Here is a 57,671-nt window from a genome sequence, read left to right as displayed (position 1 = left end):
ATCAAAAGGTATAACACCCTAAGGGTTGTATTAAAATAAAAATTACATTCTAATGAATTTATTTGAGTAAATAGTTAGATTAATATTAACGAAAGTTTAAATTTTACAATTAAACTACCCAGTGGGGTAGGAATTATAAGCATAGAAAAAAATATTTTTGCTAAGCGTTAAAAATATATTTTTTAGCTTTTTCCAAATTTACTTTAAAAGAGACTGTTTTAATAAATAGTCTCTTTATTTTTTATATAAATATTAAGATGAGATTAAAAAAAGGTAAGGATATAACTTAAAAAAGATATTTTAAATATTGAAGATTGGATGTTAATTAGCTTAATACTACCTTATGAGATAGCATAAAAACAGTAATTGTAACTTAATTTTGTAATGTATTTTTAATACAAGTAGGTTTACAATAGGTTTAAAAGAGTTATTTATGAATTAAATACCTTAATGAATCTAAAGAGGCTACGCTTTAATTTAGTAGCCTCTTTTTTAGAAAAAACTTTTCTAAAAGAACCTATCGTTTTGTTTGGTTAATTGGGTTTTAAAAAGCTGTCATTGGATGAACAATGACAGCTTTTTACATTTTAAGATTTTTATTGAGATTATTGATTTAAGCGTGCAACGTATTTTTTAGAATTTTAAACATAGAGTATATTGATAATAAAACTTCTCAAAAGTAGACTTAGCTTTTTAGATAACTATCCAGTAGGGTAGTTAATATAAGTGTTACACCGTATTATTTTTGTTAAACCTTAAATAAGGTGTAAATTTTCGTTTTTCCCCAATTCACTTTTAAAAGAGGCTACTTATTTAATAGTAGTCTCTTTGTTTAATAGTTCTTAAATAGAGTATCCCTAACTTCTTTTAATGAGTTGTTTTTCTGTAAATATCACTGAAGTTTTTAGATGAAAAATTTTTAAATAGACTTTATTAATAACATAGTTTTTTACTATAAAGCTATCTTTTCAAGTGTACATTTATATTTATTAAGGTTAAGGTAAGCATGTGAACGTAAAAACTATCTAGGAGGATAGTGAGTAGAGAAAAGGGATGTGCTAATTTTGTGTAGAATAGGATAAGGTTTGGTTAAAAGAGGCATTTATAAAATTAAATTTCTCAATTAACTTAAGGAGGTTACTATAGTATGTAGTAGCCTCTTTTATTATTTATTGTGTTTTTAAGTTTAATAGTTAAAAAGTTGTTATTATTTATGGGTACTGCCAAAAGGTATATTGATTCATGGATTGTGTGTCAAAATTAAACTTATAGTCTTATGAATTTATTTGAGGTAGTTCACTAGATAATAGTTTTTTATATTTTAAGTCTTTTACAAGAATAATTCACGTATAAGATACTTCTTAATCACGGTTGTGTTTTTTAATTAGAACTACCTGATAGAGTAGTAAATGTAGGGGGACAACATATTATTTTTGCCTAACCTTGATAGGTAGAAATTTTTCGTTTTTCCCCAATTTTATTTTAAAAGAGCCTACCTGTTAAATGGTAGGCTTTTTATTTAGCTAGTTTTGAATAAGAAGCTTTATGTTGTTTTATGAATTGATTTCCAGCTAAATATCCCCATAATAGCTCCTAAAGTAGGAGCTGTTATATATATCCATAAAGCTGAGTAGTTTCTAGAGACAATTGCAGGAGCGATACTTCTTGCAGGATTGAAAGAGCCTCCCGAAATAGGACCAGCTAGTAAAATAATTCCAATAATAACAGTACCAATAATTAATCCACTATTGGTAGTAAGTTCTTTTTTAGTACTTACAGCTAAAATGGTAAGCATGAGCAAAAATGTTAATAAACATTCCATAATAAAGGCTTGATAAAGGTTTTCAACTGGTATCGTATTACCTAATGTTGAGGTTTTAGGAAATAAAATTTGAAGTGAAAGACTAGCCGAAATAGCTCCAAACATCTGAGATAAAATATAAAAAAAAGCTTCTTTTTTAGAAGTTAACTTCCCCAGTGCTAAAGCAATTGTTACGGACGGATTTATATGAGTGCCTGAAATATTTCCAAAAATATAAATCATAGCACACACTGTAATACCAAAGGTAAAGGCAATTCCTAGTAAACCTAAACTGTTATTACTATATTGATTAACAATAATGGCACCCGTGCCGCAAAAAATTAATAGAAAAGTCCCTATAAATTCTGCAATATATTTTTTCATATAAAAAAGTAATTGATTTTAAATGGTTAAGTTTTTTTAGTGAGGTATAGTTGTTTTACGTGTTTTTGCTATTTATTTCTATCCCCGTTTTTATTAGTATATGATTACATAAATTTTGAGCAAAATTATTGGGTTATGTTTTTTTGAGGTAATTAAAAAGGATCAAAAATTTGTGTAAAAAGGTCAAAAATGATTAAAAGAATTTTTGTACAATAAGGAATAAGAAGTTTTTTTAAAAAGCATAGAGGAAAAAGAGTCAGCATTGTATTAATAAAAGATTAAACAATACCATTTAAATATTAAGCAATGCAAAAAACTAAAAATACGTTACCTACTTTTAATAACTCTATTTATAAGTTTTGTACTTTTTCTTAAATAATAGAAATAAAAAGTATTTAGAAGAAACAGGTTGCATGATTAACTTAGGATTGGGATATAAGCTTAAAAATGGGTTAAACTTTGGAGCACGTTATAATTTAGGGTTAACAAACATTTCAAATGCTAATGATAATATTGAATTTAATCATAGAGTTTTACAAGTTTCAATTGGATATAATTTTTAGGTAATGAAACATTAGTTTTTAGTATATAGTTTAAATAGTAAAAAGCTGTCATTTGAAGAACAATGACAGCTTTTTAATTTGTGGTATTTGAATGATTTATCAACTATTTTTTTGTTGCCATTTCCAAGCAGAAAGAAGTGCTTCGTTTAATGACTTTTCTGTTTTCCAGTTAAGTTCTTTATTAGCAATAGTAGTATCGGCATACGCAGCAGTGATATCTCCTGCACGTCTGCCAACTATTTTATAATTTAATTTTTGATGGGTAACTTGCTCAAAAGAATTCACTATTTCTAATACTGAACTTCCTTTTCCTGTTCCTACATTAAAATATTCAAAGTTGTTATGATTTTTCTTGTTTAATAAACGTTTTAAGGCTGCAATATGAGCTTTAGCTAAATCAACAACATGTATATAATCTCTAATAGCTGTACCATCTGGAGTATTATAATCGTCTCCAAAAACAGAAAGTTGTTCTCTTATTCCAGCGGCGGTTTGTGTTACATAAGGAATTAAATTTTGCGGAATTCCTAAAGGTAATTCTCCAATTTTAATACTATCATGTGCACCTATTGGATTAAAGTAGCGTAAAGCAATCGAGTTTAAATTATGGGCATTACAGGCTTCTTTTATAATTTCTTCACCTATTTGTTTGGTGTTTCCGTAAGGAGACTCAGCTGGTTTTATTGGCGCATTTTCAGTGATTGGTAACTCATCTGCTTGCCCATAAACGGTACATGAAGAACTAAAAATAAAATTATCAATATTTCTATCACGCATTTCTTGTAATAAATAAACTAAGCTACCAATGTTATTTTCATAATACTCTAAAGGTTTTTCAACACTTTCTCCTACCGCTTTAAAGGCAGCAAAATGGATAATTCCATCAATTTTATTCGTATCAAAAAAGTTTTTGACATCTGATTTAATTCGCAAGTCTATTTGATGAAAATCAGGTTTTTGGTTTGTGATTTGTGTAATGTTATCTAGAACATCAATTTTTGAGTTTGATAAATCATCAATAATAACTACTTCAAAACCTTCGTTTTGTAGTTCCACTACGGTATGTGAACCAATAAAACCTAATCCGCCAGTAACAAGAATTTTTTTCATATTTAGCTTATTATTATATAGTGCCAATATACTTTAAAAAAGTAGTTAGCTTAAAAAATCCCTAACAGTTTTAATTATAAAGTTTAATTGCTCTTCGTCTAGTTCTGTATGCATAGGTAAGGATATTACCTCATTTATTAATTGGTTAGTTATTTTGAAATCATTTTCATTATAACGTTCATCTTTATAAGCTTCTTGTGCATGTAAAGGAACAGGATAATAAATAGCATTAGGAATGTTATTATCTAATAAATGCTGGTGTAATTCATCACGTTTACCATTGGTAATTCTTATAGTATACTGGTGAAAAACGTGTGTTGTAAAATTACTGATAGTTGGTGTAATTATATTTGGATTACTACTAAAAGCTTCAGAATAATATGTAGCAGCTTTTCTTCTAGCCTCACAATAACCATCTAGTAATGGTAATTTAGTTTTTAAAACAGCTGCTTGAATGCTATCTAATCTCGAATTTACTCCAATAACATCATGATAATAACGTTTGTACATTCCATGATTAACCATGCCTCTTAGGGTATGAGCTAATTCATCATTATTGGTAAAAATAGCGCCACCATCACCATAACACCCCAGGTTTTTAGAGGGGAAAAAAGAAGTTGTTCCTACAGTTCCCATAGTTCCTGCTTTTTTTACAGTTCCGTTAGAAAAAGTATAGTCAGCACCAATGGCTTGAGCATTGTCTTCAATCACAAATAAATTATGTTCTTTAGCAACGGCTAAAATAGCTTCCATGTTGGCACATTGTCCAAATAAGTGAACTGGAACTATTGCTTTTGTTTTTGGGGTAATGGCCTTTTTCAAAGCATCAATATCCATATTAAACGTATCTGCTTCAACATCTACTAAAACAGGTGTTAATTTAAGTAATCCGATAACTTCAACGGTTGCGGCAAAAGTGAAATCTACTGTAATAACTTCATCACCAGGTTGCAAATTTAAGCCCATCATGGCAATTTGTAATGCATCAGTACCATTTGCACAAGGAATTACATGCTTTACATTTAAGTATTCTTCTAAATCTGCCTGAAATTGTTTTACATACGGACCGTTAATATAGGCTGAAGAGTTTAATACTTCTTGGATTGAAGTATCAACAGTATCTTTTATTTGTTGATATTGACTTTGTAAGTCAACCATATGAATTTTTCTCATCGTACTCGTTTTAACGTTCCAAAAATACGACTATAATTTGTTATAGTCTAGTTGAATTTTTATTGATTGTAACTTACGCTCATATGATTGTTGGTTATCATTGAAGATTGATTTTTCTTATATTTAACAAGAATTCTTCTTCGATCAATAAATAGTACGTTTTGGTTAATTACATTTTTAATTAATTGACTAGGAGCGAAGCATTATTACAGGAAAAAGATTATTCTTAAAATTAACTACTAAACATTATAATGAAAATCGTAAAAAAAAGTTTAAAAATCCTTATTGTTTTATTGGTACTAGTACTTGTTGGTGCTTTTTTATTTATTCAAACATTAAAACCAGACTATGAAGGGAATCTTCCATTAAAAAAATTAACCCAAGAAGTAAAAGTATATTATGATGATATAGGAGTACCACACATTAATGCAGCCAATGAAAAAGATGCTTACCGAGCTTTAGGGTATGTGCATGCACAAGATAGATTATGGCAAATGGAATTGATTAGAAGACTGGCTGCAGGTAGGTTGTCTGAAATATTTGGAAAAAAATTAGTGCGAGCTGATAAATTTTTTTCAGGCTTAGGAATTGAAGAAGCGGCAGCAATTACTATTCAAGAAATGGATGAAAGTTCTAAGATGTATCAATTAACGCAAGCGTATTTGGACGGAATTAATCAGTTTATAGAAAATGGTCCAACTCCATTAGAGTTTTATTTAGTAGGTGTTAAAAAAGAGCCTTATACCTTTAAAGATGTCTACAATGTTTTTGGTTATATGGCTTTTAGTTTTGCCTTAGCACATAAAACTGATCCATTACTTACGGAAGTAAAAGAAAAATTAGGTGATGCTCATTTTAATGAGTTAAATAATGCCAATTATAAAAATGTAACATTAATTAGAAATGAAAAAAGAGAAATTTTAAAAGGAGATTTTGCTAGTGCTATTAACACTTTAATGGATGAGTTACCAGTTTCTCCATTTATAGGAAGTAATTCTTGGGTAATTGGTGGTGAAAAAACAAAATCAGGAAAAGTTCTTTTTGCTAATGATCCTCATATTGCTTATGCACAACCTTCTGTTTGGTACCAGTCACATATTAAAACACCAGATTATGAAATGTATGGATTTAATTTGGCTTTAACACCTTTTCCCTTATTAGGGCACAATAGAAATTATGCGTATGGGTTAACTATGTTTGAAAATGATGATGTTGATTTTTATTATGAACAGAACAACCCAACAAATCCGATGGAATATAAAACATCAGAAGGATATAAGCGTTATAAAACAATAGATAAGAAAATAAAAATTAAAGGAGAAAAAGATACTACTTATCAAATCAAAGTCAGTCAGCATGGGCCTATTATGAATGACTTAATTGATTTTATAGATGAAAAAAGACCTATGGCAATGCAATGGATATATACACAACAAAAAAATAAATTGTTAGATGTTGCTTATGAGATATCACATGCCAAAAACTTGTCAGCATTTAAAAAAGGAGCAAGTAAGTTACATGCTCCAGGGTTAAATATTATGTACGGAGATAAGTACAATAATATAGCTTGGTTTGCAGCAGGTAAATTATATAAACATAGAGATAGTTTAGAAACCAAGCTTGTTTTAGATGGAGCATCAGGAAAAGATGAAATTCTAGCCTATTTAGATTTTGAAGAAAATCCTCAAGCTATTAATCCATCATGGAATTATGTGTATTCTGCCAATAATCAGCCAGATTCAATTGGAGGTAGGTTGTACCCAGGATATTATTCACCAGAAGATAGAGCAAGAAGAATTAAAAATTTACTAGAAGTAAAAAATGACTTTACCAAAGAAGATGTTGCTACAATGATTAAAGATGTAACATTAGTTACGGCATCAGAAATTATAGAAGGTTTAACAGAGGAAATAGATGAACAAATATTAACGCCTAGTGGAAAAAAAGCACTAACCATTTTAAAAAATTGGAAAGGCTATTATGGAAAGGAAGAAGTGGCACCAACCATATACAACCGTTTATGGTATGAATTTGTTAAGAATACTTTTAAAGACGAAATGCAAGACGCTTTTGCTCAGTTTGTAAATACACCTATAGAGGAAAAAGCCGTAGCCAACCAAGTAACAAAAAAAACATCTGTTTGGTGGGATGATGTTACTACACAAGATAAAGTTGAAACAAAAAAAGAGATTGTTACCAAATCGTTTAAAAATACCATTCTGTTTTTGCAAAAACAATTAGGAGAAAATGTAGAGAATTGGCATTGGAAACGAGTGACTACAGTAGAGTATGAGCATCCTATAGGTAAAGCAGGTGGTTTATTACGAAAGCTATTTAATGTAGGACCTTTTGAAACTGATGGAGGAGATCAAGTAATAAATAAATTGTCATACAAAATAGATAGTACTGGATATTACAAAATTAATTCAGGACCTTCTACTAGACGTGTAATTGACTTTTCAGATATTGAAAACAGTGTTACTATTTTGCCTACAGGACAATCAGGAAATGTTTTTAGTCCGCATTATAAAGATCAGGCAGAAAAATATATAAAAGGTGAGTTTGTAAAAATGAAACTGAATCAAAAAGAAATTGAAGCTTCAAAAAGGGTATTACTATTTAAACCAGAATAAAAGTTAAATACCTTATAAAGTCAAAAAACTCAAGAATATTAATTCTTGAGTTTTTTATTTAAAAATTAGTTTATAGTCGTTTTCTTATATCTTGTAAGGTATCATCAATTAGCAGTTTACCATCTTTAAAAACTTCTCTTAATTCACCTTTATTTTCTTCTTTCCAATTCACTTGATCGTTAAGTTTGTAAACACCATTTTCTAAAGTAATTTTTAAAAGTCCTTTTGCAGATTTCTTAGTACCATCATCTGTAACAGGATCTTTAAAAATTTCACGTCCCTCACCATCAACTTCTCCGTAAGTAGCTTTCATAGCAAAACCAAAAGTATCTCGGGTATTGTATTGGTAAGTAAAAGAGCCAATACCTAAAACTACGTTGGTAGAAGCAAAACCTTTTTGCTTTAAACGTTCACAAATCTGTTCAGCTCTTTCTAAAGTAATACTATCTCCATAAATAGCACCAATATGTGTATCTAATTCTTTATAGCCTTTGCTATTAGTGTTACCACCAAAAATATCCCATAATAATTCTACCACACCTTTTTGTTCTTCTATGGTTTTTCCATTTGGATTTCCACAAATAATATCTACAGGGTTTCCACTATCAGGTCTAATAACTACTTTGCCATCTCGGTTCAATACCTCTTGTTTTAAATTAGGAAGGTATTCAGTTAATACTTTCCATAAATCCCATGTATCTGAAACAATAGAAACAACTCCTTTAGGGTATACTTCGGTAATTAAACGTTTAAAAGTTTCCTGTTCACCATTGTTTGTTCCCATACACATTACTGAGTGTTCGGTAGCTGCTACAGATCCACCAATAAGTTCTTTATCGGCATCAGCATTGTAATAGGTTTCTAAAAAATCAATACTAGGTATGGTATCAGTACCTGTAAAACTTAGTAAGTGCCCAGCAGCACTCATTACAGCAGCTTCTAATCCAGCCATACCACGCATCGAAAAATCATGACCTTGCCAAGCTACAAATTCTGGTATTGATGAAGTGTCATTAGCATATTTGTCTAATATTTTTCGATAAGCTTTAGCAATAGTTGCTGAATTACATGGTAACCAAATAGTGGTAGATAATAAGGTTTCAAAATAATTGGTTAACCAAAAAAAATCAGGTAATGTGTTATACATGATAAACATTGGTACTCTAATAGGCACAGAAACTCCTTCAGGTAAAGCTTTTATAACCATTGGTAAATACCCTAAATCATGTAATGCTTCAATGTGTTGAATTCCTACTGAGTTTTCACCTAAATAGTTATTAATACGCCTAGCATAGTTTTTAGCAATTTTTTCTTTAGGTTGATTAAAAAAATTATTTTCAAAATCCTCTAAGATGTATTTTTTTATAAAGTACTGCAATCCAAAAAATACTACTTCATTAATGCCTTTAATTCTACTTTTTCTTGGTGTCCAATTTGAGTATACTAAGGTTGTATTATTAGGGTATTGTCTTCTGTGATCAACTTTGTAACCGTCTGTATATAATAATGGATTCATAGTGTGAATATTTTATTTGTGTCAAAATTACGCAAATTAAATGTTGTACACAAATTTTATTCTTTTAGATGAAAAAATAGGATGAAGATCTATAGGATACATATATTGCGTTCATGCAAACAATTTAACTCGCTAAAAAACATGAAAACGTTGATTATTTATGCACATCCTAGTAAGCAATCATATACATATGAGGTATTAATACAACTAAAATCCAATCTAATTAAAGAACAGATAGATTTTGAAGTTTCTGATTTATATGCATCAAATTTTCAAACGGATATGACGGAAGAAGAATATCAGCGAGAAGGATTTGTAAATTTTGACCTGCCAATACCTAATGATGTATTGAAAGAACAACAAAAGATTAAGGAAGCAGATTGTTTGATTTTTTTATATCCAGTTTGGTGGAGTGATTGTCCTGCTAAGTTAAAAGGTTGGTTTGACAGAGTGTATAGTGTAGGTTATGCTTACGGAAAGGAAGATACTGATAAAGTAGAACGAATGAAAGTTGTAAAATATGGATTGGTAATATGTACAGCTGGTCATTCTAATGAATTTTTGAAAGAAATAGGTATTGCAGAAAGTATGCGAAATGTAATGCTTGATGATCGCTTAGGAAAACGATTTAAACATAAAGAGATGCTAATTTTAGGAGGAACTACTCAAAAAGAAAAAGTAAAACAAAGGCATAGTCAAATAATTCAAACAATTGGAAGTAAAATCAAAGAATATTGTGCTCAATAATCTATTTTTAGAACAAGTATTTTTAAGTATTAATTAAGCTCATTTTTAGACTCTTTACCATCTTTCCATGTATTAAGATTATAAATAGTAGTATCAACAATATTGGTAATAGCTTCCTCAGTAGCAAAAGCCTGATGTGGAGTTAACAAAACGTTTGGGTGATTTATTAATTCTTTTAAAATCTCATCTTGAATGTTTTCAGATGCATGTTTATAAAAAAATACACCACTTTCCTTTTCATATACATCTGTAGCATAACCATTAATTTTGCCACTTTTTAAAGCTTCTAGTATTGCAGTAGTTTTAACAATACCACCTCTAGCAATGTTAACTATAAGTACATTTTTCTTTTGAATTTGATTTAAGAAACTGTCATCAATTAAATAATGTGTATCATCAGTAAGTGGTAAACTCACTATAATTACATCCGAATTCTTACAAATAACTGTATTAGTAGTGTATGTTACATTGTATTGCTCAATTAAATCTTGATTCTTTGTTATATCATTAACAAGAATGTTACAATCAAAACCATATAAAATTTTAACAATAATGCTTCCTATTCTTCCAGCTCCCAAAAGCCCTACAGTTTTATTCTCTAAATTAGAACCAATAAGATTGTTTAACGAAAAGTTGTTTTTTTTAACCTGTTGGTTAGCAGTAATAATATTTCTTTTAAGCGTCATTAAAAGTGCAATAGCATGTTCGGCAATAGCATTAGGAGAGTATTCAGGAACATTGGCAACTTGTATACCATATTTCTTAGCAATTTTTAAATCAACATTATCATAGCCTGCAGAACGTAAAGTAATGTAATGAACCCCATATTCTTTTAGTTTTTTTAAAATTTCGAAAGAAGCATCATCCGCAGAAAAAATAGCTATTGCATCATAACCTTTAGCTTTTTCAACAGTATGTTTGGAGAGTCTTTCATTAGTATAAGCAAATTGAAGCCCAGCTTTTTCTGAGGCTGATTCTAAAAAAGGTTTTTCAAAAAGTTTAGTACTATATATAAGTGTTTTCATATTCTATAAAGTTAAGCTGTAGGCTGATTAAATTCTAGACTCAATCTGGCTAATAGAATTAATTCAGATTTATTTTTACCAGCAAAAGAACTTGCAATTTTACTAGAAGTTTCCATAATTAAACGTTTAATTTCACTAGTAAATAAATAAGAATGATTATGGAAGTATTCAATAAAATCCGAATAACAATCTTCAGCAGAAGTACCTTTACCAAGTAACCAATCAAAAACGATTTCTATTTGATAAGCAGTATCTGTACCAAAAAGATCAAAAGTTTCATCTACCTCTAACCAATTTTCTTTAACTACTTTTTTTAATATCTCAATTTCTTCTATGCTAACCACACCATCAGACTTGGCAATTGCATAAAATATTTTAGCAATATTTTGATAGAATTTTATATTCAAATTTTTAATATACATTATTAAATGTTTTAAAAACAAAACTATAAGGATAAGATGGGTTAAGAAATGATAAAAATCAGTTTAGCTCTTTACAAGAAACAGTATCTTTATGATAAATATATTTTAGATGATAAAAAAGGAAGATAAAGTTGTTTTTAATGCTTTATTTGAAGCAGTTTCTGAAGCTGTAATTGTTGTAAATGAGCAACAAGTAATAAGCATGATTAATTCTTCTGCGGAACAAATATTTGGTTATAAAGCAACTGAGTTGATAGGGGAACATTTAGAAACTTTAATACCTAAAAAATACAAACCAAACCACGGAAGTCATTTTAAATCTTTTTTAACGGCGAAAGAGAAAAGGCAAATGGGGCAAGGAAGAGATTTATATGCGTTGCATAAAAAGGGAAATGTTTTTCCAATAGAAGTAGGGTTAAATCCTTTAGAAATTGAAGGTGTACAATATATAATGGCTTTAGTGGTAGATATTTCATTAAGAAAATACCAAGAACTAGAAATTTTAGAGTTAAATACACGGTTAGAAAATAAAGTAAAAGAAAGAACAAGAAATTTACGAACTACCGTAGAAGAATTAGAAAAAATAAACAGAGAGTTAGATGAAGAAAATAAAAAAAGAATTGCAGCCGAAAGTAAAGCCAAAGAAGCCTTAAAAAAAGAGAGAGAATTAAATGAGTTAAAAACAAGGTTTTTATCTTTAGTTTCTCATGAATTTAAAACTCCTTTAAGTGGTATTTTAACATCTAGCATGCTGTTAGCTAAGTATAAATTAACTGAACAACAAGAAAAAAGAGAAAAACATTTAGCTGTTATAAATAATAAAGTACATTATTTAAATAATATTTTAAATGATTTTTTATCAGTAGAAAAGCTAGAAAAAGGAGAAATAAAATACACCATTGAAAATTTTGATGTGGTTAAAGTAGTGCATAGAGTAATTGATACAACAAATTTACTATTAAAACAAAAGCAGGAAATTATATTAAAAAATACAATTGAAAGTATTGAGTTGTATCAAGATGAAAAAATTATAGAACTAGTACTATCTAACTTGTTAAGTAATGCTGTTAAATATTCACCAGAAAACTCAAAAATTTATATCATTATAACTCAAGAAATAGAAAGGACAATTATTAAAGTAGAAGATGAAGGTTTTGGAATACCAGAAAAAGATCAAAAAAATATTTTTCAGAGGTATTTTAGAGCAGAAAACGTTTTGTTAAATCAAGGAACAGGAATAGGATTAAATATAGTAAAAAGTCACCTTGAGAATTTAGGAGGTACTATTACATTTACTAGTAAAGAAAATATAGGATCAACCTTTATAATAAATATACCAAACAAAATAGATATATGAGAAAAATATTGTTAATAGAAGATGATAAAGTGCTAAGAGAAAATACAGCTGAATTACTGGAAATTTCTGGTTATTATAAAGTAATCACAGCAGAAAATGGAAAAATAGGAGTGAGGAAAGCATTGGCTGAATTACCTGATCTTATTGTGTGTGATATAATGATGCCTGAGTTAGATGGCTATGGTGTTTTAGAAACCTTATCAAAAAATGCGAGCAGTCAATACATTCCTTTTATATTTCTATCAGCAAAAACAGAAAGAAGTGATATAAGAAAAGGCATGAATTTAGGAGCTGATGATTATATAACCAAACCTTTTACAGAAGAAGAGTTAACAGATGCTATTGAAAGTAGGTTGGCAAAATCGTTAATTTTAAAAGACAGAAGAACGAAAGTAAAAGAAACAAGTCCATCTGAAAACACCTTACGAGGTTTAAATGATTTAAAGAATTTTTTAGATGATAATGGCACCTTTTTTACTTTTAAAAATGAAGAGGTTATTTATAATGAAGGAGACAATTCAAATTATATATTTTTAATTCTTAAAGGAGCAGTTAACTGTTCTAAATTAAATGAACAAGGTAAAAATTTAATTACATCTTTATATAAAGAAGATGATTTATTTGGCTATACTTCTTTTTCTCAAAACTTAGCATATCAAGAAACCGCTATTGCTATAGGTACTACAGAATTAGTAGGTATAAAAAAAACAGAATTAACTACAATTCTTCAAGAGAATCATAAAGTTGTTTTAGAGTTGGTAGATTTGTTATCAGATAACTTAAAAGGGGTAAAAGAGCAGTTGTTAGATATGGCGTATAACTCTGTTCACAAAAAAACAGCCAACACTTTATTAAAATTTGCAGAAAAAATTAATCGCAAACCAGAAGATCCCATTAAAATTTCCCGTCATGATTTAGCAAGCGTTGCAGGAATAGCTACAGAAACACTTATTAGAAGTGTATCAAAACTTAAAAAAGAAGGAATTATAGCTATTGAGGGTAGAAATATTAAAATTTTAGATATAGAAGCATTGAAGCAGGTAGACTGATTTTTGTCATTCTATAGCTAAACACAGATATATATTTTTACATAAATCATTAATCAGGTTTTATTAGATCACAGACTTGTCTCTACATAAAACCTGATTTTAATAAAGTGAATTATGTATAAACAAAAATTAATAAAAAACCTTTTTTTACTGCTACTACTACTACTATTAGTAACTATAGCTTGTAAGCCAGATACTTTTACAACAAAAATTACAAAGAAACTCCAAACAGAAACCGATATATCTTCTAAAAAAGAAAGAGCACTAGTTAAAGTAGTAGACTCTTTTCCAGAAAATGAAAACCAGTTAAAAATTGCGAAAGTAAGAGCGCAGAAAGATGATGCTTATATATTTGAAAATACTATAGAAAGTAGACGTTTTAAAAGAGAAACTGCCACTTATACCATTGACTTTTGTTACCCTTATTTGAATGAAGGTTACAACCCTAAATTTGAAATTTTTAATAATTATGTAAAAGAAAAACTATTAAAATTATCAGAAATAGAAAATAATGTAAGAGAAGCACAAGAATTGTTGTGTGATACAATAGTAAAAAATAAAATAAATAGAGAATGTAGAATAGCAGATTATAAAATTTACACACAAAACGACGAACATTTAAGTGTACTATTTTATTTAGAAAACCATTATACAGGTACAAAGGCAACGTATTATACATTTGAAACCATTAATTTTGATATGATTAAAGGAAAACTTCTTGGTTTTGAAGATTATTTTCCAAAAGATAAAATAGCCGAAGTTCACACCATAGTAAACAATGAAATTACAACAGCAATTACTAACGGAACTATGTTTTATGAATGTTTTCCTGTAAGTTTAGAAGACTTTAAATTAGCTAAAAACAACTTTGTATTAAATGATGATACAATAGTTTTTTATTTTAATGATTGTGTTATGTGCCCTTCTTTTGTAGGGACTTATGAAATTGAAATTCCATTAGAAAAATTTAAACTTGTATTTAAAAAATATTGGATAGAGGCTCTTTAAAGGAACTAATAAGCCCAATAAAAAACCATCGTGTAAGAGAGAGAAACTCAAACGATGGTTTTTAACTACTATTATTTAAAAATTCAAAGACTAGTTAGCATCTATAATACTAGCCCAACCTGTTTTAGAAATTTTTGGAGTTCCTTTATAACGAATAACTCCAGATCCACTTACAGTTACATTTAAGTTTTCAGTAGCAGTAGTTTCTATATTAGAAAAACCTTTAGAGTTAACAGTTACATTTTTTGCTTCTATATTAAAACCTTTATAGGTTCCAGCTCCGGCTACGTTAATGTTAATTTGATTTACTCCAGAAATAGCTTGTTTAGCTTCTAAATTTCCAGAACCTTTAAAAGTAACGTTAAGCATTTTTATACCATCAAATTTATTTAGTATTAGCTTACCACTTCCGCTTAAACTAATACTTAGGTTTTCTTGATTCGTAAAATCTTCTACCACAGCAGCACCAAAACCAGTGGTTGCAATAGTGTTAATAGTTGGCACTGTAATCTCAATAGCTAGCTCATAATTTTCATAACAACCATCTTTAAAAGCTATTTTCCATACATTGTCAGTTACTTCAGTATTAATTTCTTCAATAACATTAGCATGCCCAGTTACCACTACTTTTTGAGTAGCTCCTTGTTTAATAGTTAATTTATCCGTAACGGATACTAAGTTTACACCTGTAAAGTTAGCAATGTCTAGCGTTTTAGTAACAGGAGTTCCTTCTCCCTTGATACAATCAGATTTATTATCACTGTTAGTGTCTGTATTTGTGTCAATACTTATATTGTTATCTACATCATCTGGTAGATTTAATGTGTCGTTCTCATTACATCCAACAAAAAGGGCAGAGAAGGCTAATAGGATAGCAATACGATTTAAACTAAAAATACGATTCATTTTTCTATTTTTTAATAATTAATGTCTAGAAAACGGAAGCAAGAATTATCAAATTGTAAAAAGCTTATGTGAAAAAAATGTGAAAGTGTTAAGGTTTAAAAGTTTTTGAGTTTAATTTATTATTATTTAGTTATTTAGTGTTGTTTTTTGATGTGTAGGTTAAAGAGGAGTTTTTTTTAGAAATAATTAAAAATTAAAAAACTTGTTAAAAAAACGAAATAAAAGTTTAAGATTTTTAACAGATTGATAATGATAAAGACATCTTTAAAGAAGGAGTATTAACTTCTTTTAGTTGTATAAGAAGGTTTTTCAGAAAAAAAGTTTGTACAGGTTTGTACAAGAAAAAAGCGTCAAAAAATTATACAATATTTACGTGATAGGAATAAGTGTAAGTATTTTTAAGATTTAATTTTATATTTGCAGAATAACTATGTGTGCTTACACAGGATATAATAATTGCTAATGACTTTAACATGAAAATTGAAAATGTACTTTTGATTTTAGGGCTGGTTTTTTCAACCTTTTTAATCACATTCCAAATAGGAGATGGATTTGAACTCCTTAGTATTAAGTGGAAATTTACTTTAATTGACATTTCACTATACCAATCAAACAAAACGTATTTAGATTCAGCAATTTTTGGGAATTTATGTTATTTGATTTTTAGTTTCATTATGTGGAAAAAAGAAAATCGAAAAGGATTGGTGTTGACTTTATTGATATTGACTTTAATCTCAATTGGTTTTCAATTTAAAGCGTTTTATGAAAGTTTTTATGGAGTTAATAGTGGAACGCATTTTCAAATAGGAGCTCTTTTAGCTTTCATTGGTTTTAAAATTTTAGATAGAATCAATAAAGTTGAAAAGAATCTAAAAATTCACAAAGATTTTTAAACAGCGGAATATTGTATTTTGAAGCTAGGGGATACATGTACCTGTTTTGATAAAACTCAGGTGGACAAATAATTATAAGTTTGCCAGATTGTGCATAAAGCCCCATTTCTACTAATGAAATAGGCGATTTAGAATAGCCTAAAAAGTTCAAGATTATTTTATCAGATAGTTCTAAGGTATTTAATTCCCATTCAATTTGGTTTTTCATTTCGGTGTCCGAAAGATTATGATGATTTTTATTAGTAGGGTCAAAAAAGTGAATGCGTTTAGAACTTTTTTCAATAATAGTCTTTCTCCATGGCGTTTTTGATTGGTAATCAATACTACCTGCAAGAAAATAGTATTGATAGTTGTTTTCTTTTACAGGTAGCTTATCGTTACAAGTATAAATCATAGATTATTGGAGTTGGTCTCTGACTTCCATTAAAGCGTAGCCTAATAAATTTAGACCTCTCCATTTTAAAGGATTTTCAATGTTTTCATCATCTTTAGTTAATCCAATTCCCCAAATTTTATCAACCGGGCTAGCTTCTACTAATATCCTGTTTTTTGTTTGTAATAGAAACTCTTTTAATTCAGGGTTTTGAGCAAATTTTTCATAGTTAGCTTTAATAACTATTTTATACTTGTGTTGATCCCATAGAATTGTATCAAAATTTTTGACTTGTCGTCCTAACTTTTTCGCAGCAGCAGGAGATTTACAATCAATTATTTTTAAAAGTGTTGCTTCGTCATTAAATAATCTTGCTTTTTCAGCCATCATATAATGTTCTGCTGTTTTATAGGTAATAGCATCTATAACAAATTCAGCTTCCCACCACTGACTGAAACAACTTTTTCCAATACTCCCGTCTTTATTGGGTTGATGTCCCCAGAAAAAAACAAACTTTAATTTTTTTCCAGTATTTATAATTTTTTCTGTGGTGTATTTCATTTTATATCTGTAAACTTTTTCTTAATTATTTTATAAGGAGAATCATTTCTTCCTTTTTCATCTGGGTACAACTCTTGTACTGAGTCACTTTGTATAAATTCTTTGGTATCAATATTTATAGCCGTTAATTTTCCTGTAAATGCCGCTCCTGTATCTACATTCCAAACATTGCAACCTTGCATTGGTATGTCTTTTTTATAACGTGTAGTAGGCGTATGTCCAATAAATATTTCATGGAATAATTGTAACCTTTTAGGATACAATAAAGAATCTTTCGGAATACTTTTATCTACGGTAATAGCCATTTCCCATAAGGTTCTATCCCAATTATAATTAGAAGCATGTACTTCCTGTTGAGGTCCGTGCATAGAGGTAAAACCAGCATGGATAAATAATCGATTTTCTGAGTCTGTATGATACAGAGGCATACGTTCAATAAATTCTAAATGTTTTTGTTTTTTAGTATCGGTATAGTTTTCATAACTTTTAATAGTCATCGTTCCGCCGTGAAATAACCAAGAATCAGTAGTAGTACCATCCCTTAACCAGTTTTCACAGTACAAATCATGATTTCCTTTAATGAAAATACAATGGTACACTTCTCTAAAATCGAGTAAAAAATCAATAACCTGAGCAGATTCACTCCAACCATCCACATAATCTCCTAAAAAGATAATTGTATCATTAGTTTGTAAATCTAACTTTTGTAAAAGTTGTTGTAATGCCTTTAATCCTCCGTGGATGTCACCAATAGCAAATGTTTTCATTCTATGTTCTTTTATACATGATATCGGTTCTTAAGACATACTTTATACCAGTAGTAACTTCTTTACCTTCATGTTTAAGTTTATGTTTAAATACCAAAGCAGTTCCTTTTTGAGGTGTAATCGTATGTAGTTTTCTAAACTCGGTTTCACCTCCTTCAAAATTGTCATTTAAGTATATTAAAAAAGAAAACAAACTACTCTCTGAAAAGTTTCTTTGATAACTCCCATCTATATGCATTTTAAAGCGTTGACCTTTGGAATATTTATAAACTCTAAACATTTCATTTAAACCAATTGCTTTATAAAAACTTACTTTTTCAGGAGTAAACTGTGCAATTCTCTCCCAAAGTTTTACAGCCAGTTTTTCATCAAAAAAAATGTGACGATCATTATTTCTAACTCCTTTGTTCATTACTTGGTTTCCATGTATAGAAATTTTAGCTTCTTCAAATTCTTTATGCTGAAAGATGGATAAATACTTTTGACATTCTTCATCAGAAAGAAAGTTTTCTATCAGAAAAATATTTGGATGTACTGTTATTTTTTTCATATCCTGAATTTTAATGAAATTTATATTTCTTCCTGAATTGTTAAATTTTAAATTCGATAAATTTAACAGGAACATGAGGTGTTAACCAAACATTATTTTCAGATTTATAAAAATCATAACCTTCTTGAAACATTGCACCCGATTTTACGGTTAAAATAATTGGTTTACCGCGTCTGCTTCCTACTTTAGTCGCAGTTTCTATATTTGTACTTAAGTGCACATGTTGTCTACTCATTTTTTGTAATCCATTTTCACGGATAGAATCCATAAATTTAGCTACCGTACCATGATATAAAAATGGAGGAGGCGTTATAGGTGTTAAGTTCAAATTAATAGATTGAATAGAATGCCCTTGATTGGCACGTATTTTAGTTTGATTATCATTAAAAGAAAAACGCTTTTTATCATTAGTTGCTACTATTTCTTTTAAATCATCAAAAGAAAATATTTTTCTTTTTCGTTTCGCTTTATGTATCAGTTCTTCCACATTCGCCCACCCGTTAGTATCTAGGGTTAATTGTATGGTTTCTGGTTGATGTCTTAAAATAAGACTTAAAAATTTACTGAGGTTCTTTTTATCTTTTTCGTTCATTTTATCTATTATTTAAAGTCGTAAACAATTGTTAGTACTTGCTTACTAATTAGATTTTCTTGCACAATAGGTTCTATTTTATCCCATTTTCCGCCAGCCAATCCACAACCTATTCTAGGCATATGAACTGAAGCGTTGATACTTAATGCTTTTACGGCTACTTTTTTAAGACCACTTTCAATGGCTTCATAACGAATAGGAGGTAAACCGTTAGGACTTTTTCTAATTTTATGTTGGCCAATTAGATTCGCAATCCATAAGTCTGCTTCTACCTGTACAAATTGAACCTCGCCTAAACCAAAATCTTCTTTTGATGCATGCCATTTTCTGTAGGCTTTCTCTGGTTTTTTCCATTTTTTAGATATTGCTAAAACAAAGCCTTTTCCCCAGCCACCAATATCATTACATACATGTACAATAATTTTAATTCCTGTTCCTATTGGATTGGTAGCATCTCCTTCTATATACTCAATGGTTTCCATTTTCTAGTATTTTTTGATAAATATGATAGTTTTCTATATCAAAGCAAACAAAAATTACTGTTGTTACTATTGGGTTTTCTATAACCGTTTTATAAGCGATTTCTGCTGCTAATTGTTTTGGGAATTTATAAATCCCCGTACTAATGTTAGGGAAAGCAATGGTTTTTAGATTGTTTTCTTTAGCTATTAGCAGACTGTTTACATAACAATCTGCTAATAACTTTTTTTCTTTTTCCAGTCTTTCCCCACCATTGAAAACAGGACCTACAGTATGAATTACTTTTTTAGCAGGTAAACTACCAGCTGTTGTAATTACTGCTTTTCCTGTTTTACAAGTTCCTTGTTTATTTCTAATAGCGATGCATGCTTCTAAAATTTCTTTTCCACCAGCTCTATGTATGGCACCATCAACACCACTACCTCCTAATAAACTAGAGTTAGCCGCATTGACAATAGCATCCGCTTTAATCTTTGTAATATCTCCATGAATGACTTTAATCGTAGGGATAATAGCTAAAGGGTTAACTTCCTTTATATTTACATCAGACTTATTGTTTTTCATAACCATATTTTTTAGCAAACTTTTTGCTTAAAGAAATAATATCGTTTTTTCTCGCTAAGACTTCAACCCATTCTTTAGGAATAGCTTCCATTCCATAATACAAACCAGCAATAGCTCCCGCTACAGTAGCAGTGGTGTCTGTATCATCACCAAGGTTTACGGCTTTTAAAACAGTTTCCTTATAACCAGAACTAGTCATTAAGCACCATAAACTTGCTTCTAAAGTATCAATGACATAGCCTCCTGATTTAATTTCATTTTCCCTAAGAGTTGTTATATTGTTATTTAGTACTCTTGAAAAATGTTGTTTTTCATAGCTAGATAATTCTTTTTCGTCAAAAAAAGTATTTACTTTTTTTTGCATTTTTCTATAGGCACCAATTAATGTATTTCCTTCAATTATATTTTTAGCAAATTGCAAATAAATAAAACAAGCAATTGCCGACCTGATATGTGGATGTGTTAACGATGAAACAAACCATATAGTTTCAAACTGTTTATTTATTTCAAAATCTTTTATGTGAAATAATAAAGGGATAATTCTCATTAGTGAGCCATTTCCATTTGTATATTCATCGTTAGAGTACTTCAAAAGTTCTAGGTCTGAATATTCCTTTGAATTTATGATTTTAGCTAACTGATAAATAGATTGCCTTGTTTGTATACCAATATCAAAAACTTTTCCATGCGGAGTCCAGAAGCCATAATCTAACCAATTGATGAAATTTTTTGAAATGTCAATCAGATTTATTTCAAGCTCTTTACAAAGACTTTCGGCTAGACAAAAGGTAAGAGAACTATCATCAGACCAAGTACCTTTAGGTTGGTTGTGAGTTCCATATTCACGCATATCTTTAACAGGGTTTGCTTGTAATTCTTTTCTAGATCTAAACTCTACAGGAACACCTAAAGCATCGCCTACAGCTAAACCTAAAAATGTTGCTTCAATTATGTTACTTTTCATAGTTATGGTATTAATCGTAATTTTTTATTGACACTTTCTATCTTACTAAAAAATGGTTTTTCTTCAGGAATTAATAGCTTATCCACTTCCTTATTTAACACATGTTGGTATTGCGCTTGCACAAAATCGGAAATATCCTCAATTTTAATAATATCCTCTTGGGCATATTTTATAATTTCTTCCCCTCGAATCCCAATTTGGATAGCTCTTCTTTCTATTTTTTCGCCATATGGATCATGGTCAGGATCCCATTGCAATCTAATAGATGAATTTTTTACCTGTTCTTGCCAGTTTTCCCAAGTATCATAAAGTTCTTTTTGAAAACTAGAGTATACTACTTGCTCCAAATAACGTTCAAAAGCTTCACGTTTTAAATGAATGGCTAAAACCACTTCTTGGCCTTCTTTAGTTCCCCAACCATTTCGGTACATCATCCATAAAAAATTAGGTTTAATCCAAGTCATTCTAGTATACTTAAAAGGACCACCAAAAAATTGATTTTTCATAGCAAAATTCCCAATTTCCGGTCTGTACGACTGGTATACGACTATTTTTTCTTCATCATATTGTGCCATAATGTGATGTCCATTTACAGGCCATTCTTTTAGCTGTTCTTTATATAGCTTTGTTTTTAATTCCATAGTTTATTTTTTTAATTCATTTACATGTTTTTCTACAATAGCACTGGATGCTTTTTTAAACTCCTTTCCAATGCAAACTTTTAATATTTCAATTTCGCCAATGATGTTTTGGTTAAAAACCTCAAGAGCTTCAGAAGGAACCCACAGTTCATTATGAATTTTCGCTCCAACATTTTCTATGGTATACTTCTTAAATTCTTCTTCTGTAATTTTAAATTTGGTAACAAACCCTAAATAATTGCCAAAGGCATCCGTAGTATTCCACTTACAAGCTATTTCAGTAGCATATTCCTCATTCAATACAGGGTAAAAAATAGGTTGCCATTCTAGTCTCGGAGGAAATGCTTTATAATTACTTTCGGCAATTAATATCAATTCTTTTTCTCCTACAGGTCTGTATAGTGTAATCGTTTTCATCATTCATTTTTTAATAATTCTTCTAATTTAATTTGTATGCAATCTGTTCCGTTTATAGATTTGAAACTATCTGTTGTAAAAACTTTAGAAAAGTATTGATTTAATAGTTCAGTTCCTTTACTAAAAATCCCATGACTAACTGCAATGTATAGATTGCCTGCATTTTTCTTTTTTAACTCTTGTGCCAGTCCTAAAAATGTACCACCTCCATCACAAATATCATCAACAATTAAGCAATCTTTCCCCTGTAAATCTTCATGATATACTTTAAAACTAGATAGCTTTCCTGTTTTTACATCTCTTACTTTAGAGCATTCTACTACTTCATACTTCTGTAAATAAGAGGCTACTTTGTAAATCTTCTTTAAAGCTCCGCCATCAGGAGAAATCAAAACTAAACCTTCTGTTAGTTGTTGCGTAACTCTCTCTACAAAAGTGTAATTGTGCATCACTTTACAATTGTTAAGTAGGGCAGGAGTTACTTCTGAATGTGGATCAAAAACAGTTACCGAGTTAAAATGCTGACTGTTTATTATATCTGCATATACTTTTACGGATAAAGGTTCGCCAGTTATCATAATCCTATCTTGCCTTGCCGCAGGAAAATAAGGGATAAAAGCATGTAGCTTTTGAACACCTATATTTCGTAACGCATTTACAGCTAATAATAAAATTCCTACATCATTGAATGAACGAATACGATGCGTAATGGTAACTTCTTCTACGTTTTCAAGATCAGTTGTAATTTTGAGATGAGGTTCGCCACCAGAAAATGTAAACTGCTCAAAGTTTATTGAGTTTTGAGTACTATAAGGTGTAAAAGATGTATCAAGATTTAAAATCATATTGCGTTAATTTTACGCAAAAATAAAAAAGATTTTTTCTTGAAAAAAGATTTTTGTGTTTTTTTTACGCAAACTTTATTTCAAAGTGAAATCCTTTGTCTTCAAGTTCTTTATATTTCTCAGAATTGAATTTGAAAAGTTTGGCTGGGCGACCGCTAGAAGGCTTGTGGATTTTATCAGTTTCTATTAAAATGTCAAAGCTGAGTATTTTTTTTCTAAAATTACGTCGATCAATTTTTCTGTCAAGTATGGTTTGATATAAATTTTCAAGGTCTGAAAAAGGGAATTCTTTTTTTAATAGCTCAAAACCTATAGGTTGATAATTGATTTTACTTTGCAATCTTTTTAAAGCTTTATCTAGTATAATACTATGATCAAAGGCAAGTTCTGGCAATTCATTTATAGAAAACCATTGTACTTCGGCAGCATCCGTAGCGGCAGCAATTTTAAAATGTTGAGGGCTTACCAAGCCAAAATAGGTTACAGATACGACTCGGTTTCTTGGATCACGCCCAGGTTTACCAAAGGTATAGAGTTGTTCTAGATAATCAATAGTAACTCCGGTTTCCTCTTCTAATTCTCTTTGTACGGCTTCTTCTAAAGATTCGTTTTCTTTTACCAATCCACCGGGTAATGCCCAAGAATTTTTAAAAGGTTGTACGCCTCTTTTTATTAATAATACAGAGAGTTGTTTTTTGTCATATCCAAATACAACAGCATCAACAGCAACTTTAATATCTTGTATACTCTTCATTCTATATTTTGAGTTTGGGCGAAATTACAAAAGTTTTATACTAATGTAATTTTAAAATATTGTATAAATAAATTGAACAATTCTAAAAAGAAAGAATTTGCATGCGGCATTTTAATACTAAATTGGTATTAGTACCTAGTTTTTAAAATTTAATGCTCAAATAAAAGGCATTCATGGTTAAATATTTGTGTTTAAGAGGATTTATATGAATTAGAGTTTAGTTTATTTATTACTTTGAATAAGTGACTTAAAAACTAATACTATAAACTAAAACAAAATAATTGAAAAATTATTTTAAATCTAACCCTACAAATTATGAAGCAGAATAAAAACATTTGGTATTTAATAGGACTATTACTGGTAGGTATAGTACTATATTTTTGGCTTTCAAAAAGTAAAGAAGGTGAGAAAATAATAAAAGAAGTAGCAAAAGATGTTAAAGAAGATTTAACTATAGATAAATATGTTACACAGAATATCAACTTAGGGGAAAGTTCAGTACCCTCAGGACCTGCAAAAGATGCAACAAAAAAGGAATTGTATAAAGTAGCTTGGCAGCAGTTTATAGCTTTAAATTGGCCAGTAAAAACAAGTCCTTCAATAAAAGGAAATAGAGGGAAGCCAAGTACTGCAAGTGGACAAACATTTTTAAATGTAACGCCTACTAATACCCCAGATTTGGTTTGGAATACCTATGCAAGTAAAGCGGAATTGTTTGGGCCAAAGTATTTAAAAAAGAATGCCTTGCCAAAATGGGAGGATTTAGGAGTGCCTGATTATTCCTATGCAACTCCTATTAAACAAAAAGGTACTAGTAGCTTTACATTGTTTAATAATTTAGATGAGAATAATGAGATTGGAGAGGCTACTGTTTTTGGAGGTGGCGGCTTAGGGAACACTTCTGGAGGAAACCAAGTTTTATATGAAGCAAAAATGAATGAGGTGGAGTATTCTTATATCAGAAAGAATAATTTACAAAACACAAGTATTATTGATACTTGGGTAAAAAACACTAAAAATGATTTAAATACCTATGGAGGAACATGCTTAACAGATGAAGCTGCTAAAAAATCTATAGTATGTTTTCCTTGTGCTGATACAAAAGAATCGAAAGAAGGAGCTATTGAAATAAAAGCAGCTTGGAGAAAATTAAAAGAGCATGAACATAGTTCACGATATTATACAAAAGATGTAATTTTATACGAGAAAAATGCAGCAGGTGCGTTTGAGTATACAAATGAAAAATATGCCTTGGTAGCTTTACATATTATTAGAAAAACAAAAGAGTTTCCAACTTTTATATTTACTACTTTCAATCATGTGGACAATATAAAAAATGGTATTTATTACAATAATGCAGTTGCTTTGCAGTATTCTAAACCTCCTTATTATCAGTATTACAAGGATACTACTTATATAGAAAAAGGTAAAACAGTTACAAAGTCAGTTCCTGATACTACGAGTTATCCAAAACATAAGTTTATTAAACAAGGAAATATAGCAGTACATAGTCAAGAGGAAATTCATACAATACCTCAAGAATTACAAGATTTTAATAGTGCTGTACAAGGACTCATTAACACTAAAAATTCAAAATCGGTTTGGCAATATTATGAGTTGCTAGGAGTACAAGCAACTCCAGTTGATTATACAAATAAAACATCTGATCCTTCTTATTATTTAGCGAATGATGTGGTAGAAACAGATTATACACTAAGAAGGTTTACAGGATCTTTTGCTAATCCTACAGGGATAAAATTGGGTACACAGAATGTAAACACCAAAGGAGAAACAGTTTCTATGGGAGGGTGTAAAGGATGTCATGGAAATGCTCAAAAAGGAGGAACTGATTTTAGTTTCTTATTACAAACGAATGATTTAAAACCAGCACCAATTAGTCCTAGTCAAACGGATATTGAAAATGTACAAGCAATTGTAAATACTATGAAATAAGGGATTTATTTGAAAACAAAATGTAAGAAAGCCCCTAAAATCTTTTTAATTGATTTTAGGGGCTTTGAAAATAAGGGGAAGTATAGGGAAAAGGGAAATACACTATACAAAGTAATCTGAGTTAAATCTATAGTCATTTAATAATTAGGGATTGTATACTTTAAATGTCGCGTGATTTTTCTGACTTAAAGGAATAAAAATTGTATCGAGATGTTATCAAATTATTCTCGGCGCACCTTTTCATTATTGGTGTTTAATATGAAAAATCAATATGTTAAGTATAGGGTGTGTTTATGATAACAATAGAACTCAGTTTTGTATGTTTTAATATATTACTTATTGAACAAGTTACTATTTCTTTTTAGACCAAGATTGTAAGGCTTTTACAGCTTCATCTGTGTAATCAGTAAATAGGCCATCAACACCAGCATCAAAAAATAAATGATATTCTTTTTCTGGATTGCCACCGCTCCATTGCTTGTTTTCATTTCTAAATGTGTAAGGGTGAACTTTTAAACCGTTATCATGTGCTAACGTAATAAAGTTAGAAGGAGGTAATAAAGTACGATTACCTGCACCATCAGTTTTATAAGAAATAATAAAAGGTTTCCAAGGACCAATTCCATCAGCATAAGTGGCTGTATATTCCATACCTTCTTTAGTAGTGAAAAATTCATAGGTTCTATGATCACCATTTATATGAAAATCATAAGGAGCTCCATAAGAAATAAAGTTTCCTTCAGGAACTTTAAAATCTAAAGAACCATCTTTATTGATGTTGTATGTAGAAATTAATTGAACTAATTTCACAGGTGATTTTTTATTAATATACTGAAGTGGTGCTACTTCAAAACATTGTACAAACACTGGCGCTTTTTTTCTGTTGAAATCATACTTTTTTAAACTTTTAAGTAATTTGTTTTCCATAAAGTGAGTACCAAATACTTGATTGTGAAAGTAAGGGTGTTTAATTTCTGGATAAATGCCAATAACTTTTCCTGTTTTTTTAGATTGCTTTTTTGCTAATTGTATTACTTCTTCAAAAGTTGGAATGTTAAATTGGTTGTCGTAATTAGTTGGACGTCCAGTGTAGGCTTGTTTTGCTTTTAGTTTTTTAATTTGTGCTAAAGTAAAATCAATAGCAAACCAATCTGTAACTAGTTTTCCATCTAAGTTTTTGGTAGTTTTTAAGCTAGCAAACTCAGGTAACTCAGCTACATTAGTAGTACCTGAAAGCATGGGCTCGTGTCTAACTACTAAATGACCATCTTTAGTTAATACTAAGTCAGGTTCAATATAGTCAGCTTCTAGTTCAATAGCTTTTGTATAACCTTCAATAGTGTGTTCAGGTAAAATTGATTGGGCACCTCGATGGGCAATAATTAATGGTTTTTTAGGATCTTCATTGTCAATGTCTCCGTCATTGCAAGAAGTAAATAGTGTTAAGCTTAACAAAGCTAAAGGTATTAAGTTTTGTAGATTCATGGGGGTGTTTTTTAACGGGTACTAAAAAACAAAATCTACGTAAGGTTATTGTAAATAAATTATTATCTAATTTAAATTAAAATTACTTAATTACAAACTTTACAATCGTCTTTATCTTGAATTTCGCCTATTAATTTTCCTTGTTCGTTCATTACAAAGCCACAGCAATCCATAAAACCTTTGGCTATTAGCTTACGGGCTCGTTGTATTTGAGATTTGGTAGTTGGTAGGCTTTGTTGTAATTGTTTGGCTACTTCTTGTTGTTTTAATCCTTTTATATCTGAAAGAAACAAAGGGTAACGATATTTTTTAGGAAGATTTTTTAAGATTCCTCTTAAACAGTCTTTTTCAGTATGAATGTCTTCTTCTATAAAAACTTCTTCCTTAAGGTTGGTTGCTTGAGTAATTTGATTGGTGGTTTTAAAATGATCAATAACCGAATTACGAGCAATTGAGAAAATCCAAGGTTTTATTTTGTTTAAATCTTTTAAAGTATGAAGTTTTGTATGAATTTTAATAAAGGTATCTTGTAAGATGTCATCTGTAGTAATTGGATCTTTTACTTTGCTTAAAATAAAAAACTTTACATCATCTGCATATTTAGTCCAAACCTCTTGTGTTGTCATAAGTATAAAATTACAAAAAATAAAATTCCTCTTCTTAAATGAACTGTCTCGATGTAAACATGCGAGATATCTAGCCGAAAATATTAAAAACTATTTGATGTAATACATTAGGTAATTTAATTCTTGGCTATCGCTTTTGCGATTAAAAGAAGAGGAAAGGTTAATTATTAACAGTTGCAATGATTACAAGTACAGTTTTCACAAGTACAATTTTCACATCCTCCGTTTTTGCATCCTTCACAGTTGCAAGTACATTGATTTTTATAAGTCATCTCTATTATTTTTATAATTCACTAAATAGACTGACAGATTATAAAAAAGATGCATTTAATTTTACTTTTTTTTGAAAATTAACTAGTCATTTCGTTGTATGTTATTTAACTAGCTGATTTAGGCGTAACAATACCTCGAATTTTAAGGACTTGCCTTTGTTTTTTTGCATTAGAAATAATAGTAATCGCTTTTGAAAAATTACCAATTCTATTAGTATCATAGGATACTTGAATTTCTCCCTTTTGACCAGGCATAATTGGCTTTTCTGGTTTTTTAGGAATAGCACATCCGCAAGTAGATTTAATATCTCTAATAATTAAAGGTTCTTTACCGGTATTGGTAAATTCAAAAGTACGTATACCATTTGTTCCTTGAGCAACCTTTCCATAATCTATGGTTTCTTGCTTAAATACAAATTCTTGCGCTTGAACTGCAATAGAAATAAAAAATAAGGTGATTAATAAAGTAAATGATTTCATAATATATTTATTTTAAGATTACAATTAATTTTATTGGCATCGCCAAAGGGTATAATCCCCGAGGTAGTTTACTGATATATAGTCTCGATTTATTGTTTAACTGGTATTAGATCTCTTTTTTAATAGTGTTGATTAGTGTGATAAGCTCTTTGTTTTCTGGAGCTAATTTTGAAGCTGTTTGAATGTTTTTAAGTGCGTTTTTATAATCTTTTATAGTATGAAAAGCCTTGCCTAAACTTTTAAAAACATTTGATTTATAAGGATACATTTGGGTGTTTAGTTTATAAACATAAAAAGCTTTTTCGGTTTGATTGGATTGCAGTAGTTTGTATGCGTAAGTGTTTAGCTCTCTACTTCCTTTTGTGAACTCAGCAAGAGTAGCTATTAAGGAATTTTCTTCCTTCTCTAGCTCCTTTATTGTTTTTTCTTGCAATAAGTTGTGTAAATAGGCTACAACTCTGTAGTTTGGAGTATATTTTTTACGTAAAACAATTTGTAAGAGATCACGTTCAAAATCTTGTTTAGGGTATTCCACAATTCTAGCAACTTCTTTTTGATTTTTATAAAGAATAAAAGTCGGAACTCTATGTATGTTTAATCCTTTTTCTTCTCCGTTTGGAGAAGCTTTATAGGCTTCAGGTTTTTTGTCAACTGCTATCACTTCCATGTTACTTTTGTTAAAACCTGTTTTATCAATTACTTTATAAAATTTAGGAAGCTCTCTTTTACTATCTCCACACCAAGTACCGTAAAAAACTTTGATATGATATGATTGTATAGAATCTTTCAAAAGCTGAATAACATTGTCGTTGGTTACATACGTATCATAATTTTTTTGAAACCAAGAAAAATTTTCATGTTTAAAGCCATCTTTGGAGGTTTTACCTAGCAACATTAGATTTCCTTTATTATCATGAGTAGTTTTATTTAATGTTTGTCCTAAGGTGTTTATGCTTAAAAAGACAATGAAAAGAAAGTGTATTTTGTTCATAATTAAAGTATTGGTGTTGCTAAAGTATAAGGACTCAGTTAAAGCAAAAAAGAAATAGTATGTATAACATTTAAACCTGTATTAATTACAAGTAAGCTGTTATTGATACATGGTAAATGGTAGTTGATACTTGTAGCTTTGAAGAAACTAGGTTTTTTAGTATTTTCATCAGCTTAGTTTACTGTTTTAAAAATTTATGGCAGATTTTATAAAAAAACATAGTGCTCAAATAGTTATTCATTTTCTTTTTTGGGGATTGTTTACGTTAATTTCATTGTTTGTTTTTACGCCTTATTATTGGACGGAGAACCCTTTTTTACAATACTTCTTTATTTTAGTTTGTATTGTGTATAGTAATAATTTATGGTTGTTGCCATTTTTTGTTAAAAAGAAATGGTATTTTCTATACATTTCTCTTTTTATCGTGATTTCTTTTTCTGCAACACAATTGTATTGTTATGCTTTTACTCGTTGTGGATGCACAGTATTAAAGTGTTTAAGTGATTATTTATGGCAAACAATTGTCCCTTTACTGTTTTTCTCATTTATATGGATGTTGTTTCGATATATTGAAAAAACAAAGGAGATGGAAAAAATAAAGCAAGAAAGTATAGAAATGGAACTGAAGTTTTTAAAATCTCAAATAAATCCACATGTATTGTTTAATAACTTGAATACTATTTATTCTTATTCAATAGAGGTTCCCGAAAAAACACCTGACTTAATTTTAAAATTATCTGATAATTTAAAACATGTTTTATATGAGAGTAATGCTCAAAAAGTGAAGGTGGAAAAAGAACTAAATTTTATAGACAATTATATAGAGTTTCATAGGTTGAGAACTGAAGGGGTAAAAGTAATAAATTATCAAAAGAATACTGTAAATGCTCAAGGAACTATTGCTCCGTTATTATTGATAACGCTTATTGAAAATGCATTTAAACATAGTAAAGTGCACAGTATAATTAATATAAATATTGAGGTAGAGGGTAAAGAGTTAACATTTAAATGTGAGAATGAGTTTGATAAAAAAAGCGGTAGCTTAGAAGAAACTAGAACTATTGGTTTAAAAAACTTAAGAAAAAGATTAGAACTAATTTATGAGGATCATTATGAATTAATTATAAAAGAAGAAAAAAGTAGATTTTCTGTTCTTTTAAGCTTAAATCTAGTTTAATTCGTAAAAACAACTGTATGAATTGTATTATTATTGAAGATGAAATTCCAGCGCAACGAATTTTAAAAAATTATATTAAAAAAATTCCAGATTTAACATTGATAGATGCATTTCAAACTGCTACCAATGCGAATACTTTTTTTAAAACAACAGGAGTGGATATTGTTTTATTAGATATTAACTTACCTGATATTTCTGGATTAGATTTCATAAAAACAGTAAAAAATCCTCCAAAAATAATTGTAACAACAGCTTATCCTGAATTTGCAGTTGAAAGTTTTGAGTTAGATACTATTATAGATTATTTAGTAAAGCCATTTTCATTTGATCGTTTTTTAAAAGCAATTACAAAAGCAGAGAAATTTATGGCTAGAGAAGAAGTAGTAAAAGATGAAGCATTATTTTTAAATATAGATAAAACAATTCATAAGGTTTATATATCTGAAATACTATATTTAGAATCAGATAGAAATTACTTAACTTTTGTATTAAATAATAAAAAATTGACCATTATTGACTCATTAAAAAAATGGGAAACCCTTTTAATAACTAGTAGTTTTGTGCAAATTCATAAGTCTTATCTAGTAAACGTTAATCATGTAAATAAATATTCAGGATCATATGTTTTTATAAATGATCAAAAAATACCTATAGGAAGAACATACAAACATCAATTTTTAGCAAAATTATCTGCTAAAAATTAACAAATTTTAAATATCTGTTTAAGTATGTAAAGTAACTGTTAAATATTGCTTCGCAATTGTTAAAAACTTTTTAAAGCCTAGTTTTTAATAGGTTTTAAATCAGTGTTTTGTGTTGATAAGTATGGTTTTGTGTATAAACTACATTTTTTTTTGCAGATATCCCATTTTTTCTCTCAATTATACTGCTTATATTTGTCTCATCATCACTCAGTTAATGAGAGAGGAATTTAAGGGGAAAACAAACCTTCCAGAGTACTTTTCTGGGAGGTTTTATTTTTTATCGCAAGGGTATAACGATGAATCTAATTGTCCAGTGTTTTACGTTGAATAGTTTTTAATGTTTTTGAATATATGACAAGCCCACATGCTTGCATTGGAGTGGTAGTTTATTTGCCCTATTTTTTTTCGGGCATAGGACCACGTAAGTGAATAATTAATCCGTTTAAGAAGTTACGTAAAATTTGGTCTCCACATTCCTTATATTTTGGATGATTTTCATTCCTGAAAAAAGCGCCAAGTTCCGCTTTGGATACTTTAAAATCTACCAAAGCGCAAATTTCAATAATATCGGTATCTCTTAATTTGTGTGCTACACGTAATTTTTTAAAAACATCGTTGTTAGATAAACCTCCCATAAAATTATTAATTAATTAACTACACCAAAAATAACCCAAGCATAAAAAGCAAAACGTAAAAAGCGAAATAAACCAAATAAAGCAACTCCTTTAAAAGGATATTTTATCATTCCTGCAGTTAAACAACTTATAGCAAAAGGCAATGGTAATAAGGCTCCTACCAAAATTAAGAAACCACCCCATTTACTCGTGTTTTTTAAATGTTTAGCCATTTTAACTTCTAAATAGTTTTTAACTGATGCTATTTTTAAAGAAGAACGACCTATGAAATAGGCCAATAACCCTCCTAGATAGGATAAGGTGGCTAATATAGTCAAGTTAATTATTGGGTTAGTTGTTTTTTTAGACCATGCTATAAATATCTCAGGTGGTATTAAACCTAGTAAAGTTTCAGATATAAAGAAAGTAGTTAACACGCCAACTCTAGAGAAAGTCTCAGTCATGGCTTGTAAACCATCATTTATATTATAAACGTATTTATTAAATAAGATTAATCCAACTACAAATCCAACAATAGGCCAAAACGCCTTTTTTAAGCTTTCCCATATAAACATGTAGAATCCTGTACGTTGGTAGTAGTTATGTAATCTTTTCGCTTTCGGAGCAGTGTTTTTTTTTCTTTTTTTATTCGCCTTCATCCTAAATAATCCAGTTCTTTTTGAGTCGACAAAAATACGAGGTAATTACAGATAAATCAAAGAAATCTTATAAATTTCCAGTTGCAGCTTCAGCACAACGTTCACCATCCATGGCTGCTGAAATTATTCCTCCAGCATAACCACCACCTTCACCACAAGGAAATAAACCCTCTATTTGAGGATGTTCTAAGTTTTCTTTTCTAGGGATGTTTACTGGTGAAGAAGTTCTAGACTCTACACCAACAATATTGGCTTCATTTGTATAATAACCGTGCATTTTTTTTCCAAAAGCATTAAAGCCTTTTCGTAATCTACTACCTATTAATTTGGGAAGTAAGGAATGCAAGGGAGAAGAGTTTAATCCAGGTTGGTATGAAGTGTCATTTAAACTAGAAGATAGCTTACCTTCAACAAAATCAGTTAATCTTTGTGCTGGGGCAACCTGACTTCTTCCGCCAGCGTTGAAAGCTAATTTTTCTAAATCTTTTTGGTATTGAAGTCCTTTTAAAACCCCAAATCTTTCATACTTAGGTAAGTCTTTATCTACATTGATTTCTACAACAATTCCAGAATTGGCAAATTTATTATTTCTTCTAGAGGGAGACATCCCATTTACCACAACTTCTCCATTAGCAGTAGCGGCTGGAACAATAAATCCTCCAGGACACATACAAAATGAATATACACCACGGTTTCCAACTTGATGTACCAAACTGTATGCCGCAGCTGGCAATAGTTCATCTCTTTGTCCTACACAACTGTATTGAATTTGATCTATTATTTCTTGCGGATGTTCTACTCGAACGCCCATAGCAAAAGATTTCGCTTTTAAAAGAATGTCTTTTTTATGTAATAATTCGTAAATATCTCTAGCAGAATGTCCAGTAGCTAAAATAACCGAGTTCACAAGCATTTCATTTCCGTTTTGTAATTGTAGTGCTTGTAGCTTGTTATTCTTAACAATAAAATCAATAACTCGAGTTTCAAAATGAATTTCACCACCATAGTGTAAAATAGTCTCTCGAATATTCTGTATGATTTTAGGAAGTTTGTTAGTCCCAATGTGTGGATGAGCGTCAATTAAAATTTGCTCAGTAGCTCCATGATACACTAGATTTTCAAAAATACGTCTGACATCTCCACGCTTTAAACTTCTAGTATACAATTTTCCATCAGAATAAGTACCCGCACCACCTTCACCAAAGCAATAATTAGAATCTTGATTTACCTCGTGAAATTGATTAATAGCCCGTAAATCTCTACGACGGTTTTGTACATTTTTACCACGTTCTAAAACAATAGGTTTGTATCCTAATTCAATACAACGAAGTGCAGCATACATACCTGCAGGACCAAAGCCTACAATATGAACCTCTTTGGCATTACTTACATCTTGGTACTCAAAAATATAATCTGCTTTGTTAGGTATGGGTTCATTTATATAAACGGCCACTTTATAATTAAAAATAACTTCTTTTTTACGAGCATCAATAGATTTACGTAATACTTTAACAGCAGTTATTGTATTAATAGGAATTTTTAAATTTCTAGAAGCTTTCTTTTTTAAAATGTCTTCCTTTCTTTCCTCTATTAAATTAACTCGTAATTGTAGTTCTTTTACCATATGGCAAAACTAGTCAATTTTTAAATTACAGGCTAAAAGGGAAGTAAAATACTCTGAGGGTTATATTATTTCTGATTTAAATTTATATACTTAATAAAAATAAGTCTTGAAAACGTTTGAAGAATATTTTTTCGATAGCTACTACTTTCTATAGCTCATTCTTACACGAGCGAGGGGTTTAGAGTTGTTTTTGTAACCAGATTCTGATTTCTTTTTTTAATGAAACTTCAGGTTTAGGTAATGGAATTGTTTGTCCAAACTGTTTACTTCTTTTAAATTTTGAAAATGAAATTTTTAGCTTTTTCCAGTCTTCAGGGTATAATTCTAGGAATTTATTGAAAAAACTTTGTTCATTAATAGTACCCTCTATTTTTGAAAGCACGTCTTTAAATTTTAGGTCTTGGTCAATAATCATTTTCTTACTTTGTATTTATATACACCAAAAGTAAATTAAATAGAAAAGACATCAAAAGGGTTTTTAATTAGTGTTTAATTCCTCAAAACTAATTTTAAAATCCAAAAACGCTATAAGGAAGCTTCGAATTACTTCTTATATAAAAAAATGAATTGATTATTTTTAGCCAACCAAACAAAATAGAATGAGAGCTACGCAGTTTATAGAAAATCTTTTTAAAAAGTATTTACCATCACCCTTTACCATAGCTATTTTATTAACGCTTTTAACCACAGTCTTGGCTATTTTATTTACCAAGCCAGAAAACCAAACATTAATTACGTATAGTATGAATGTTTTTGAGTTCTGGGAGAAGGGTGTTTGGACCAATGGATTGTTAGTTTTTGCCTATCAAATGATGCTGATATTAGTATTAGGACATGTATTGGTATTAAGTAAACCAGTAAGTAAGTTAATAGTAAACGTAACTAAATATTGTGTAAACACGGCTACAAGTGCTGCAATTGTTAGCTGTTCTACAATGTTGGTAGCTTTTTTTAATTGGGGATTAGGATTAATTTTTGGAGCCTTGTTAGCAAGGAAAGTAGCAGAGCATGCACAAAAAAATAATATACCATTAAATTATCCAATTATAGGAGCAGCAGGTTATGTAGGTTTAATGGTTTGGCATGGCGGAATCTCAGGATCAGCTCCAATTAAAATAAATGAAGACGGACATATAAAATCCATTATGAAATCTGTTTTGTCAGAGGAAATGTTGGCCAAAATTCCTTCAATAATTACTTATTCAGAAACTGTGTTCAGTTGGTGGAATTTAATCATCTTCTTATTGGTGATACTAGCAGTGTCTTATACCTTCTATAAGTTAGGGCAAAAAGCAAAACCAACAAGCATAAATTTGCCAGTGTATAAAATGAATACGGATACGGAAGTTAAAACGAAGGCTGAAAAACTAGATAACTCTAAATTGTTAGCCTATGTATTTGGGATGTTGTTATTGGTGGTATTCTTTTATCGATACACACAAGATATTATACATCTTAAAATAACGCCCAATTTGATTAATTTTTTCATGTTTGGTTTAGGTATTTTGTTACATGGAAGTTTTAAACGGTTTACCAATGCTGTAGGAGAATCTATAAGTGATGTATCAGGAATATTAATTCAGTTTCCATTGTATTTTGGAATTATGGGAATTATGAAAAGCACTGGGATGGTAGGCTTGATTTCCGATTTCTTTGTATCTATATCCAATGCAACTACCTTACCAATCTTTACCTTTTTTAGTGCGGGTTTAGTCAATATTTTTGTGCCTAGTGGAGGAGGGCAGTGGGTAGTGCAAGGACCTATAGTAGTTGAAAGTGCCTTAAAGTTAGGCGTTCCGTTACCCAAAGCAATTATGGCTATGGCGTATGGAGATCAAATAACCAATATGTTACAACCTTTTTGGGCATTACCTTTATTGGGTATAACTAAATTAAAAGCGAAAGAAATTCTACCGTATACATTAATAGCTATGGTAGTGGGGAGTACTGTGTATCTTTTAGGGTTATTGTTATTTTGATGTTTGTTTCTCGGTTAAGAATAGTTATATAATGGACAATATTAAAACAGTAGTTTTTGATTTATATAATACGTTGGTTGAGATAAAAAAAACGAATCGTTTCTTTGTGAAATTATTTAAAACTTCTCAAGATGGTTTTGGGATGAATCTTTCATCATACCTTCAATTGATTATGAAAAAAGATATCGAGCAACTAAAGAATATTTTACCTAATGAGTTCTCTCGTTTATATGATGAAAGGTTAAATGATTTAATGGAGGAGTTAGATTCTATTGTTGTGTACACCGAGGTTATTGATGTATTACAAAGCTTGAAAGATGATTTTCGAATTTTTATGATTTCGAATTTGGCATCTCCATATAGAAAACCTGTTTTCTCCAATAATCTTGATCAGTATTTTGAAGAAATGATTTTTTCTTGTGATGTTGGGTTTCTAAAACCAAATAAAGAGATTTTTAAAGAAATAGAGAAAATAACAGGAAATAAACCAAATGAAATATTAATGATTGGAGATTCTTTTAAATCAGATATTATTGGCGCTAAAAATATGGGATGGAATTATTTAAAGATTAACCGTAACAATATTGTCTTAAAAGATTACGAAATAAAAAGTTTAACCGAAATAAGAAAATATATAATACAAAATTTTTATTCGTAAATCGTATAACATCATTTCTGATGTAAATTTTACACACAAGAAAAGCCTACTATACGAAACTTAAACTTAAAAACGGTATAAAGTTACTGTTGAAATGCTCTCAACGAGGTTGAGACGTTTTCGGTAATTGTTGAGGTGTTCCCAACGATGTTGTGATGACTTTAGTAACTATTAAAAAGCTATACAAATAAAAAAGCCTCACATTTTGTAAGGCTTTAACACATTTAATATAATTAATTAAAAGAATGAAAATTGTATACTAATAAGCATCTTCATGTACAGCTTTAATAGCTCTACCACTAGGCTCATTTACATTTTGGAAACTAGCATCCCAAGCTAATGCTGTAGGTGTACTACATGCAATAGAAGGTACAGAAGGTACTGTTAACGCAGCAGTTTCACTTGGGAAATGCTCTTCAAAAATAGAACGATAATAATACTCTTCTTTAGCTCTAGGTGTTTGTGTAGGGAAACGATGTGCAGCGTTCTCTAACATTTCGTCAGTAACAGCACTTTCAACAACCTCTTTTAAAGTATCAATCCAGTTATATCCAACACCATCTGAAAACTGCTCTTTTTGTCTCCAAGCAACACTTTCTGGTAAATAACTTTCAAAAGCCTTACGTAATACCCATTTTTCCATGCGCTCACCATTAATCATTTTATCTTCTGGGTTAATACGCATCGCAACGTCCATAAACTCTTTATCTAAGAAAGGAACACGCCCTTCAATTCCCCAAGCCATTAAACTTTTGTTAGCACGTAAACAATCATACTGGTATAACTTATCTAACTTACGAACGGTTTCTTTGTGGAATTCTTCAGCATCTGGAGCCTTATGGAAATATAAATACCCTCCAAAAATCTCATCAGCACCTTCACCAGATAATACCATTTTTATCCCCATAGATTTTATAACACGTGCCATTAAATACATAGGTGTAGAGGCTCTAATAGTAGTAATATCGTATGTTTCTAAGTTATAGATAACATCTTTAATAGCATCTAAACCTTCTTGAATGGTAAATGTAATTTCATGGTGAATGGTTCCAATATGATCAGATACTTTTTTTGCGGCAGCTAAATCAGGAGAACCTTCTAACCCAATAGAGAAAGAGTGTAATTGAGGATACCAAGCCTCATCTTTATCGTCAGACTCAACACGCTTTGAAGCATACTTTTTTGCAATTGCAGAGGTAATAGAAGAATCTAAGCCTCCAGAAAGTAATACACCATAAGGCACATCACTCATTAATTGTCTGTGAACAGCCGCTTCTAAAGCATCACGAATTTCATCAATACTCGTTTGGTTTTCTTTTACAGCTTCATAATCCATCCAATCACGAGAATACCAACGTTGTAAACCACCTTTTCTAGTATAGTAATGTCCCGGAGGAAATACTTCAATTTTATTACAGTACCCTTCCAAAGCTTTTAATTCAGACCCAACATAAAAAGTACCTTTTTTATCCCATCCCATATATAAAGGAATAATTCCCATATGATCTCTAGCAATTAGGTATTCATCAGTTTCAGTATCGTAAACTGCAAAACCAAAAATACCATTTAAATCATCTAAAAAAGCCTCTCCTTTTTCTTTATACAAAGCCAAGATAATTTCACAATCAGACTTTGTTAAAAACGTATGTTCTTGTTTTAGTTCTTTTCTAATTTCTTTATGATTATATATTTCCCCGTTAGCTGCTAACACAAATCTCTTATCTTCACTAAATAAAGGTTGTTGCCCTGAAGTAGGATCTACAATAGCTAAACGCTCATGCGCCATAATTGCTTTATCATTACTATAAATACCACTCCAATCTGGTCCTCTATGTCTAATTTTTTTAGACATTTCTAAAAGCTGAGGTCTTAAAACTTCTGTTTTCTCCTTTAAGTCAAAAGCGCAAACAATTCCACACATAATTATATTCTTTTATATTTTTAGTTCTTTTTAATTATAGATTATAACTTGAAATTGATTTATTGTTTCAAATCACATTGCAAACAACGGTATAAAGTTTGTTTTTATAAACTAAAAAACATGTATTAGTTTTAAAATGAAGTAAAAAAGTGTGGTTTTGTTTTAATTTGTAATTGTTTTGGTGTTTTGATGCTTGATAATATTACTTTTTGTTAAATCGTTAGAATTATTTAAAAATAAAGTTTGGATAATTAAAAATCTGTTATAAATTTGTCCCATAATGAAAATGCAAAACAACATATGGTGGTGGAACTCTCTTAACTCAAATTAAGTGGGCGTACCTGATATATGTAAAAAATAAATTAAAAGGCTTATCTCACGATAAGCCTTTTTTGTTTTAACACACAACTAAATAATGAAACCAATACAATTTAACACTATTTCTAAAAAGCAATTAGCGGATACAGTAACTCCTGTAGGTTTATATTTGAGACTTAGGGATAAGTATTCAAACACATTGTTATTAGAAAGTTCAGATTATCACAGTAAAGAAGAGAGTTTTTCTTTTATTTGTATTGAGCCTTTAATAGGCATGAAGGCAGATAAAAATGAGTTTACCGTTCAAGTAAAAGGGAAGGAGCTAAGTAGGCAAACAATCAATAAAAATTTTGATGCTTTATTTAACGATTTTACAAAAACAATTAACCTAAATTGTGAGGAGTCTATAAAGTCTTTTAATGGCTTATATGGATACACTACGTATGACAGTGTACAGTATTTTGAAACGATAAAACTAAATGTAAAGGAAGCACCATCAGCAATTCCAATGATGCAGTATAGTTTTTACCGTTTTATTATTGCTATCAATCATTTTAATGATGAAATGGTATTGATAGAAAATGTAGAAGAAGGAGAAGCTTCAAGAATACAAGAAATAGAAACTATTATAAAGGCTCAGGCTTTTAATACACAATCTTTTGAAATTTCTGGAGAAGAAACTTCTAATTGTACTAATGAAGAGTTTAAAGAATATGTAAGAAAAGCAAAGTCTCATTGTAAACGAGGAGATGTATTTCAATTAGTGCTATCGCGTCAATTTCAACAGAAATTTAAAGGAGATGAGTTCAATGTATATAGAGCATTACGTTCTATAAATCCATCGCCATACTTGTTTTACTTTGATTATGGAAGTTTTAAATTAATGGGATCTTCACCAGAAGCACAAATTAAGATAAATGAAGGGAAAGCTATTATTAACCCAATTGCAGGAACGTTTAGAAGAACGGGTGATATGGCAGAAGACATTAAGTTAGGTAAAAAATTATCTGAAGATAAAAAAGAAACTGCCGAACACGTAATGCTAGTAGATTTAGCTAGAAATGATTTAAGTAAGCATGCAGATAATGTAACGGTTGAGGTGTTTAAAGAAGTACAATATTTTAGTCACGTAATACACTTGGTTTCTACAGTACAAGGAAAAATAAAAGGAAATCCAATAAAAATTGTGGGAGACACTTTTCCTGCCGGAACTTTAAGTGGTGCTCCAAAATACAAGGCAATGCAGTTAATTGATACTTATGAAAACCAATCTAGAGGTTTTTACGGAGGAGCAGTGGGAATAATAGGGCTAAATGGTTCTGTAAATTTAGCCATCGCTATTCGTTCATTTGTAAGTAAACAAAATGTACTTTACTACCAAGCAGGAGCAGGAATTGTAATTCATTCTAGTGAAGAAAATGAATTACAAGAAGTAAATAATAAATTAGCAGCGTTAAAGAAAGCATTACTATTGGCAGAAAATATATAACAAAGTATTAAGTAGTAAGTATAGAGCTTGTTAAAGTCTCCATACTCAATACTAATATCTCAATACTCAACTTATGAAAATATTAATATTAGATAATTACGATTCGTTTACATACAACTTAGTACACATGGTAGAAAAAATCACGGATAAATTTCCTGATGTGTATAGGAACGATGAAATAAGTATAGAAGAAGTAGGAGTTTATGATTTAATCATATTATCTCCAGGGCCTGGAATTCCTGATGAAGCAGGTATTTTAAAAGAAGTAATTAAAACTTATGCTGGTAAGTTACCAATTTTTGGTGTGTGCTTAGGTTTACAAGCAATTACCGAAGTTTTTGGAGGAACCATTATTAATATGAATGAAGTGTTTCATGGGGTAGCTACAGATATGAAAGTAATCCAAAAGGAAGCTGTTATATTTAAAAATGTACCAACAGTTTTTCCAGCAGCTCGTTATCATTCATGGATTGCTTCTAAAGAAAACTTGCCAGATACTTTGGAGATTACTGCGGTAGATGAAGATGGTGAGATCATGGCTATTCGTCATAAAGAATATCCAATAAGTGCAGTACAATTTCATCCAGAAAGTATTTTAACAGAAGTAGGAGAGCAATTGGTAAGAAATTTTATAGATTCAATAGCAGTAACCCAATAAAAAGCTTTACAATGAAAGAAATACTAAACGAACTGTATCAACATAAACGTTTGTCTAAAGAACAAGCCAAGCAAATACTCATTGAAATAGCTGAAGAAAAATACAATGAAGCACATTTAGCCTCTTTTTTAACTGTATTTATGATGCGTCCTATTACTGCGAATGAATTAGCAGGGTTTAGAGAAGCTTTATTAGAGTTAGCTATAAAAGTAGACTTATCTGAATATAATACAATTGATATTGTTGGAACTGGAGGAGATGGAAAAGATACTTTTAATATTTCAACCTTAACTTCATTTGTTGTAGCAGGTACAGGGCAAAAAGTAGCTAAACACGGGAATTACTCTGTGTCTTCCAAGTCAGGTTCATCAGATATGTTGGAGAGTTTTGGTTATGAGTTTACAAACGATGAAGCAACGCTAAAATTACATTTAGAAAAAGCTAATATTTGTTTTCTACATGCGCCAAAGTTTCACCCAGCAATGAAAGCAGTAGGGCCAGTAAGAAAAGCTTTAAAACTAAAAACGTTTTTTAATATGTTGGGGCCGTTGGTAAACCCAAGTTCACCACAAAACCAATTATTAGGAACATTTAATTTAGAGGTTGCCAGACTGTATAATTATATTTTACAAGAAGAAAATACAAACTATGGAATTGTACACGCTTTAGATGGGTATGATGAAATTTCATTAACGGGCGGATTTAAGTTGTTTACTAAAAATGGAGAACAGTTGATAATGCCGCAAGATTTACAGCAAAAGCAAGTGCTACAATCGGATATTTATGGAGGGAATTCAGTAGAAGATGCTGCTAAAATATTTAAGACCATATTAAATGGAAAGGGAACAGAAGCACAAAACAATGTAGTATTGACAAATGCAGCTTTTGCTTTAACTATTGTAGATGAAACGAAGTCTTTTGAAGATGCTTTTGAAGAAGCAAAAACATCTTTATTTGGGTTAAAAGCAAAGGATTGTTTAAATAAGTTAGTAAAGAAATAAGAATTACAAATTATGAATAATGAAAAAGAATCATATTATTTACGAATAAGTTTTTTACGCATGTCAGTTCGAGTGTTTTTTATGAAGTGTTAACGGAGTAAAAAATTATCGAGAACAGTTAAAATTATACAAAAAGTAACATTCAAAAAACTATTCATAATTTAAAATTTAGAATTAAATATGACAATTTTAGATAAAATAGTAGCATTTAAAAAGAAGGAAGTAGCTAAAATAAAAGCTGAGGTTCCAGTAAAGAAATTAGTGGAGAGTCCTAATTTTAAAATACCATCATTTTCGTTAAAAGCATCGTTAACAGATAAATATTCTACAGGAATTATTGCTGAGTTTAAACGTCAGTCACCATCTAAAGGAGTGATTAATGATAAAGCAACCATTCAAGAAGTAACAGAAGGGTATTTAGAGGCTAATGTAGCGGCACAATCTATTTTAACGGATACTTCTTTTTTTGGAGGCACTATGGCAGATTTAATGGAGGCAAGAACTATTAATCAACAAAAACCAATTTTACGAAAAGATTTTGTAGTAGATGGTTTTCAAATAGTAGAAGCAAAGGCAATAGGAGCTGATGTTGTTTTGTTAATAGCTACTTGCTTAACTGCTGAAGAACTTAGAAATTATGGGCAGTTAGCTACAGATTTAGGTCTAGAGGTATTGTATGAAGTACATACGCAAGAAGACTTGGATAAGATTAATGATTTAGATAATAAAATTATAGGAATCAATAATAGAAACTTAAAAACTTTTGAGGTAGATTTAGATCATTCTATTGCATTAGCAAATCAAATTCCTGATAGTGCGGTAAAAGTTTCAGAAAGTGGTATTTCAGATCCTAGAATTATTACAGGATTAAAAGAATATGGTTTTCAAGGATTTTTAATAGGAGAAAACTTTATGAAGACTGAAAATCCAGGGTTGTCATGTCAAGAATTTATTAGTCAAATTAGATAATAAAAATTTATAACAACCATGAAAATAGAGAGGTATAAAATTAAAGATTGGGAAGAGGAAGAGTTAGGTGTTTTCCTTGATGAAAATGAAGAGTGGATATTGGTTAAAAGTATACCCGTAGATTTTCAAGTTGATGGTTACAAACTTATCAAGAAAGAATATATTGAAGAACGTATAGCTGATGAGAATCCTGTATTACAAAAAGTTTTGGAATTAAAAAATTTGACATTTGAGAATCCAGAAAATTTTGATTTTAAGAGTACTATTGAGTTTTTGAAGTGGGTAGAAGAGAAATATGGATGTTTTGAGTTTCAAGATGAAATAGAAGATGAATTATTTTATGGGATTTTGAAAGAAGTAAATAAAGAATCTTTTTATATAGATTCTATTACTTCAAAGGGTACTATAGATTTAGATTTTGATGTAGAGTTTTCAATAAAAGATGTAAGAGTAGTTTCTTTTGGGTCGGATTATTTTAACTCAATAAGTTTATTGTATAATTATAATAAAAGGAAACTTTCATGAAATTAAAGGTTTGCGGAATGAAATATGTAGAGAATATCCAACAAGTAGCGGCGTTACAACCAGATTACTTAGGGTTTATTTTCTATGAAAAATCCAAAAGAAACTTTGAAGGAATTATTCCAGAAGTTCCTAAAAACATAAAAAAAGTAGGTGTTTTTGTGAATGAGTATCCTGAGATTGTTGTATCGTTAGCACAAGAATATAAGTTACAAGCATTGCAATTACATGGAGATGAATCTGTAGCGTATATTCAAAAATTAAAAGAAGCGTATAGCCAAGCACAACTTGATTTGGCAGCTCAGCAGAAGAAGTCAAAACGAGTTCAGGACACCATTAAAATCATTAAAGTTTTCGGAATTAAAGATGAATTTGATTTTGACACTTTAAAGCCTTATGAAGAGGTGGTAGATTACTTTTTATTCGATACTAAAGGTAAAGAAAGAGGCGGTAATGGTGTAACTTTTAATTGGGAAGTATTAAAAGGGTACAATTCAACTAAACCGTATTTTTTAAGTGGTGGAATAGGTTTACAAGAGGTAAAAGAGGTACAATCATTTTTACAAACACCAGCAGCAGCATATTGTGTGGCATTAGATGTAAACAGTAAGTTTGAATCTGCGCCAGGAAAGAAAGAAATAGATAGATTAAAGAAATTTAAGAAACAACTATTAGTTGGTTAGCAACGAACAATAAAACAACACAACAAGCAATGAAATTTCAACCAGATGAAAATGGGTATTACGGACAGTTTGGGGGCGCTTTTATTCCTGAACTATTGTACCCAAATGTAAAAGAGTTAGAAGATAACTATATAGAAATTATTAACTCAGAAGCTTTTCAAAAAGAATATAAAGATTTATTAAAGCATTATGTTGGTCGTCCAAGCCCTTTGTATTTAGCAAAACGATTGTCTGAAAAATATGGAGCTACAATCTATTTAAAGAGAGAAGACTTAAATCATACAGGAGCACATAAGGTAAACAATACAATTGGACAAATATTAATAGCAAAACATCTAGGGAAAACCAAGATTATAGCAGAAACTGGAGCGGGTCAGCATGGGGTTGCTTCAGCAACTGTTTGTGCATTAATGGGCTTAGAGTGTATTGTGTTTATGGGAGAAACTGATATTAAACGTCAAGCACCCAACGTAGCACGTATGAAAATGTTAGGCGCTAAAGTAGTGCCTGCTACCAGCGGAAGTAAAACGTTAAAAGATGCTACAAATGAGGCAATACGTTATTGGATTCAAAATCCAGATACGTATTATTTAATAGGTTCTGTAGTAGGTCCACATCCATATCCTGATATGGTGGCTCGTTTACAAGCAGTAATTTCGGAAGAAATGAAGGTGCAATTAAAAGAACAAACAGGAAAAGAAAATCCGGACGCTATTATAGCTTGTGTTGGAGGAGGAAGTAATGCAGCGGGCGCTTTTTATCATTATTTAGATGATGAAGATGTTGAATTAATAGCGGTAGAAGCTGCTGGATTAGGTGTAAATTCAGGAGAAAGTGCTGCAACTTCTCAGTTAGGTGAGGTTGGCGTAATCCATGGGAGTAAAACTATTTTAATGCAAGATGAATATGGACAAATAGTAGAGCCTTATTCTATTTCAGCTGGATTGGATTATCCAGGGGTAGGTCCGCTACATGCTTTTTTACATGAAAGTAATAGAGCAACGTTTATGAATGCAACGGATAAAGAAGCTTTGCAAGCAGCTTATGAGTTAACCAAAATAGAAGGCATTATTCCTGCTTTAGAAACAGCACATGCCTTAGCGGTATTACCAAAAATGGATTTGCAAAAAGACCAAACAATTGTGATTAATTTATCAGGAAGAGGAGATAAAGATTTAGAAACGTATATCAAGCATTTAGAGAGTTAAAAAGAACAATAATGAATTCATTACAAAAAACATTTAGTCAAAAAGACAACGATTTATTGTCTATCTTTTTTACAGCTGGCTTTCCTAAGTTAGATGATACAACAAAAATTATTGAGGAACTAAGCAATAATAAAGTAGATTTTATAGAGGTAGGTTTGCCTTATTCTGATCCTTTAGCAGATGGTCCAACAATTCAGCATAGTAGTTCTATTGCTTTAAAAAATGGAATGAATCTAGATGTAGTTTTTAAGCAATTACAAGCCATAAAAGAAACAAATACTACGCCGTTGGTGTTAATGGGATATGTAAATCAAATAATCAAATATGGTGAAGATGCTTTTTGCCAAAAGGTAAAAGATAGTGGAATAGATACAATCATTATTCCTGATTTACCAATGGTAGAGTATGAGAGTCATTATCAGGCTTTATTTCAGAAATACGGAATTACTAATGTGTTTTTAATAACACCACATACATCGGATGCACGTATTAGGAAAATTGATAGCTTAACAGAAACATTTATCTATGTAGTAGCTTCAGCATCAATTACAGGAGCAAAAGGAGAGGTGACAGATGAGCAGGTTGCTTATTTTAATAGAATAAAAGCAATGAATTTACAAAGTAAACTCATTGTAGGTTTTGGTATTTCAGATAATAAAACATTTACAACAGCATGTAGTTATGCTAATGGTGCCATTATTGGTTCGGCTTTTATTAAGGCTTTAGATAAAAATGGAACTGAAGGTATTGAGAGGTTTGTAGCTTCAGTTAAAGGCTAAGAGAAGTTTTTTAAGTTGAAAAATAAATACTAAAAATCTCTTGCGTTTAAAATGCAAGAGATTTTTTATATAGTTATAATTAGTTTACTTTTTCACCATTAATATAAGTAGCTAATACTTTAGTATCTGGAATAGCTTTTCCATCAACTTTCATAATATCTTTATCAAGAATGATAAAATCTGCAACTTTACCTATTTCAATACTTCCTTTTTCATTTTCTTCAAAGTTTCCATAGGCATTCCAAATAGTCATTCCTTTTAAAGTATTTTCTCTAGATAAAGCGTTGTCCATTTGAAAACCTTTTTCAGGATATCCTTTTAAATCTTTTCTAATGGCAGCGGCATAAAATGTGTAGAATGGGTTTACATGTTCAACAGGAAAATCTGTTCCTAAAGCTACTTTTCCGTATTGTTTTAATAAACGTTTATAAGCATAGGCTCCTTGAATACGTTGTTCACCTACGCGCTGTTCTGCCCAATACATATCTGATGTTGCGTGAGTAGGTTGTATAGATGGAAGTACATTTTTGAATAAATCGAAATCCTTTAAATCTACCACTTGAGCATGTTCAATACGCCAACGTCTATCTTTTTTATCCTTTAGAACTTCATTGTAGGTTTTAAGCATAATATAATTGGCTGAATCACCAATTGCATGTGTATTCATTTGGTATTCTGAATTAGCAATTCTGTTAGCTAAGTTTTTAAGGTTGCTGTAAGAGTTTACTAAAGCACCAAAATGCCCTTTTTTATCAGCGTATTCATCTTTTAAAGCTGCACCTCTAGAGCCTAAAGCACCGTCGGCATATACTTTTACAGAACGAACATGTAATTTGTCTGTTTTAATGATTCCTTTTGGTAAATAATAATCAAGGTTTTTTTGATTGTTAGAAATCATGGCATAAATTCTCATTTTTAAATCGCCAGTTTGCTGTAGACTATCAATTAGCTCAATAACTTGTTTGTCTAGTCCAGCATCATCAACAGTGGTAAGGCCAAGACTAAAACAGATTTTTTCAGCATCTTTTAAAGCCTGTATTTGTTCTTTTTTATTGGGTTGAGGTACGTTAACAAAGTTCATGGCATTATCAATAAGTACTCCTGTGAGTTTACCATCTTTTTTTAAAAACTCACCGCCAGAAATTGCTGAATTTATAGTAATCCCAGCTAAATCCATTGTTTTTTGATTAACTAGCATAGCGTGTCCGTCAACTCTATTAATAGCTACAGGAGTGTTAGGGAAAATACTGTCTAATTTTTCTTTAGTAGGAAACTCTTTTACAGGCCAATCATTTTGATCCCATCCACGACCAGTAATAAAAGAAGTGTTTTTTTCTTTTTGAAAAGCTATTAATTTTTGAAGTACGTCATCATAGCTAGTTGTTCCAACCAAATTTACTTTTTGTTGCTGTAAGCCTAAACCATAGAAATGACAATGGCCATCTATAAAACCCGGAAATAGAGCCTTTTTTTCAACATTAATAGTGTTGAGAGAAGTGTATTTTTTTTGAATTTCTTCATTGGTCCCAATAGCTACGAATTTACCTTCGTGTACGGCAAAGCTTTGTGCTTTTTCAAAGTTATTATTTACCGTATAAATATTAGCATTGGTAATAATTAAATCTACTTTTTTTTGCTGCTTACATGAAATAAATATAAGAGATAAAGCAGTTAGTAGTATCGTAGTTTTTTTCATAAGGTTTATTTGGTTTCTTTTTGATATATAAAATAAGTCCATCCAATAAAAATAAATTGCATCACAATTCTGATATAAGCAGCTGTTTTAGATCCAATAGCAGGGTTTTCTTTAAAAGCGTCCCAAATATGAATGGGAAGAAAAGCGATCATCAGTAAAAAAATGCCAAAAGCAGCATTTTTTGATAGTCCTTTGATAAAAAGTCCAATACCTAATAGTAGTTCTATAGCACCAGATATATAGTTGATAGCTAGTTTAGGTAAAAAATCAGGAATGAACCCGTTATAGAAATCAGGTTTGTAAAAATGATTAAATCCTCCGTAAATAAGTAAAATAGCTAGAAGGATTTTTAGAGAAAGGGTAAAATATTTCATTAGTAATGATTAAAAAACGGAATAAAATTAAAGCTTTTATTCCGTTTTTTAATCAGTTTTAAGGTTTTAAAGCCTCATTAGTGTATAAATACTTATCCATTAAATAAATAATACTGGCCATTGAAGCGCTACCAAGTTCCAGTTCTCTTTTGTTAACCTTATCAAAAGTATCGGTAACTGTATGGTGGTAGTCAAAATAACGTTGCGGGTCGGGTCTGTATCCTACTAAGGTAACATGTTCATCTTTTAAAGGGCCAATATCAGCACCACTACCTCCAGTGGTAAAGTCATGTAAACCATATGGAGCTAGTAATTTTTTCCAGCTTTTTACTAGTTTATTATTTTTTTCATTAGCTTCAATAGAAAAGCCTCTAGGTGTATGCCCACCAGCATCAGATTCTAGTGCGCTAATATGTATTTCCTTATTTTCTTTAGCTAAACGAGCATATTCTGTAGCGCCTCTTAAGCCGTTTTCTTCATTCATAAAGAATACTACACGTAAGGTGTTTTTTGGTTTAATTCCATTTTTTTTGAATAAGTATGCTACTTCTAAAGACTGTACTATTCCTGTGCCATCATCATGTGCTCCATCTCCTAAATCCCAAGAGTCTAAATGCCCTCCAACAACCATAATTTTATCAGGGGTTTTACTACCATTAATTTGTCCTACTACATTAAAAGAAGGAGCGTCTGGTAATGTTTTACAACTTTGTTTAAAGTAGAATTTTAGGTTAGGGTTTTCTTTTAAGTGTTTACTTAAATTTTCAGCAGCTCTAGAGCTAATAGCCGCTGCTGGAATATGTTGTTCTTTTGGTAACTCTCCATAGCTCATACTACCTGTATGTGGATAATCATTAATACCATTGGTCATTGAACGAACAATAACACCAACAGCTCCAAATTCTCCTACTGCAGCTGCACCAGCATATCGCTGTCCTACACAGCCGCCATAAGCTTTAAATGTATTTATTAAAGTATTGTCAAAGGCACCATTATAAAAAACAATTTTTCCTTTAGCTTTTTCTCCAAGAGTTTTAGCTTCTTTTAAACTTTTTACTTCAATTACTTCGGCAGTAATTCCATTATTAGGTGTAGCTATAGAGAAGCCTAGAGCACAAATGGGAACATTAAAAGAGCTTCCATTATGCATATAGCTGGCTTTTTCTTTTTCTCCTCTAACCCAATGTGGAACCATTACTGGCTGAAGCCACACAGAATCAAGTCCAACTTCTTCCATTAATTTTTCACCCCAAACTACAGCTTGTTCAGCTTCTTTAGAACCAGATAACCTTCCGCCAATATTAGTGGTAAGATCTCTTAACCATTCATAAGATTTACCATCGGTTAAGGCTGTATTGAAAAGGTGTTTAATATTAGTAGAATCTTTTTGATATTCTACAGCTGATGTGTCAGGTTTGTTTTTTGAAATTTCTTTAGGTTCTGTTTTACAGGAAACTATAAAAGCAGTGCTTAATAATGTTAGTAAGGTTATTTTTTTCATTTTTGGTGTGTAATTTTATAGCTTATAAAGCTACATAAAATCCACTAAAAAATGAGTTTTATTAACATATGAATATCTCTGAGTAGATAAAGTTATGAGAATCTTATTTTTTTCTGGAAGCGAGCCATTCATCATACCTGTCTTTGTGTTTGAATCTTTTATGGGACCATAAATAATACGCAGGTTGGTCTTTAATAGAATCTTCTGTTATAGATAGGTATTTATCAGTGATCTCAAAATTACCTAAATCTTTAGGTGTTTCAGTAATCAATGTAAATTCAGTTTCGTAATACCCTCTTCTAACTTTTCTTGCACTGTAATTTACTACAGCAAAATCATATCTTTTAGCTAGCATTTCCGCACCTGTATGTACAGGTACTTTAATGTTAAAAAACTTCTGCCAATAATGAGCTTTGTGTAACATGGGAGATTGATCACTTAATAATAAGTATGCAGCCTGTTCTTTATTACTTTCTTTTTGATGAATTTTTTTTACTATTTCAGTACTTTTAATACCTCCAATATTAAATTGTGTTCTTGTTTTTTTGATTCTTTTTTCAAAGTAAGGATTGGCTAATTTAGTATAAGCTGCATATACAGGAATATCTATTACTAGAGGTAAGCTAGAAGACCATTCCCAGTTTCCTTTGTGTGCACCTACTAAAATTATACTTTTACCTTTTTTAGCTAGATTATTTACCAGTTCAACATTGATAGACTTGTAACGTTTTAGCATTTCCTTTTCGCTTATTGAGAACATTTTAATACTTTCAAACATTAAATCAATAAAATGTTTAAAGAAAGCTTTACTAAGTTTAGTTATTTCTTTGTCGCTTTTAGCTGGAAAGGCCATTCTTAAATTATTAATCACTACTTTTTTTCTGTATCCAACTACGTAATAAACTATAAGATAAAAAAAATCAGAAATTATATATAAAATAGGCATTGGTAATATGGATAATAACCAAGCTAAAGGATAAGTTATGGCGTATATAATAAAATTCATCAATCAAATTTAGTAGTGCAAATATCTGATAATATAAATTAATAATAAAAAAATGTGACTTGACTTTAAAGTTTTGTTAATAAGTGTTTTTCCTATTTTGATTTGATTTGATAGTATTTAAATTTGCTACGCGTTGAGCAAAAAATTAGTAATCACCCCCGTATTTATCATTCTAATTTTTAGTAATTACTCTCCAATTTTGAAAAAAGTTGGAGAGTTTTTAATTTACTAGGCAACCTTTTTTTAAAAAGAATCGTCTTTATATTTGAGAACGGTAAAAAATCGATAAAGAAAACTTGAAAGTAATAGATTTACATAACACCAAAATGCTTATTAAAAAAGCAGTAAAGCAAGATAGAGAAGCTCAAAAAATAATTTTTGAGCAGTATTCTCCAAAAATGCTTGGTGTGTGTAGAAGGTATGTAAGAGACAATCATCATGCAGAAGAAATGATGTTATCTGGTTTTTTTAAAGTTTTTACCAATATTAATAAGTTTAAAAATGAAGGGAGTTTTGAAGGGTGGATTCGTAGAATTATGGTAAATACTTGTTTAACTTACATTAGAAAAAAACAGGTTTTTGATTTGACAGAAGAAGAGTTCGTGTTTAATGATTTTTCAGTATCTAACCTAGAAAACACGAATGTAGAAGATATTCAAAAGCTTATTGATACTTTACCTGAAGGCTATAAAGTAGTGTTTAATTTATATGCTATAGAAGGTTATAAACATTCAGAAATAGCAAAAAAGCTTCAAATTTCTGAAAGTACATCTAAATCACAACTATTTAAAGCTAGAAAGTGGTTACAGGCAAATTATATTAAAATGAATTCGATAGAAAATGATGGAAGATAATAAGTTAGATACGGTTTTTAAAGATAAGTTAGCTCAAAGAGAAATTAAACCATCTTCTTCAGCGTGGGAACGTTTGAGTTATAAGTTAGAAGAGGAGGAAGTTAAAAGAAATAATAAACAAAAAAAGCATGTATTTAAGTATATAGCGAGCATTATTTTATTGATGAGTACTGGGATGCTACTTTTTAAATCAATTACAAAAGATAAGGTAGAAGCTATTAATTTACAAGCTAAAAATATTGAGTTCATAAAAGGTAAGACGGAGTATGTACTAGAAACAGTATTAGTAGTTAGTGAATTGCATACTAAGCCTAAAAAAAATAAGATTAAAGATACTATTAGATTTGAAAAAGAAATTGAAACTAAAATTGAAGTTAAAAAGAGAATTCTGAGAAATGAAGATAAGTTAATTGTAAAAGAAGAATTTGAGAGTAAAGAACTTCTTCCTTTGAAACAAAATAGGATTCAAGTAAAAGGAGCGGATTTATTATATGCGGTTACACATAGCTCAAAAGAGGTAAAAGAATATTATGCTAAAAATAAATTGAAAAGAAGTAATGTGCTTGATACTATAAAGGTAGAGTTAAAAAAATCTAATTTACTTACAATTAACCCTGAAGTATTACTGGCTGAAGCAGAAGAAAGTATTTTAAAAGATAATTTTAGAGGAAACCTGATTTATAAGATTAAATTAAAAATTTCTGACATAGCAATGGCAGTTGCAGACAGGAATAAGGAATGAGATTCTACAGTAAAAAAATAAACTAAAACATATTTAAAATTTAAAAAAGATGGTAAGAATAACACTACTACTAGTAATGTTGTTAAGTGCAGCTATTGCCTTTTCACAAGAAAAAACATTTGAAGATGAGGTTAGTAAAATATCTAAAAAAATAGATGAAATTACTAAGGGAGAAAAAAAATTACTAAAAGAAAAATTGAAAAAAATTAATGAGCAATTATCTAATAATGAAATTACTTATGAAGAAGCTGAAAAGCTAAAAAAGAAAGAAGCTGATTTTCATGCAAATCAAATAGAGGAAAAAGTAAGTGTTCAAGAGCAAAAGCTACAACAATTAGTTCAAGATAAAACAAATGGAGTAATTGTAAGTAAAGATGAAAATGAAGAATCCTTTAAAATTAGAGTTTTTGATAAAGATTTGGTGATTTTTGATAAAGAAGGAAAACAAAAAAAATATGGAAAAAGAACCACCTCACAATTTGTATTTGCTATGGGGGTTAACAATGTTTTGGAAAATAATAAGGTTGGGTCATTAAATAATTCAGAATACAAGTTTTGGCAATCGCATTTTTATGAATTGGGTTTTACTTTTAAAACAAGACTAAAAGAAGAGCCGTCAAAAGCCTATTTTAAATATGGAGTATCATTTTTATGGAACAATTTAAGAGCAAAATCGAATCAAATACATGTAGTAAACAATGATCAAACTAATTTAGAGGTAAGTACATTTTCTTTATCAGAAAATAGGTTGAGACATGTACAGATGATATTCCCAATGCATTTAGAAATTGATTTCTCAAAAAATGAAAAACTCTCTAATGATAGAATAATTGATAATTCACATGACGCAATACGTTTTGGAATAGGTGGTTTCTTTGGCTTTAAACTCGGAACAAGACAATATTTGGAGTACGAAAATTCTAAAGGAGTAAATGTTGAGGAGGTTCAAAAAGGTGATTTTAATATGAATACGCTTAATTATGGATTGAGTACATATCTCTCATATCAAAGTATAGGTTTGTATGTTAAGTACGATTTAAATCCTCTGTTCAAAAATTCCGAAACAAGAAATATATCATTAGGAATACGTTTTGATTTAGATTAAAAATAAGATGAGACTTTGTAAGAGTCTCATTTTTTTATGATATTAAAGGTATAGATAATAAAAGTTTAGTTGAAGTATAAGCAATAATTCATTTTTAAGCTAAAAGTAATAAAAACGTTAAAGTAGTGTTAATTAATTTTTTAATTTTGATACATTAACTTAAACGTAATCAAATGAAAAAAATAGCTGTATTCGTTTTGTTTTTAGCGAGTTTGTCAGCCTTTGCACAGGTAACAACATCTAAGATAAAAGGAATCGTTACAGACGGTGCTGAGCTACCTTTATTTGGAGCTAACATTGCTGTAGAACATGTTCCGACAGGAACACTTTCTGGTGCCATTTCACAAGAGAATGGACGGTATACTATTCCTAACTTAAGGGTAGGAGGTCCTTATAAAATAGTTTTTAGTTTTGTGGGTTTCAAAACTTATGAAGTAAATAATGTTTACTTGACATTAGGGAAAACAACTATAGTTAATGGAAAATTAGTAGAAGGAGGAGAAGAATTAGAAGAAGTAGTAATTTCAAGTAGTAAAAACCAAACTTTTAATAGTGATAGAACAGGAGCACAGACAAGTGTTAGTGCAGTACAATTGAAAACCTTACCAACTATTTCTCGTTCAGCATCTGATTTTACAAGGTTAGAACCAACTGCGAGCAATGGGTCTTTTGGAGGTAAAAATGATCAGTTTAATAACTTTTCTTTAGATGGTTCAATTTTTAATAATCCATTTGGGTTAGATGCCGCAACACCAGGCGGACAAACAAGTTCACAACCTATTTCTTTAGATGCTATAGAACAGATATCTGTAGCAACAGCGCCTTATGATGTTACATTATCTGGTTTTACAGGCGCATCTGTAAATGCTGTAACTAAGAGTGGAACTAATGAATTTAAAGGTACCGTTTATGGTTTTTATAGAAATCAAGACATGACTGGAGGAAGAATTAATGGGGAAGATGTAGTGAAACCTAAGTTAAGTCAAAGTCAGTATGGAGTTAGTTTAGGAGGACCTATTGTAAAAGACAAATTATTTTTCTTTGCAAATTTTGAAAAAGATAAAAGAGAAGATTTAGGAACCAATGGTTGGGTGCCAGATAATCAAGATGGTACTATGGCAGTTAATGAATCGTCTGTTTTAGAAACAGATTTAATGGCTGTAAGTGATGCCTTAAGTAGGTTAGGTTATAATACAGGAGCCTACAAAGATTTTACATACGAATCAGGTTCAACTAAAGGAGTGTTTAAATTAGATTGGAATGTTAATAAAAATCACAGATTAGCTTTAATTTATAACTTTTTAAGAGCTTCAAAAGAAAAACCAGCTCATCCAACAGCATTAGGAGTTAGAGGTCCAGGGGCAAATGTTTTACAATTTGAAAACTCAGGATATGAGATTACAAATAACATTGATTCATTTTTATTAGAGTTAAATTCTACATTTAATGAAACCACAACAAATAAATTACAAGTAGGATATACCTATTTTGATGATTTTAGAACACCATTATCTAAACCAGCTCCAATAATTACAATTCAAGATGGAAGTGGAAGTAATCATATTATTGCAGGACACGAACCTTTTTCAATTAATAATGTATTAGATCAACGCGTTTTTCAATTGACTAACAACATGAATTTTTTCCAAGAAGATCATACATTCACCGTTGGTTTCTCTTTTGAAAAATTTATGTTTGAAAATTCTTTTAACCTAACTAATTACGAGTCTTTTAGTTTAGGAGTATTTCCGTACTTTGGAATATTTAATCCTTATCCTGATGTTGCAACATTTTTGTCTAATGCTCAGCCAGGAGGTTTAGTAGATCAATATTTAACAGCAACAAATAATGCGTTTAATACATTCAATAGAAAAGGAGCAGGAAATGATGGAGGATGGAAGCTAGCTGAGTTGAATGTTGGGCAATTGGCTTTTTATGTTCAAGATGAATGGGAAGTAAATGAATCATTGAAGTTAACTTATGGAGTTCGTTTTGATAAGCCATTGTATTTTGATACTTCTAGTTTAGTTCAAAAATATATTGATACTGAAAATGGAGCAACTAGAGATAATTCTGTACTATACTTTAATCCCAATACCAATGAAGAAGTAAATTTAAACTCTACTAAAATGCCAACTAATGAGTGGTTGATTTCACCTAGGTTAGGGTTTAATTGGAATATTAATAATGAAAGTAAATTACAAATTCGTGGTGGAACCGGTGTATTTACCGGTCGTTTACCTTTTGTGTGGTTAGGAAATCAAATTAGTGGAGCTGATGATGGATTCTTTCAAATTGTTGATCCTGACTTTAAATTTCCACAAGTATGGAGATCTAACATTGGAGGGGACTATAGGTTTGAAAATGGCTTAACATTAACAGCAGACTTAGCATATACCAAAGATATTAATGGAGCTCATGTACAAAACTGGGGGTTAAGAAACCCAACAGAACGCTTAAAAGGAGTAGATAATAGAGAGTATTATACAACCAAAGGAAACAATGCCTATGTATTTACAAATTCAGATAAAGGGAGAGTATTCAATGCTTCTTTTAAAGTAGAAAAAAGATTTAAAAACGGATTGTATGCAAACATAGCCTATAGTTATTTAAATGCTCAAGATGTTAACTCTATTGAGGCGGAAATAACAGGAGATGCTTTTGCGTTTAATCCAGTTGTGGGAAATGCAAATAATGATGTGTTGACTTATTCAAAATATGGAGATACACACAGAGTTATAGGAATAGCTTCTAAAAGATTTGAATATGGAAAAGGAAAGTTTGCTACAACACTTTCTACATTTTTTGAGTATGCTAAAGGTGGGAGATTTAATTATACTTATGGAGGTGATATAAATAATGATGGAGCATTTGCTAATGATTTATTATACGTACCAACTGTAGGAGAATTAAGTCAAATGCAATTTGTGGAAGCGGGGCAAGCAGCAGCTTTTGAAAATTATATTCAGCAAGATGAGTATTTGAATTCTAGGAGAGGACAATATGTAGAAAGATATGGAGCTTTAGCGCCTTGGAGAGGAAAATGGGATGTTAAGTTTTTGCAAGATTTTAATTTTAATGTATCAGCAGAGGAACAAAATACGATTCAATTAAGTGTAGATATTTTAAACATAGGAAATTTAATAAATTCAGAATGGGGAGTTGTACAGCAACCTAACAATTTACAACCTTTAGGAGTTTCATTTCCAGGTGGAGATTATACACAAGAACCAATTTATAGTTTTAATGAAAACTTAAGTAAAACATTTAGTCCAGATAGTAGTTTATTATCGCGTTGGCAAATGCAAGTAGGTTTACGTTATATTTTTTAATCGTAAGGGCAATCAAGAGTTTCATTCCCCGATGCGGTATCGAATAGCTCTTTGAAAAATATTTTAGGCTAGATATTCCGTATGTTTGTATTGAGAGAGTTCTTATAAAACAAACTTGATAAAGCAAAAATCCTGAGCATTTGCTCAGGATTTTTTATGCTTTATATTATTTATAACCTTAAAATTAAGCGAATTT

General features: G+C 30.3%; 58 protein-coding genes (1 of these 58 running past the window's edge). 24 read left to right on the top strand and 34 right to left on the bottom strand.

The genetic code is table 11. The features are described 5' to 3' along the window. Positions 1-1,543 precede the first annotated feature (1,543 nt). Positions 1,544-2,185 (bottom strand): MIP/aquaporin family protein, encoded by a 642-nt coding sequence (locus ABNT65_RS07200; RefSeq protein WP_348747548.1) that lies wholly within the window; start codon positions 2,183-2,185, stop codon positions 1,544-1,546. A gap of 359 nt (positions 2,186-2,544) precedes the next feature. Here ABNT65_RS07200 and ABNT65_RS07195 point away from each other — a divergent pair, with 359 nt between their 5' ends. Continuing rightward, positions 2,545-2,748 (top strand): hypothetical protein, encoded by a 204-nt coding sequence (locus ABNT65_RS07195; RefSeq protein ID WP_348747547.1) that lies wholly within the window; start codon positions 2,545-2,547, stop codon positions 2,746-2,748. 99 nt (positions 2,749-2,847) lie between these two features. On the opposite strand, the gene galE is transcribed toward ABNT65_RS07195, so the two are convergent. Both galE and ABNT65_RS07185 read right to left on the bottom strand, forming a co-directional pair. Next, on the bottom strand, positions 2,848-3,858 hold the full coding sequence (gene galE / locus ABNT65_RS07190; RefSeq protein ID WP_348707512.1) for a UDP-glucose 4-epimerase GalE: 1,011 nt from the start codon (positions 3,856-3,858) through the stop codon (positions 2,848-2,850). A 45-nt stretch (positions 3,859-3,903) separates the two neighbouring features. Further along, positions 3,904-5,031 (bottom strand): DegT/DnrJ/EryC1/StrS family aminotransferase, encoded by a 1,128-nt coding sequence (locus tag ABNT65_RS07185; RefSeq protein WP_348747546.1) that lies wholly within the window; start codon positions 5,029-5,031, stop codon positions 3,904-3,906. A 251-nt stretch (positions 5,032-5,282) separates the two neighbouring features. Between ABNT65_RS07185 and ABNT65_RS07180 the strand changes: the two genes are divergently transcribed. Next, complete coding sequence (locus ABNT65_RS07180; RefSeq protein WP_348747545.1) at positions 5,283-7,664, top strand: penicillin acylase family protein; 2,382 nt, start codon at positions 5,283-5,285, stop codon at positions 7,662-7,664. Positions 7,665-7,734: 70 nt separating this feature from the next. Here the strand turns inward: ABNT65_RS07180 and ABNT65_RS07175 are convergent, their stop codons facing one another. Continuing rightward, positions 7,735-9,180 carry a nicotinate phosphoribosyltransferase gene (locus tag ABNT65_RS07175; RefSeq protein WP_348747544.1) on the bottom strand — a complete coding sequence of 482 codons (1,446 nt, stop codon included), beginning with the start codon at positions 9,178-9,180 and terminating at the stop codon, positions 7,735-7,737. Between the two features lie 141 nt (positions 9,181-9,321). On the opposite strand from ABNT65_RS07175, the gene ABNT65_RS07170 reads away from it, so the two are divergent. Continuing rightward, entirely contained in the window at positions 9,322-9,927 is a 606-nt protein-coding gene (locus ABNT65_RS07170) for an NAD(P)H-dependent oxidoreductase (protein ID WP_348747543.1), read from the top strand. Positions 9,928-9,956: 29 nt separating this feature from the next. On the opposite strand, the gene ABNT65_RS07165 is transcribed toward ABNT65_RS07170, so the two are convergent. Then, entirely contained in the window at positions 9,957-10,952 is a 996-nt protein-coding gene (locus ABNT65_RS07165; protein ID WP_348740405.1) for an NAD(P)-dependent oxidoreductase, read from the bottom strand. Between the two features lie 11 nt (positions 10,953-10,963). Continuing rightward, a complete protein-coding gene (locus ABNT65_RS07160; protein ID WP_348747542.1) occupies positions 10,964-11,374 on the bottom strand; it encodes a hypothetical protein in 411 nt (136 codons plus the stop codon). 109 nt (positions 11,375-11,483) lie between these two features. Between ABNT65_RS07160 and ABNT65_RS07155 the strand changes: the two genes are divergently transcribed. From ABNT65_RS07155 to ABNT65_RS07145, 3 genes are all read left to right on the top strand, one after another. Continuing rightward, a complete protein-coding gene (locus tag ABNT65_RS07155; protein WP_348740403.1) occupies positions 11,484-12,731 on the top strand; it encodes a PAS domain-containing sensor histidine kinase in 1,248 nt (415 codons plus the stop codon). Continuing rightward, positions 12,728-13,780 carry a response regulator gene (locus tag ABNT65_RS07150; protein WP_348707495.1) on the top strand — a complete coding sequence of 351 codons (1,053 nt, stop codon included), beginning with the start codon at positions 12,728-12,730 and terminating at the stop codon, positions 13,778-13,780. Before ABNT65_RS07155 ends, ABNT65_RS07150 begins: the two co-directional genes overlap by 4 nt. A gap of 114 nt (positions 13,781-13,894) precedes the next feature. After that, on the top strand, positions 13,895-14,788 hold the full coding sequence (locus tag ABNT65_RS07145; RefSeq protein WP_348747541.1) for an RsiV family protein: 894 nt from the start codon (positions 13,895-13,897) through the stop codon (positions 14,786-14,788). Positions 14,789-14,878: 90 nt separating this feature from the next. Here the strand turns inward: ABNT65_RS07145 and ABNT65_RS07140 are convergent, their stop codons facing one another. Continuing rightward, positions 14,879-15,694 carry a head GIN domain-containing protein gene (locus ABNT65_RS07140; protein WP_348707491.1) on the bottom strand — a complete coding sequence of 272 codons (816 nt, stop codon included), beginning with the start codon at positions 15,692-15,694 and terminating at the stop codon, positions 14,879-14,881. A 473-nt stretch (positions 15,695-16,167) separates the two neighbouring features. Between ABNT65_RS07140 and ABNT65_RS07135 the strand changes: the two genes are divergently transcribed. After that, on the top strand, positions 16,168-16,587 hold the full coding sequence (locus ABNT65_RS07135) for a hypothetical protein (RefSeq protein WP_348707489.1): 420 nt from the start codon (positions 16,168-16,170) through the stop codon (positions 16,585-16,587). Here ABNT65_RS07135 and ABNT65_RS07130 read toward each other — a convergent pair. The 12 genes from ABNT65_RS07130 to ABNT65_RS07075 form a co-directional block, all read right to left on the bottom strand. After that, positions 16,544-16,981: a nucleoside 2-deoxyribosyltransferase domain-containing protein gene (locus tag ABNT65_RS07130; RefSeq protein WP_348707487.1), complete on the bottom strand. Its 438-nt coding sequence runs from the start codon at positions 16,979-16,981 to the stop codon at positions 16,544-16,546. The two genes, ABNT65_RS07135 and ABNT65_RS07130, sit on opposite strands and share 44 nt — an antisense overlap. Positions 16,982-16,984: 3 nt before the next feature. Then, positions 16,985-17,521 carry an NADAR family protein gene (locus ABNT65_RS07125; RefSeq protein WP_348747540.1) on the bottom strand — a complete coding sequence of 179 codons (537 nt, stop codon included), beginning with the start codon at positions 17,519-17,521 and terminating at the stop codon, positions 16,985-16,987. After that, on the bottom strand, positions 17,518-18,288 hold the full coding sequence (locus tag ABNT65_RS07120; RefSeq protein WP_348747539.1) for a metallophosphoesterase: 771 nt from the start codon (positions 18,286-18,288) through the stop codon (positions 17,518-17,520). Before ABNT65_RS07120 ends, ABNT65_RS07125 begins: the two co-directional genes overlap by 4 nt. A gap of 1 nt (position 18,289) precedes the next feature. Further along, entirely contained in the window at positions 18,290-18,838 is a 549-nt protein-coding gene (locus ABNT65_RS07115) for a 2OG-Fe(II) oxygenase (protein ID WP_348707481.1), read from the bottom strand. A 40-nt stretch (positions 18,839-18,878) separates the two neighbouring features. After that, the gene (locus tag ABNT65_RS07110; RefSeq protein WP_348747538.1) at positions 18,879-19,430 is read right to left on the bottom strand and encodes an RNA 2'-phosphotransferase; all 552 of its coding nucleotides are present in this window, start codon (positions 19,428-19,430) and stop codon (positions 18,879-18,881) included. A gap of 8 nt (positions 19,431-19,438) precedes the next feature. Further along, complete coding sequence (locus ABNT65_RS07105; RefSeq protein WP_348747537.1) at positions 19,439-19,912, bottom strand: macro domain-containing protein; 474 nt, start codon at positions 19,910-19,912, stop codon at positions 19,439-19,441. Further along, positions 19,899-20,474: an O-acetyl-ADP-ribose deacetylase gene (locus ABNT65_RS07100; protein ID WP_348707475.1), complete on the bottom strand. Its 576-nt coding sequence runs from the start codon at positions 20,472-20,474 to the stop codon at positions 19,899-19,901. The genes ABNT65_RS07105 and ABNT65_RS07100 overlap by 14 nt, the downstream gene beginning before the upstream one ends. Further along, on the bottom strand, positions 20,461-21,438 hold the full coding sequence (locus ABNT65_RS07095; RefSeq protein WP_348747536.1) for an ADP-ribosylglycohydrolase family protein: 978 nt from the start codon (positions 21,436-21,438) through the stop codon (positions 20,461-20,463). The genes ABNT65_RS07100 and ABNT65_RS07095 overlap by 14 nt, the downstream gene beginning before the upstream one ends. 2 nt (positions 21,439-21,440) lie before the next feature. Next, on the bottom strand, positions 21,441-22,079 hold the full coding sequence (locus tag ABNT65_RS07090) for a DUF4291 domain-containing protein (protein ID WP_348747535.1): 639 nt from the start codon (positions 22,077-22,079) through the stop codon (positions 21,441-21,443). 3 nt (positions 22,080-22,082) lie between these two features. Next, positions 22,083-22,496: an ADP-ribosylation/crystallin J1 gene (locus ABNT65_RS07085; protein ID WP_348707469.1), complete on the bottom strand. Its 414-nt coding sequence runs from the start codon at positions 22,494-22,496 to the stop codon at positions 22,083-22,085. Beyond that, positions 22,496-23,341 carry a ribose-phosphate diphosphokinase gene (prs, locus tag ABNT65_RS07080; protein ID WP_348747534.1) on the bottom strand — a complete coding sequence of 282 codons (846 nt, stop codon included), beginning with the start codon at positions 23,339-23,341 and terminating at the stop codon, positions 22,496-22,498. The genes ABNT65_RS07085 and prs overlap by 1 nt, the downstream gene beginning before the upstream one ends. A gap of 64 nt (positions 23,342-23,405) precedes the next feature. Beyond that, the gene (locus ABNT65_RS07075) at positions 23,406-24,095 is read right to left on the bottom strand and encodes an NUDIX domain-containing protein (RefSeq protein WP_348747533.1); all 690 of its coding nucleotides are present in this window, start codon (positions 24,093-24,095) and stop codon (positions 23,406-23,408) included. Positions 24,096-24,410: 315 nt separating this feature from the next. Between ABNT65_RS07075 and ABNT65_RS07070 the strand changes: the two genes are divergently transcribed. Beyond that, positions 24,411-26,048 (top strand): hypothetical protein, encoded by a 1,638-nt coding sequence (locus ABNT65_RS07070; protein WP_348707463.1) that lies wholly within the window; start codon positions 24,411-24,413, stop codon positions 26,046-26,048. A gap of 351 nt (positions 26,049-26,399) precedes the next feature. Here the strand turns inward: ABNT65_RS07070 and ABNT65_RS07065 are convergent, their stop codons facing one another. From ABNT65_RS07065 to ABNT65_RS21005, 5 genes are all read right to left on the bottom strand, one after another. After that, the gene (locus ABNT65_RS07065; protein ID WP_348740376.1) at positions 26,400-27,533 is read right to left on the bottom strand and encodes a glycerophosphodiester phosphodiesterase; all 1,134 of its coding nucleotides are present in this window, start codon (positions 27,531-27,533) and stop codon (positions 26,400-26,402) included. 86 nt (positions 27,534-27,619) lie between these two features. Next, positions 27,620-28,159: a sigma-70 family RNA polymerase sigma factor gene (locus tag ABNT65_RS07060; protein WP_348707459.1), complete on the bottom strand. Its 540-nt coding sequence runs from the start codon at positions 28,157-28,159 to the stop codon at positions 27,620-27,622. 377 nt (positions 28,160-28,536) lie between these two features. Beyond that, complete coding sequence (locus tag ABNT65_RS07055; protein WP_348707458.1) at positions 28,537-28,911, bottom strand: DUF1573 domain-containing protein; 375 nt, start codon at positions 28,909-28,911, stop codon at positions 28,537-28,539. Positions 28,912-29,017: 106 nt separating this feature from the next. Further along, positions 29,018-29,902 (bottom strand): thioredoxin family protein, encoded by an 885-nt coding sequence (locus ABNT65_RS07050; RefSeq protein WP_348740372.1) that lies wholly within the window; start codon positions 29,900-29,902, stop codon positions 29,018-29,020. Between the two features lie 294 nt (positions 29,903-30,196). After that, on the bottom strand, positions 30,197-30,313 hold the full coding sequence (locus tag ABNT65_RS21005) for a hypothetical protein (RefSeq protein WP_412766848.1): 117 nt from the start codon (positions 30,311-30,313) through the stop codon (positions 30,197-30,199). A 142-nt stretch (positions 30,314-30,455) separates the two neighbouring features. Between ABNT65_RS21005 and ABNT65_RS21000 the strand changes: the two genes are divergently transcribed. Together ABNT65_RS21000 and ABNT65_RS07040 are read left to right on the top strand one after the other, a co-directional pair. Then, positions 30,456-31,079 carry a sensor histidine kinase gene (locus ABNT65_RS21000; protein ID WP_412766865.1) on the top strand — a complete coding sequence of 208 codons (624 nt, stop codon included), beginning with the start codon at positions 30,456-30,458 and terminating at the stop codon, positions 31,077-31,079. A gap of 17 nt (positions 31,080-31,096) precedes the next feature. Beyond that, the gene (locus ABNT65_RS07040; RefSeq protein WP_348707455.1) at positions 31,097-31,783 is read left to right on the top strand and encodes a LytTR family DNA-binding domain-containing protein; all 687 of its coding nucleotides are present in this window, start codon (positions 31,097-31,099) and stop codon (positions 31,781-31,783) included. Positions 31,784-32,178: 395 nt separating this feature from the next. Here the strand turns inward: ABNT65_RS07040 and ABNT65_RS07035 are convergent, their stop codons facing one another. The 4 genes from ABNT65_RS07035 to ABNT65_RS07020 all read right to left on the bottom strand — a co-directional run bounded on the left by ABNT65_RS07035 (position 32,179) and on the right by ABNT65_RS07020 (position 35,095). After that, positions 32,179-32,418 carry a DUF1456 family protein gene (locus ABNT65_RS07035; protein WP_348707454.1) on the bottom strand — a complete coding sequence of 80 codons (240 nt, stop codon included), beginning with the start codon at positions 32,416-32,418 and terminating at the stop codon, positions 32,179-32,181. A gap of 11 nt (positions 32,419-32,429) precedes the next feature. Further along, positions 32,430-33,056 carry a YqaA family protein gene (locus ABNT65_RS07030; protein ID WP_348707453.1) on the bottom strand — a complete coding sequence of 209 codons (627 nt, stop codon included), beginning with the start codon at positions 33,054-33,056 and terminating at the stop codon, positions 32,430-32,432. Positions 33,057-33,123: 67 nt separating this feature from the next. Further along, the gene (locus ABNT65_RS07025) at positions 33,124-34,680 is read right to left on the bottom strand and encodes an NAD(P)/FAD-dependent oxidoreductase (RefSeq protein WP_348747532.1); all 1,557 of its coding nucleotides are present in this window, start codon (positions 34,678-34,680) and stop codon (positions 33,124-33,126) included. Between the two features lie 178 nt (positions 34,681-34,858). Further along, a complete protein-coding gene (locus ABNT65_RS07020) occupies positions 34,859-35,095 on the bottom strand; it encodes a hypothetical protein (RefSeq protein WP_348740370.1) in 237 nt (78 codons plus the stop codon). Between the two features lie 184 nt (positions 35,096-35,279). Here ABNT65_RS07020 and ABNT65_RS07015 point away from each other — a divergent pair, with 184 nt between their 5' ends. Together ABNT65_RS07015 and ABNT65_RS07010 are read left to right on the top strand one after the other, a co-directional pair. After that, the gene (locus tag ABNT65_RS07015; protein WP_348747531.1) at positions 35,280-36,659 is read left to right on the top strand and encodes a short-chain fatty acid transporter; all 1,380 of its coding nucleotides are present in this window, start codon (positions 35,280-35,282) and stop codon (positions 36,657-36,659) included. A gap of 31 nt (positions 36,660-36,690) precedes the next feature. Continuing rightward, positions 36,691-37,317: an HAD family hydrolase gene (locus ABNT65_RS07010; RefSeq protein WP_348740367.1), complete on the top strand. Its 627-nt coding sequence runs from the start codon at positions 36,691-36,693 to the stop codon at positions 37,315-37,317. A gap of 259 nt (positions 37,318-37,576) precedes the next feature. On the opposite strand, the gene asnB is transcribed toward ABNT65_RS07010, so the two are convergent. After that, positions 37,577-39,238: an asparagine synthase B gene (asnB, locus tag ABNT65_RS07005; protein WP_348707448.1), complete on the bottom strand. Its 1,662-nt coding sequence runs from the start codon at positions 39,236-39,238 to the stop codon at positions 37,577-37,579. 415 nt (positions 39,239-39,653) lie between these two features. Between asnB and ABNT65_RS07000 the strand changes: the two genes are divergently transcribed. The 8 genes from ABNT65_RS07000 to trpA all read left to right on the top strand — a co-directional run bounded on the left by ABNT65_RS07000 (position 39,654) and on the right by trpA (position 46,865). Further along, positions 39,654-41,045: an anthranilate synthase component I family protein gene (locus ABNT65_RS07000; RefSeq protein ID WP_348740366.1), complete on the top strand. Its 1,392-nt coding sequence runs from the start codon at positions 39,654-39,656 to the stop codon at positions 41,043-41,045. Positions 41,046-41,118: 73 nt separating this feature from the next. Further along, positions 41,119-41,703: an aminodeoxychorismate/anthranilate synthase component II gene (locus ABNT65_RS06995; RefSeq protein WP_348747530.1), complete on the top strand. Its 585-nt coding sequence runs from the start codon at positions 41,119-41,121 to the stop codon at positions 41,701-41,703. Between the two features lie 11 nt (positions 41,704-41,714). After that, positions 41,715-42,704, top strand: coding sequence for an anthranilate phosphoribosyltransferase (gene trpD, locus ABNT65_RS06990; RefSeq protein WP_348707445.1), 990 nt, complete (start codon positions 41,715-41,717; stop codon positions 42,702-42,704). A 180-nt stretch (positions 42,705-42,884) separates the two neighbouring features. Then, complete coding sequence (gene trpC, locus ABNT65_RS06985) at positions 42,885-43,673, top strand: indole-3-glycerol phosphate synthase TrpC (RefSeq protein WP_348707444.1); 789 nt, start codon at positions 42,885-42,887, stop codon at positions 43,671-43,673. An 18-nt stretch (positions 43,674-43,691) separates the two neighbouring features. After that, positions 43,692-44,198: a hypothetical protein gene (locus ABNT65_RS06980; protein WP_348747529.1), complete on the top strand. Its 507-nt coding sequence runs from the start codon at positions 43,692-43,694 to the stop codon at positions 44,196-44,198. Beyond that, a complete protein-coding gene (locus ABNT65_RS06975) occupies positions 44,195-44,878 on the top strand; it encodes a phosphoribosylanthranilate isomerase (protein ID WP_348747528.1) in 684 nt (227 codons plus the stop codon). The genes ABNT65_RS06980 and ABNT65_RS06975 overlap by 4 nt, the downstream gene beginning before the upstream one ends. A 29-nt stretch (positions 44,879-44,907) precedes the next feature. Next, complete coding sequence (gene trpB / locus ABNT65_RS06970; RefSeq protein ID WP_348747527.1) at positions 44,908-46,086, top strand: tryptophan synthase subunit beta; 1,179 nt, start codon at positions 44,908-44,910, stop codon at positions 46,084-46,086. An 11-nt stretch (positions 46,087-46,097) separates the two neighbouring features. Further along, the gene (gene trpA / locus ABNT65_RS06965; RefSeq protein ID WP_348740360.1) at positions 46,098-46,865 is read left to right on the top strand and encodes a tryptophan synthase subunit alpha; all 768 of its coding nucleotides are present in this window, start codon (positions 46,098-46,100) and stop codon (positions 46,863-46,865) included. Positions 46,866-46,944: 79 nt separating this feature from the next. On the opposite strand, the gene ABNT65_RS06960 is transcribed toward trpA, so the two are convergent. The 4 genes from ABNT65_RS06960 to ABNT65_RS06945 form a co-directional block, all read right to left on the bottom strand. Beyond that, on the bottom strand, positions 46,945-48,561 hold the full coding sequence (locus tag ABNT65_RS06960; RefSeq protein WP_348747526.1) for an amidohydrolase: 1,617 nt from the start codon (positions 48,559-48,561) through the stop codon (positions 46,945-46,947). A gap of 5 nt (positions 48,562-48,566) precedes the next feature. Next, complete coding sequence (locus tag ABNT65_RS06955; protein WP_348747525.1) at positions 48,567-48,935, bottom strand: hypothetical protein; 369 nt, start codon at positions 48,933-48,935, stop codon at positions 48,567-48,569. 58 nt (positions 48,936-48,993) lie between these two features. Beyond that, positions 48,994-50,436 (bottom strand): M20/M25/M40 family metallo-hydrolase, encoded by a 1,443-nt coding sequence (locus ABNT65_RS06950; protein WP_348747524.1) that lies wholly within the window; start codon positions 50,434-50,436, stop codon positions 48,994-48,996. A 103-nt stretch (positions 50,437-50,539) separates the two neighbouring features. After that, a complete protein-coding gene (locus ABNT65_RS06945; protein ID WP_348747523.1) occupies positions 50,540-51,442 on the bottom strand; it encodes a lysophospholipid acyltransferase family protein in 903 nt (300 codons plus the stop codon). A gap of 326 nt (positions 51,443-51,768) precedes the next feature. Here ABNT65_RS06945 and ABNT65_RS06940 point away from each other — a divergent pair, with 326 nt between their 5' ends. The 4 genes from ABNT65_RS06940 to ABNT65_RS06925 all read left to right on the top strand — a co-directional run bounded on the left by ABNT65_RS06940 (position 51,769) and on the right by ABNT65_RS06925 (position 57,475). Next, on the top strand, positions 51,769-52,296 hold the full coding sequence (locus ABNT65_RS06940) for a sigma-70 family RNA polymerase sigma factor (protein ID WP_348747522.1): 528 nt from the start codon (positions 51,769-51,771) through the stop codon (positions 52,294-52,296). Beyond that, positions 52,283-53,038 carry a hypothetical protein gene (locus tag ABNT65_RS06935; RefSeq protein ID WP_348747521.1) on the top strand — a complete coding sequence of 252 codons (756 nt, stop codon included), beginning with the start codon at positions 52,283-52,285 and terminating at the stop codon, positions 53,036-53,038. The genes ABNT65_RS06940 and ABNT65_RS06935 overlap by 14 nt, the downstream gene beginning before the upstream one ends. A 49-nt stretch (positions 53,039-53,087) precedes the next feature. Further along, positions 53,088-54,143, top strand: a complete 1,056-nt coding sequence (locus tag ABNT65_RS06930; protein ID WP_348747520.1) for a hypothetical protein — start codon at positions 53,088-53,090, stop codon at positions 54,141-54,143. A 173-nt stretch (positions 54,144-54,316) separates the two neighbouring features. Next, a complete protein-coding gene (locus ABNT65_RS06925; RefSeq protein WP_348747519.1) occupies positions 54,317-57,475 on the top strand; it encodes a carboxypeptidase regulatory-like domain-containing protein in 3,159 nt (1,052 codons plus the stop codon). Between the two features lie 184 nt (positions 57,476-57,659). On the opposite strand, the gene pepT is transcribed toward ABNT65_RS06925, so the two are convergent. Next, positions 57,660-57,671 carry the 3' end of a peptidase T gene (pepT, locus tag ABNT65_RS06920; protein ID WP_348707555.1) on the bottom strand. Its footprint extends 1,230 nt past the window's final position, so only the last 12 of its 1,242 coding nucleotides appear in the window; its start codon lies off the right edge, out of view; the stop codon is at positions 57,660-57,662.

Origin of the sequence: Tenacibaculum sp. 190524A02b, assembly GCF_964036645.1 — a bacterium.
GTDB classification, from domain to species: domain Bacteria; phylum Bacteroidota; class Bacteroidia; order Flavobacteriales; family Flavobacteriaceae; genus Polaribacter; species Polaribacter vairaonense.
Note: the sequence above shows the minus strand (reverse complement) of the source record. Positions and strands in the feature narration are given on the sequence as shown.

Excerpts from the sequence above, each read along its gene's own strand:
- ABNT65_RS07200 (WP_348747548.1), bottom strand. The coding sequence starts at position 2,185 with ATGAAAAAATATATTGCAGAATTTATAGGGACTTTTCTATTAATTTTT.
- galE (WP_348707512.1), bottom strand. The coding sequence starts at position 3,858 with ATGAAAAAAATTCTTGTTACTGGCGGATTAGGTTTTATTGGTTCACAT.
- ABNT65_RS07185 (WP_348747546.1), bottom strand. The coding sequence starts at position 5,031 with ATGAGAAAAATTCATATGGTTGACTTACAAAGTCAATATCAACAAATA.
- ABNT65_RS07180 (WP_348747545.1), top strand. The coding sequence starts at position 5,283 with ATGAAAATCGTAAAAAAAAGTTTAAAAATCCTTATTGTTTTATTGGTA.
- ABNT65_RS07175 (WP_348747544.1), bottom strand. The coding sequence starts at position 9,180 with ATGAATCCATTATTATATACAGACGGTTACAAAGTTGATCACAGAAGA.
- ABNT65_RS07170 (WP_348747543.1), top strand. The coding sequence starts at position 9,322 with ATGAAAACGTTGATTATTTATGCACATCCTAGTAAGCAATCATATACA.
- ABNT65_RS07165 (WP_348740405.1), bottom strand. The coding sequence starts at position 10,952 with ATGAAAACACTTATATATAGTACTAAACTTTTTGAAAAACCTTTTTTA.
- ABNT65_RS07160 (WP_348747542.1), bottom strand. The coding sequence starts at position 11,374 with ATGTATATTAAAAATTTGAATATAAAATTCTATCAAAATATTGCTAAA.
- ABNT65_RS07155 (WP_348740403.1), top strand. The coding sequence starts at position 11,484 with ATGATAAAAAAGGAAGATAAAGTTGTTTTTAATGCTTTATTTGAAGCA.
- ABNT65_RS07150 (WP_348707495.1), top strand. The coding sequence starts at position 12,728 with ATGAGAAAAATATTGTTAATAGAAGATGATAAAGTGCTAAGAGAAAAT.
- ABNT65_RS07145 (WP_348747541.1), top strand. The coding sequence starts at position 13,895 with ATGTATAAACAAAAATTAATAAAAAACCTTTTTTTACTGCTACTACTA.
- ABNT65_RS07140 (WP_348707491.1), bottom strand. The coding sequence starts at position 15,694 with ATGAATCGTATTTTTAGTTTAAATCGTATTGCTATCCTATTAGCCTTC.
- ABNT65_RS07135 (WP_348707489.1), top strand. The coding sequence starts at position 16,168 with ATGAAAATTGAAAATGTACTTTTGATTTTAGGGCTGGTTTTTTCAACC.
- ABNT65_RS07130 (WP_348707487.1), bottom strand. The coding sequence starts at position 16,981 with ATGATTTATACTTGTAACGATAAGCTACCTGTAAAAGAAAACAACTAT.
- ABNT65_RS07125 (WP_348747540.1), bottom strand. The coding sequence starts at position 17,521 with ATGAAATACACCACAGAAAAAATTATAAATACTGGAAAAAAATTAAAG.
- ABNT65_RS07120 (WP_348747539.1), bottom strand. The coding sequence starts at position 18,288 with ATGAAAACATTTGCTATTGGTGACATCCACGGAGGATTAAAGGCATTA.
- ABNT65_RS07115 (WP_348707481.1), bottom strand. The coding sequence starts at position 18,838 with ATGAAAAAAATAACAGTACATCCAAATATTTTTCTGATAGAAAACTTT.
- ABNT65_RS07110 (WP_348747538.1), bottom strand. The coding sequence starts at position 19,430 with ATGAACGAAAAAGATAAAAAGAACCTCAGTAAATTTTTAAGTCTTATT.
- ABNT65_RS07105 (WP_348747537.1), bottom strand. The coding sequence starts at position 19,912 with ATGGAAACCATTGAGTATATAGAAGGAGATGCTACCAATCCAATAGGA.
- ABNT65_RS07100 (WP_348707475.1), bottom strand. The coding sequence starts at position 20,474 with ATGAAAAACAATAAGTCTGATGTAAATATAAAGGAAGTTAACCCTTTA.
- ABNT65_RS07095 (WP_348747536.1), bottom strand. The coding sequence starts at position 21,438 with ATGAAAAGTAACATAATTGAAGCAACATTTTTAGGTTTAGCTGTAGGC.
- ABNT65_RS07090 (WP_348747535.1), bottom strand. The coding sequence starts at position 22,079 with ATGGAATTAAAAACAAAGCTATATAAAGAACAGCTAAAAGAATGGCCT.
- ABNT65_RS07085 (WP_348707469.1), bottom strand. The coding sequence starts at position 22,496 with ATGAAAACGATTACACTATACAGACCTGTAGGAGAAAAAGAATTGATA.
- prs (WP_348747534.1), bottom strand. The coding sequence starts at position 23,341 with ATGATTTTAAATCTTGATACATCTTTTACACCTTATAGTACTCAAAAC.
- ABNT65_RS07075 (WP_348747533.1), bottom strand. The coding sequence starts at position 24,095 with ATGAAGAGTATACAAGATATTAAAGTTGCTGTTGATGCTGTTGTATTT.
- ABNT65_RS07070 (WP_348707463.1), top strand. The coding sequence starts at position 24,411 with ATGAAGCAGAATAAAAACATTTGGTATTTAATAGGACTATTACTGGTA.
- ABNT65_RS07065 (WP_348740376.1), bottom strand. The coding sequence starts at position 27,533 with ATGAATCTACAAAACTTAATACCTTTAGCTTTGTTAAGCTTAACACTA.
- ABNT65_RS07060 (WP_348707459.1), bottom strand. The coding sequence starts at position 28,159 with ATGACAACACAAGAGGTTTGGACTAAATATGCAGATGATGTAAAGTTT.
- ABNT65_RS07055 (WP_348707458.1), bottom strand. The coding sequence starts at position 28,911 with ATGAAATCATTTACTTTATTAATCACCTTATTTTTTATTTCTATTGCA.
- ABNT65_RS07050 (WP_348740372.1), bottom strand. The coding sequence starts at position 29,902 with ATGAACAAAATACACTTTCTTTTCATTGTCTTTTTAAGCATAAACACC.
- ABNT65_RS21005 (WP_412766848.1), bottom strand. The coding sequence starts at position 30,313 with ATGTATAGAAAATACCATTTCTTTTTAACAAAAAATGGCAACAACCAT.
- ABNT65_RS21000 (WP_412766865.1), top strand. The coding sequence starts at position 30,456 with ATGTTGTTTCGATATATTGAAAAAACAAAGGAGATGGAAAAAATAAAG.
- ABNT65_RS07040 (WP_348707455.1), top strand. The coding sequence starts at position 31,097 with ATGAATTGTATTATTATTGAAGATGAAATTCCAGCGCAACGAATTTTA.
- ABNT65_RS07035 (WP_348707454.1), bottom strand. The coding sequence starts at position 32,418 with ATGGGAGGTTTATCTAACAACGATGTTTTTAAAAAATTACGTGTAGCA.
- ABNT65_RS07030 (WP_348707453.1), bottom strand. The coding sequence starts at position 33,056 with ATGAAGGCGAATAAAAAAAGAAAAAAAAACACTGCTCCGAAAGCGAAA.
- ABNT65_RS07025 (WP_348747532.1), bottom strand. The coding sequence starts at position 34,680 with ATGGTAAAAGAACTACAATTACGAGTTAATTTAATAGAGGAAAGAAAG.
- ABNT65_RS07020 (WP_348740370.1), bottom strand. The coding sequence starts at position 35,095 with ATGATTATTGACCAAGACCTAAAATTTAAAGACGTGCTTTCAAAAATA.
- ABNT65_RS07015 (WP_348747531.1), top strand. The coding sequence starts at position 35,280 with ATGAGAGCTACGCAGTTTATAGAAAATCTTTTTAAAAAGTATTTACCA.
- ABNT65_RS07010 (WP_348740367.1), top strand. The coding sequence starts at position 36,691 with ATGGACAATATTAAAACAGTAGTTTTTGATTTATATAATACGTTGGTT.
- asnB (WP_348707448.1), bottom strand. The coding sequence starts at position 39,238 with ATGTGTGGAATTGTTTGCGCTTTTGACTTAAAGGAGAAAACAGAAGTT.
- ABNT65_RS07000 (WP_348740366.1), top strand. The coding sequence starts at position 39,654 with ATGAAACCAATACAATTTAACACTATTTCTAAAAAGCAATTAGCGGAT.
- ABNT65_RS06995 (WP_348747530.1), top strand. The coding sequence starts at position 41,119 with ATGAAAATATTAATATTAGATAATTACGATTCGTTTACATACAACTTA.
- trpD (WP_348707445.1), top strand. The coding sequence starts at position 41,715 with ATGAAAGAAATACTAAACGAACTGTATCAACATAAACGTTTGTCTAAA.
- trpC (WP_348707444.1), top strand. The coding sequence starts at position 42,885 with ATGACAATTTTAGATAAAATAGTAGCATTTAAAAAGAAGGAAGTAGCT.
- ABNT65_RS06980 (WP_348747529.1), top strand. The coding sequence starts at position 43,692 with ATGAAAATAGAGAGGTATAAAATTAAAGATTGGGAAGAGGAAGAGTTA.
- ABNT65_RS06975 (WP_348747528.1), top strand. The coding sequence starts at position 44,195 with ATGAAATTAAAGGTTTGCGGAATGAAATATGTAGAGAATATCCAACAA.
- trpB (WP_348747527.1), top strand. The coding sequence starts at position 44,908 with ATGAAATTTCAACCAGATGAAAATGGGTATTACGGACAGTTTGGGGGC.
- trpA (WP_348740360.1), top strand. The coding sequence starts at position 46,098 with ATGAATTCATTACAAAAAACATTTAGTCAAAAAGACAACGATTTATTG.
- ABNT65_RS06960 (WP_348747526.1), bottom strand. The coding sequence starts at position 48,561 with ATGAAAAAAACTACGATACTACTAACTGCTTTATCTCTTATATTTATT.
- ABNT65_RS06955 (WP_348747525.1), bottom strand. The coding sequence starts at position 48,935 with ATGAAATATTTTACCCTTTCTCTAAAAATCCTTCTAGCTATTTTACTT.
- ABNT65_RS06950 (WP_348747524.1), bottom strand. The coding sequence starts at position 50,436 with ATGAAAAAAATAACCTTACTAACATTATTAAGCACTGCTTTTATAGTT.
- ABNT65_RS06945 (WP_348747523.1), bottom strand. The coding sequence starts at position 51,442 with ATGAATTTTATTATATACGCCATAACTTATCCTTTAGCTTGGTTATTA.
- ABNT65_RS06940 (WP_348747522.1), top strand. The coding sequence starts at position 51,769 with ATGCTTATTAAAAAAGCAGTAAAGCAAGATAGAGAAGCTCAAAAAATA.
- ABNT65_RS06935 (WP_348747521.1), top strand. The coding sequence starts at position 52,283 with ATGATGGAAGATAATAAGTTAGATACGGTTTTTAAAGATAAGTTAGCT.
- ABNT65_RS06930 (WP_348747520.1), top strand. The coding sequence starts at position 53,088 with ATGGTAAGAATAACACTACTACTAGTAATGTTGTTAAGTGCAGCTATT.
- ABNT65_RS06925 (WP_348747519.1), top strand. The coding sequence starts at position 54,317 with ATGAAAAAAATAGCTGTATTCGTTTTGTTTTTAGCGAGTTTGTCAGCC.